This is a genomic window from Roseovarius sp. ZX-A-9 (genome assembly GCF_028369135.1).
Classification (GTDB): domain Bacteria; phylum Pseudomonadota; class Alphaproteobacteria; order Rhodobacterales; family Rhodobacteraceae; genus Roseovarius.
The window spans coordinates 114,844-170,818 of sequence record NZ_JAPWHW010000010.1 but is presented as its reverse complement, the minus strand read 5'-3'; the positions used below and the strand labels follow the sequence as shown (position 1 = coordinate 170,818).

General features: G+C 62.4%; 56 protein-coding genes, 2 tRNA genes and 2 pseudogenes (2 of these 60 running past the window's edge). 21 read left to right on the top strand and 39 right to left on the bottom strand.

Translation table 11 applies throughout. The features are described 5' to 3' along the window. Together O3306_RS12000 and O3306_RS11995 are read left to right on the top strand one after the other, a co-directional pair. Positions 1–431, top strand: the 3' end of a protein-coding gene (locus O3306_RS12000; RefSeq protein WP_272007471.1) for a malonate--CoA ligase. The gene continues 1,087 nt to the left of window position 1, outside the view; the window shows 431 of its 1,518 coding nt (coding positions 1,088–1,518); the start codon falls outside the window, past its left edge; the stop codon is at positions 429–431. Positions 432–509: 78 nt separating this feature from the next. After that, positions 510–1,580 (top strand): GlxA family transcriptional regulator, encoded by a 1,071-nt coding sequence (locus tag O3306_RS11995; protein WP_272007468.1) that lies wholly within the window; start codon positions 510–512, stop codon positions 1,578–1,580. A gap of 6 nt (positions 1,581–1,586) precedes the next feature. Here the strand turns inward: O3306_RS11995 and O3306_RS11990 are convergent, their stop codons facing one another. Together O3306_RS11990 and O3306_RS11985 are read right to left on the bottom strand one after the other, a co-directional pair. Then, positions 1,587–2,621: an LLM class flavin-dependent oxidoreductase gene (locus tag O3306_RS11990; protein ID WP_272007465.1), complete on the bottom strand. Its 1,035-nt coding sequence runs from the start codon at positions 2,619–2,621 to the stop codon at positions 1,587–1,589. A gap of 64 nt (positions 2,622–2,685) precedes the next feature. Further along, entirely contained in the window at positions 2,686–4,167 is a 1,482-nt protein-coding gene (locus tag O3306_RS11985) for an aldehyde dehydrogenase (protein WP_272007463.1), read from the bottom strand. A 192-nt stretch (positions 4,168–4,359) separates the two neighbouring features. Between O3306_RS11985 and O3306_RS11980 the strand changes: the two genes are divergently transcribed. From O3306_RS11980 to O3306_RS11970, 3 genes are read left to right on the top strand one after another with little or no spacing between them, the layout of a single operon-like run. Beyond that, on the top strand, positions 4,360–5,166 hold the full coding sequence (locus O3306_RS11980; protein WP_272007460.1) for an alpha/beta fold hydrolase: 807 nt from the start codon (positions 4,360–4,362) through the stop codon (positions 5,164–5,166). After that, positions 5,163–6,668, top strand: coding sequence for a flavin reductase (locus O3306_RS11975; protein WP_272007458.1), 1,506 nt, complete (start codon positions 5,163–5,165; stop codon positions 6,666–6,668). The genes O3306_RS11980 and O3306_RS11975 overlap by 4 nt, the downstream gene beginning before the upstream one ends. Positions 6,669–6,697: 29 nt before the next feature. Next, complete coding sequence (locus O3306_RS11970; protein WP_272007455.1) at positions 6,698–7,303, top strand: amino acid synthesis family protein; 606 nt, start codon at positions 6,698–6,700, stop codon at positions 7,301–7,303. 252 nt (positions 7,304–7,555) lie between these two features. Here O3306_RS11970 and O3306_RS11965 read toward each other — a convergent pair whose 3' ends face one another. From O3306_RS11965 to O3306_RS11940, 6 genes are all read right to left on the bottom strand, one after another. After that, on the bottom strand, positions 7,556–8,341 hold the full coding sequence (locus tag O3306_RS11965; protein WP_272007453.1) for an ABC transporter permease: 786 nt from the start codon (positions 8,339–8,341) through the stop codon (positions 7,556–7,558). Continuing rightward, positions 8,338–9,162 (bottom strand): ABC transporter permease, encoded by an 825-nt coding sequence (locus O3306_RS11960; protein ID WP_272007451.1) that lies wholly within the window; start codon positions 9,160–9,162, stop codon positions 8,338–8,340. Before O3306_RS11960 ends, O3306_RS11965 begins: the two co-directional genes overlap by 4 nt. Before the next feature lie 30 nt (positions 9,163–9,192). Next, positions 9,193–10,251, bottom strand: a complete 1,059-nt coding sequence (locus tag O3306_RS11955; protein ID WP_272007448.1) for an ABC transporter ATP-binding protein — start codon at positions 10,249–10,251, stop codon at positions 9,193–9,195. An 82-nt stretch (positions 10,252–10,333) separates the two neighbouring features. After that, complete coding sequence (locus tag O3306_RS11950; RefSeq protein WP_272007445.1) at positions 10,334–11,413, bottom strand: ABC transporter substrate-binding protein; 1,080 nt, start codon at positions 11,411–11,413, stop codon at positions 10,334–10,336. A 25-nt stretch (positions 11,414–11,438) separates the two neighbouring features. After that, a complete protein-coding gene (speB, locus tag O3306_RS11945; protein ID WP_272007442.1) occupies positions 11,439–12,401 on the bottom strand; it encodes an agmatinase in 963 nt (320 codons plus the stop codon). Positions 12,402–12,514: 113 nt separating this feature from the next. Continuing rightward, positions 12,515–13,405: a LysR family transcriptional regulator gene (locus tag O3306_RS11940; RefSeq protein WP_272007440.1), complete on the bottom strand. Its 891-nt coding sequence runs from the start codon at positions 13,403–13,405 to the stop codon at positions 12,515–12,517. A 125-nt stretch (positions 13,406–13,530) separates the two neighbouring features. On the opposite strand from O3306_RS11940, the gene O3306_RS11935 reads away from it, so the two are divergent. The 3 genes from O3306_RS11935 (at position 13,531) to O3306_RS11925 (ending at position 17,064) form a co-directional block, all read left to right on the top strand. Next, positions 13,531–14,571 carry an alcohol dehydrogenase catalytic domain-containing protein gene (locus tag O3306_RS11935; protein ID WP_272007437.1) on the top strand — a complete coding sequence of 347 codons (1,041 nt, stop codon included), beginning with the start codon at positions 13,531–13,533 and terminating at the stop codon, positions 14,569–14,571. Positions 14,572–14,602: 31 nt separating this feature from the next. Next, positions 14,603–15,397, top strand: a complete 795-nt coding sequence (locus O3306_RS11930) for a carbon-nitrogen hydrolase family protein (RefSeq protein WP_272007435.1) — start codon at positions 14,603–14,605, stop codon at positions 15,395–15,397. 266 nt (positions 15,398–15,663) lie between these two features. Then, a complete protein-coding gene (locus O3306_RS11925) occupies positions 15,664–17,064 on the top strand; it encodes an aldehyde dehydrogenase family protein (RefSeq protein ID WP_272007432.1) in 1,401 nt (466 codons plus the stop codon). Positions 17,065–17,284: 220 nt separating this feature from the next. Here the strand turns inward: O3306_RS11925 and O3306_RS11920 are convergent. The 11 genes and pseudogenes from O3306_RS11920 to O3306_RS11870 form a co-directional block, all read right to left on the bottom strand. Further along, positions 17,285–17,361 (bottom strand) — tRNA-Arg (locus O3306_RS11920). An 80-nt stretch (positions 17,362–17,441) separates the two neighbouring features. After that, positions 17,442–18,662: a cysteine desulfurase gene (locus tag O3306_RS11915; RefSeq protein WP_272007430.1), complete on the bottom strand. Its 1,221-nt coding sequence runs from the start codon at positions 18,660–18,662 to the stop codon at positions 17,442–17,444. 11 nt (positions 18,663–18,673) lie between these two features. Then, positions 18,674–19,261, bottom strand: a complete 588-nt coding sequence (locus O3306_RS11910; protein ID WP_272007428.1) for a Yip1 family protein — start codon at positions 19,259–19,261, stop codon at positions 18,674–18,676. Then, complete coding sequence (locus tag O3306_RS11905; protein WP_272007426.1) at positions 19,261–19,746, bottom strand: YIP1 family protein; 486 nt, start codon at positions 19,744–19,746, stop codon at positions 19,261–19,263. The genes O3306_RS11910 and O3306_RS11905 overlap by 1 nt, the downstream gene beginning before the upstream one ends. Continuing rightward, a complete protein-coding gene (locus tag O3306_RS11900) occupies positions 19,746–21,032 on the bottom strand; it encodes a SufB/SufD family protein (RefSeq protein WP_272007424.1) in 1,287 nt (428 codons plus the stop codon). The genes O3306_RS11905 and O3306_RS11900 overlap by 1 nt, the downstream gene beginning before the upstream one ends. Further along, positions 21,033–21,788, bottom strand: a complete 756-nt coding sequence (gene sufC / locus O3306_RS11895; protein WP_272007421.1) for a Fe-S cluster assembly ATPase SufC — start codon at positions 21,786–21,788, stop codon at positions 21,033–21,035. Positions 21,789–21,824: 36 nt separating this feature from the next. Then, positions 21,825–22,428 (bottom strand): annotated as a pseudogene (locus O3306_RS11890) (hypothetical protein). Continuing rightward, the gene (locus tag O3306_RS11885; RefSeq protein ID WP_272007419.1) at positions 22,425–23,207 is read right to left on the bottom strand and encodes an FkbM family methyltransferase; all 783 of its coding nucleotides are present in this window, start codon (positions 23,205–23,207) and stop codon (positions 22,425–22,427) included. Before O3306_RS11885 ends, O3306_RS11890 begins: the two are co-directional and overlap by 4 nt. 47 nt (positions 23,208–23,254) lie before the next feature. Next, positions 23,255–24,778 carry a Fe-S cluster assembly protein SufB gene (gene sufB / locus O3306_RS11880; RefSeq protein ID WP_272007417.1) on the bottom strand — a complete coding sequence of 508 codons (1,524 nt, stop codon included), beginning with the start codon at positions 24,776–24,778 and terminating at the stop codon, positions 23,255–23,257. Between the two features lie 17 nt (positions 24,779–24,795). Beyond that, positions 24,796–25,842: a cysteine desulfurase family protein gene (locus O3306_RS11875; protein WP_272007414.1), complete on the bottom strand. Its 1,047-nt coding sequence runs from the start codon at positions 25,840–25,842 to the stop codon at positions 24,796–24,798. 85 nt (positions 25,843–25,927) lie between these two features. Continuing rightward, positions 25,928–26,389 carry an Rrf2 family transcriptional regulator gene (locus tag O3306_RS11870; RefSeq protein WP_272007413.1) on the bottom strand — a complete coding sequence of 154 codons (462 nt, stop codon included), beginning with the start codon at positions 26,387–26,389 and terminating at the stop codon, positions 25,928–25,930. Between the two features lie 180 nt (positions 26,390–26,569). Between O3306_RS11870 and O3306_RS11865 the strand changes: the two genes are divergently transcribed. After that, positions 26,570–27,223 (top strand): alpha/beta hydrolase, encoded by a 654-nt coding sequence (locus tag O3306_RS11865; protein WP_272007410.1) that lies wholly within the window; start codon positions 26,570–26,572, stop codon positions 27,221–27,223. Positions 27,224–27,227: 4 nt separating this feature from the next. Then, positions 27,228–27,464, top strand: coding sequence for a hypothetical protein (locus O3306_RS11860; RefSeq protein WP_272007408.1), 237 nt, complete (start codon positions 27,228–27,230; stop codon positions 27,462–27,464). A 145-nt stretch (positions 27,465–27,609) separates the two neighbouring features. Here the strand turns inward: O3306_RS11860 and mfd are convergent, their stop codons facing one another. Together mfd and O3306_RS11850 are read right to left on the bottom strand one after the other, a co-directional pair. Next, a complete protein-coding gene (gene mfd, locus O3306_RS11855) occupies positions 27,610–31,077 on the bottom strand; it encodes a transcription-repair coupling factor (protein WP_272007406.1) in 3,468 nt (1,155 codons plus the stop codon). 18 nt (positions 31,078–31,095) lie between these two features. Beyond that, on the bottom strand, positions 31,096–31,587 hold the full coding sequence (locus O3306_RS11850; protein ID WP_272007403.1) for a component of SufBCD complex: 492 nt from the start codon (positions 31,585–31,587) through the stop codon (positions 31,096–31,098). 161 nt (positions 31,588–31,748) lie between these two features. Here O3306_RS11850 and hemB point away from each other — a divergent pair, with 161 nt between their 5' ends. Continuing rightward, positions 31,749–32,744: a porphobilinogen synthase gene (gene hemB, locus O3306_RS11845; protein WP_272007401.1), complete on the top strand. Its 996-nt coding sequence runs from the start codon at positions 31,749–31,751 to the stop codon at positions 32,742–32,744. Positions 32,745–32,916: 172 nt separating this feature from the next. After that, positions 32,917–33,477: a YSC84-related protein gene (locus O3306_RS11840; protein WP_272007399.1), complete on the top strand. Its 561-nt coding sequence runs from the start codon at positions 32,917–32,919 to the stop codon at positions 33,475–33,477. Positions 33,478–33,547: 70 nt separating this feature from the next. On the opposite strand, the gene O3306_RS11835 is transcribed toward O3306_RS11840, so the two are convergent. Further along, positions 33,548–33,817 (bottom strand): usg protein, encoded by a 270-nt coding sequence (locus O3306_RS11835; RefSeq protein ID WP_272007397.1) that lies wholly within the window; start codon positions 33,815–33,817, stop codon positions 33,548–33,550. Between the two features lie 190 nt (positions 33,818–34,007). On the opposite strand from O3306_RS11835, the gene gyrA reads away from it, so the two are divergent. Both gyrA and O3306_RS11825 read left to right on the top strand, forming a co-directional pair. Beyond that, positions 34,008–36,776, top strand: coding sequence for a DNA gyrase subunit A (gyrA, locus tag O3306_RS11830; protein WP_272007500.1), 2,769 nt, complete (start codon positions 34,008–34,010; stop codon positions 36,774–36,776). 169 nt (positions 36,777–36,945) lie between these two features. Then, positions 36,946–37,494 (top strand): hypothetical protein, encoded by a 549-nt coding sequence (locus O3306_RS11825; RefSeq protein ID WP_272007395.1) that lies wholly within the window; start codon positions 36,946–36,948, stop codon positions 37,492–37,494. Here the strand turns inward: O3306_RS11825 and O3306_RS11820 are convergent. The 3 genes from O3306_RS11820 to O3306_RS11810 all read right to left on the bottom strand — a co-directional run bounded on the left by O3306_RS11820 (position 37,482) and on the right by O3306_RS11810 (position 40,932). Next, positions 37,482–38,957 carry a carboxypeptidase M32 gene (locus O3306_RS11820; protein ID WP_272007392.1) on the bottom strand — a complete coding sequence of 492 codons (1,476 nt, stop codon included), beginning with the start codon at positions 38,955–38,957 and terminating at the stop codon, positions 37,482–37,484. The genes O3306_RS11825 and O3306_RS11820 overlap by 13 nt on opposite strands. 5 nt (positions 38,958–38,962) lie before the next feature. Next, the gene (gene ctaA / locus O3306_RS11815) at positions 38,963–40,108 is read right to left on the bottom strand and encodes a heme A synthase (RefSeq protein ID WP_272007389.1); all 1,146 of its coding nucleotides are present in this window, start codon (positions 40,106–40,108) and stop codon (positions 38,963–38,965) included. Positions 40,109–40,185: 77 nt separating this feature from the next. Beyond that, positions 40,186–40,932, bottom strand: a complete 747-nt coding sequence (locus O3306_RS11810) for an RNA methyltransferase (protein ID WP_272007387.1) — start codon at positions 40,930–40,932, stop codon at positions 40,186–40,188. 191 nt (positions 40,933–41,123) lie between these two features. On the opposite strand from O3306_RS11810, the gene O3306_RS11805 reads away from it, so the two are divergent. Then, the gene (locus O3306_RS11805; RefSeq protein WP_272007498.1) at positions 41,124–41,744 is read left to right on the top strand and encodes a thiamine phosphate synthase; all 621 of its coding nucleotides are present in this window, start codon (positions 41,124–41,126) and stop codon (positions 41,742–41,744) included. Between the two features lie 8 nt (positions 41,745–41,752). Here O3306_RS11805 and O3306_RS11800 read toward each other — a convergent pair whose 3' ends face one another. The 3 genes from O3306_RS11800 to O3306_RS11790 all read right to left on the bottom strand — a co-directional run bounded on the left by O3306_RS11800 (position 41,753) and on the right by O3306_RS11790 (position 43,661). Beyond that, the gene (locus O3306_RS11800) at positions 41,753–42,586 is read right to left on the bottom strand and encodes a lysophospholipid acyltransferase family protein (protein WP_272007385.1); all 834 of its coding nucleotides are present in this window, start codon (positions 42,584–42,586) and stop codon (positions 41,753–41,755) included. Further along, on the bottom strand, positions 42,583–43,365 hold the full coding sequence (locus O3306_RS11795) for a GNAT family N-acetyltransferase (protein WP_272007383.1): 783 nt from the start codon (positions 43,363–43,365) through the stop codon (positions 42,583–42,585). Before O3306_RS11795 ends, O3306_RS11800 begins: the two co-directional genes overlap by 4 nt. A gap of 113 nt (positions 43,366–43,478) precedes the next feature. After that, a complete protein-coding gene (locus tag O3306_RS11790) occupies positions 43,479–43,661 on the bottom strand; it encodes a DUF3553 domain-containing protein (RefSeq protein ID WP_272007379.1) in 183 nt (60 codons plus the stop codon). Positions 43,662–43,688: 27 nt separating this feature from the next. On the opposite strand from O3306_RS11790, the gene O3306_RS11785 reads away from it, so the two are divergent. Further along, positions 43,689–44,300 (top strand): histidine phosphotransferase family protein, encoded by a 612-nt coding sequence (locus tag O3306_RS11785; RefSeq protein WP_272007378.1) that lies wholly within the window; start codon positions 43,689–43,691, stop codon positions 44,298–44,300. A 12-nt stretch (positions 44,301–44,312) separates the two neighbouring features. Here the strand turns inward: O3306_RS11785 and O3306_RS11780 are convergent, their stop codons facing one another. The 9 genes and pseudogenes from O3306_RS11780 to O3306_RS11740 all read right to left on the bottom strand — a co-directional run bounded on the left by O3306_RS11780 (position 44,313) and on the right by O3306_RS11740 (position 51,817). Next, positions 44,313–45,578, bottom strand: a complete 1,266-nt coding sequence (locus tag O3306_RS11780; protein ID WP_272007376.1) for a glutamate-5-semialdehyde dehydrogenase — start codon at positions 45,576–45,578, stop codon at positions 44,313–44,315. Positions 45,579–45,629: 51 nt separating this feature from the next. Continuing rightward, positions 45,630–46,736 carry a glutamate 5-kinase gene (proB, locus tag O3306_RS11775; protein ID WP_272007374.1) on the bottom strand — a complete coding sequence of 369 codons (1,107 nt, stop codon included), beginning with the start codon at positions 46,734–46,736 and terminating at the stop codon, positions 45,630–45,632. Next, the gene (obgE, locus tag O3306_RS11770) at positions 46,724–47,770 is read right to left on the bottom strand and encodes a GTPase ObgE (protein ID WP_272007373.1); all 1,047 of its coding nucleotides are present in this window, start codon (positions 47,768–47,770) and stop codon (positions 46,724–46,726) included. Before obgE ends, proB begins: the two co-directional genes overlap by 13 nt. A gap of 160 nt (positions 47,771–47,930) precedes the next feature. Further along, entirely contained in the window at positions 47,931–48,470 is a 540-nt protein-coding gene (locus O3306_RS11765) for a GNAT family N-acetyltransferase (protein WP_272007371.1), read from the bottom strand. After that, positions 48,467–48,759 (bottom strand): annotated as a pseudogene (locus tag O3306_RS11760) (LysE family translocator); the annotation flags it as partial. The gene O3306_RS11765 and the pseudogene O3306_RS11760, both read right to left, overlap by 4 nt. Before the next feature lie 237 nt (positions 48,760–48,996). Then, positions 48,997–49,266 (bottom strand): 50S ribosomal protein L27, encoded by a 270-nt coding sequence (rpmA, locus tag O3306_RS11755; protein WP_272007369.1) that lies wholly within the window; start codon positions 49,264–49,266, stop codon positions 48,997–48,999. 11 nt (positions 49,267–49,277) lie between these two features. Next, positions 49,278–49,931, bottom strand: coding sequence for a 50S ribosomal protein L21 (locus O3306_RS11750; protein WP_272007366.1), 654 nt, complete (start codon positions 49,929–49,931; stop codon positions 49,278–49,280). A gap of 216 nt (positions 49,932–50,147) precedes the next feature. Next, entirely contained in the window at positions 50,148–50,975 is an 828-nt protein-coding gene (locus tag O3306_RS11745; RefSeq protein ID WP_272007364.1) for a DUF2059 domain-containing protein, read from the bottom strand. After that, positions 50,972–51,817: a DUF2059 domain-containing protein gene (locus O3306_RS11740; protein ID WP_272007361.1), complete on the bottom strand. Its 846-nt coding sequence runs from the start codon at positions 51,815–51,817 to the stop codon at positions 50,972–50,974. The genes O3306_RS11745 and O3306_RS11740 overlap by 4 nt, the downstream gene beginning before the upstream one ends. 137 nt (positions 51,818–51,954) lie before the next feature. Between O3306_RS11740 and O3306_RS11735 the strand changes: the two genes are divergently transcribed. From O3306_RS11735 to O3306_RS11725, 3 genes are all read left to right on the top strand, one after another. Then, positions 51,955–52,044 (top strand) — tRNA-Ser (locus tag O3306_RS11735). A gap of 147 nt (positions 52,045–52,191) precedes the next feature. Further along, on the top strand, positions 52,192–52,755 hold the full coding sequence (locus O3306_RS11730) for a hypothetical protein (protein ID WP_272007358.1): 564 nt from the start codon (positions 52,192–52,194) through the stop codon (positions 52,753–52,755). A 190-nt stretch (positions 52,756–52,945) separates the two neighbouring features. Beyond that, positions 52,946–53,116, top strand: a complete 171-nt coding sequence (locus O3306_RS11725) for a hypothetical protein (RefSeq protein WP_272007355.1) — start codon at positions 52,946–52,948, stop codon at positions 53,114–53,116. A gap of 11 nt (positions 53,117–53,127) precedes the next feature. On the opposite strand, the gene O3306_RS11720 is transcribed toward O3306_RS11725, so the two are convergent. Together O3306_RS11720 and O3306_RS11715 are read right to left on the bottom strand one after the other, a co-directional pair. Beyond that, positions 53,128–53,844: an RlmE family RNA methyltransferase gene (locus O3306_RS11720; RefSeq protein WP_272007352.1), complete on the bottom strand. Its 717-nt coding sequence runs from the start codon at positions 53,842–53,844 to the stop codon at positions 53,128–53,130. Beyond that, a complete protein-coding gene (locus tag O3306_RS11715) occupies positions 53,841–54,956 on the bottom strand; it encodes a Ppx/GppA phosphatase family protein (protein WP_272007349.1) in 1,116 nt (371 codons plus the stop codon). The genes O3306_RS11720 and O3306_RS11715 overlap by 4 nt, the downstream gene beginning before the upstream one ends. 235 nt (positions 54,957–55,191) lie before the next feature. Here O3306_RS11715 and O3306_RS11710 point away from each other — a divergent pair, with 235 nt between their 5' ends. After that, positions 55,192–55,518, top strand: a complete 327-nt coding sequence (locus tag O3306_RS11710) for a virulence factor (protein ID WP_272007346.1) — start codon at positions 55,192–55,194, stop codon at positions 55,516–55,518. A 26-nt stretch (positions 55,519–55,544) separates the two neighbouring features. Continuing rightward, positions 55,545–55,975, top strand: the 5' end (the start) of a protein-coding gene (locus O3306_RS11705; protein WP_272007344.1) for a methylenetetrahydrofolate reductase. Its footprint extends 511 nt past the window's final position; 431 of the gene's 942 nt are visible here — the first part of the coding sequence; it begins with the start codon at positions 55,545–55,547; the stop codon falls past the right edge of the window.

Genomic DNA, 55,975 nt, shown 5'->3' with positions numbered 1-55,975 from the left:
AGATGCCGGAAAAGACCGCCGCGGAACTGCGCGATGACGGCTTTTTTATAACCGGTGATCTGGGCCGGGTCGACGCGGATGGCTACGTGCATATCGTCGGGCGGTCCAAGGACCTGATCATCTCGGGCGGCTACAACATCTATCCAAAGGAAATCGAACTGGTGCTCGATGACGCGCCCGGCGTGCTGGAAAGCGCGGTGATCGGCGTGCCCCATCCCGACTTTGGAGAGACGGTGCTGGGCGTCCTTGTCCCCGCACCGGGGCAGACACCCGATCTTGACGCCATCATGGCCCTCGTCAGCAACAGCCTCGCGCGGTTCAAGCATCCGCGAAAGCTGGTCCTGTTGGACGAGCTGCCACGCAACACCATGGGCAAGGTGCAAAAAAACCTGCTACGCGACCGGTACCAAGGCATGTTCGCGAAGCCCTGACCGCTGCGCCGCCTGCCCTTGCGCCGGTGGACGTAGTTTGTCAGGCTTGCCGCTGCCCGGCGAAACCCTGAGGGCCCAATGACAGAAACCACCCCGCGCGCGCAGTCACCGATGCGCTGCGTGCTGATCCCGCGCTTCAACATGCTGGCCCTCACCAGCATGCTGGAGCCGTTGCGCCTTGCAAATACGCTGTCGCCGTCGCCGCTCTACCGCAGAAGCTTTCATTCGGTCGATGGCGACTACATCACCTCGATGGACGGTTTCGGTATTGCCTGCGCACCAGTGCCCGAGCGGTTGAACCGTTCCGAGACGGTGCTGCTCTTCGGGGGGCCGGGCAGCGTGCATTACCGCAACCCGCGCCTGTTTTCATGGCTGCGCCTGCAGGCCCGGCTGGGCGCGCGCATCTGTGCCGTCGATCTTGCCCCGCATATCGTCGCGCGCGCGGGCCTGCTGAACGGGCAGAAGGCGACGCTGCACTGGACGGCATTGCCGGGATTCCAGGAACAGTTTCCCGATGTCACAGCGGTTGAGCAACTCTTCGTGGCGGACGGCCCGGTGCTGACGGCGGCGGGCGGCACGGCGGGGATTGACCTGATGCTGCATGTTGTCGGCCAGATGCATGGGGCCGCTCTGTCTGGTGAGATATCGGACCGGATGACCCACCACCCGATCCGGCCTGCAACCGCGCAACAACGCGTCACACTGGGCCGCAGTGACGCCCGTCTGCCGCAATCGGTGCGCGCTGCCGTCGACCTGATCGAGGCCCATGTCGCCGACCCGGTAAGCGTGCCGGAAATCGCCGCGCGGATAGGCCTGTCACACCGCCAGCTGCTCCGCGAATTTTCCGCCGCGATGGGGTGCAGCGTCGTGCAGTTCGGTCTGCTGCTCAGGCTGCAACATGCCCGTGTCCTGCTGATGTCGACCGGGCTGGGGGTGCGCGAGGTCGCCACTGCGACAGGGTTCAATTCACTGTCACATTTCGCCCATGCGTTCAGAAAATGCTTTGGCAGGCCGGCCAGCGCCTTTCGCTCCGCACAGCCAGACATCGAACCCGAGCCGCACTGGCCCGGCGCATTGCATGCGTTTCTCGACACGCACGAAGTGCGCCGCCGGATCAATCAGCAGATGGCCGGCGCGCAAGGGGGGTGAAACGCGTCACCGCAGTGCCGGCATCACCTCGTCACAGAACAGCTTGAGCGAACGCTTCTGCTCTGCATGCCCAAGGCCCAGCGACGCATAATAGATGAATTCGTTTATCCCCAGATCGCGGTATCCCTGAAGTTTCCTGATCGCCGTCTCGGGCGAGCCGAACATCAGGTTTTCCTCCAGCATCGCCGGATCGTACTGCTCGCGTCCTGCCAATTGATCGAGCGGGATCGAGGCAGGAAAGCCGTTCTTCACGTCACCGGCATTGCGGAAGAGGTTCTCGAACTGGCTCAGCACGGTGCGAATGGCGCGCAGCGCCGCATCGCGATCCGCATCATTGTCGTAGATCGCGGCATGCCGCATCAGCGCAAAGCGCGGGGTCCAGCCGTTATCGGCTTTGGCGATCGCGTCGTCGAGTTGTTGCTTGTAAAGTTCGGCTTCGGAAAATGGGCGGGTCAATGGCCAGCAATTGATGTTGCATTTGTTCTGCACCGCATAGTCATAGGTGATCGGCGAGCGCGCCGCGACCCAGACGGGCATATCGCTCTGGAGCGGTTTCGGCACCGAGGTCGATGTGGGGAACTGCCAGAACTCGCCGTCATGTGCATAGTCGCCCTGCCAGAGCGCGCGGACCGCAGGCAGCATTTCCTGCATGTAGCGGTAGGCTTCGGACTGTTTCAGCCCCGGGCGCATACGGTCAAACTCACGCTGATAGGCGCCCGAGCCGATGCCAAACTCCAGCCGCCCGCCGCTGATCAGGTCCAGCAGCGCGGCCTCTCCGGCCAGGTTGATCGGGTGCCAATAGGCGGCGGTGGCAACAGCCGTGCCCAGCCGGATCTTGCTGGTTTCACCGGCCCACCAGGTCAGGATCTGGAACGGGTTCGGCGCGATGGTCATCTCCAGCGCATGGTGCTCGGCGGCCCATACGATCTCAAAGCCGCCCTCTTCGGCCATCTGCACCATTTCGATGGTGTGGCGCGCCACATCCTTCATGTCGAGGCTGTCGTCGATCCGCTCGAGATTGATCGCGAGTTGAAATTTCATCTGTCGTTACCTTCTGCTGCTTGTGTCACCGCGCGTGTCACGGTTTCGGGGCCAACATGATCGTTCACCGCATCACGAACGGGTTTGCGATGGGTTCATCCGATGTGTTCATCCACACGGTCTTGGGGCGCGTATAGTCATACATCGCCTGAAACCCGCTCTCGCGGCCGTAACCGGACCCCTTGATGCCGCCGAATTCGGCGATGGGCGACACGGCGCGGTAGGTATTCACCCAGACGATCCCGGCCCGCACGGCGGCTGACATGCGCAGGCTGCGCGCGCTGTCGCGGGTAAAAATGCCTGCGGCCAGCCCATGCTCGGTATCGTTGGCCAGCGCCAGCACCTCCTCTTCGGTGCGGAACCGCTGGACACACAGGACCGGGCCGAACAGCTCGGTGTCGACAATCCGCATGTCCTGTCGCGGACAGTCGATAATCGTCGGCAGGAAATACAGCCCGGCCATACCCTCGGGTTGTGCGCCGCCCACCAGAACCGTGCCACCCTCCTCTACCGCGTGCGCGACCTCGGACTTGATATGATCCAGCTGCCCTTGCGTGCAGAGCGGCCCCATCTGGGTTTCCTCCGCCAGCGGATCACCGATGACAATCTGGCGCGCCAGTTTAGTCATCCGCTCCAGAAACTCGTCTGCGATATCCTCATGCAGATAGAGCCGTGACCCCGCCACGCAGCTTTGGCCCGTCGCGCCGAAAATACCCGCGATCGAGGCGTTGACCGCGCTTTCGATATTGGCGTCATCAAAGACGATGAAGGGGGATTTTCCGCCCAGTTCCAGACTGACTTCGGCAAAGTTCTGTTTCGAATTCTCCAGCACATGCCGCGCGGCCCCCGGCCCGCCGGTGAACGAAATGCGCGCCACCAAAGGATGCGACGTCAGCACCCGACCGCAGGGATCACCATGTCCAGTGACGATGTTCACCACGCCGGGCGGAATCCCCGCTTCTTCGATCAATCTACCAAATTCCAGCATGGCGGCGCTGGCATGTTCGGACGCCTTGAGCACGATGGTGTTTCCCGCCGCCAACGCCGGCCCCATTTTGACCGCCACAAGAAACAGCTGACTGTTCCAAGGCACCACGGCCGCCACGACGCCCAGCGGTTCGCGCCGGGTGAAAACGAACATGTCGGGCTTGTCGATGGGCAGGGTTTCCCCCGCGATCTTGTCAGCGCAGCCTGCATAGAAGTGAAAAAATTCAGCAATGTATTTGGCCTGCCAGCGGGTCTCTTTCAGCATCTTGCCACTGTCGACGGATTCGGTGCGCCCCAGTTCCTCGGACTTGTCGGCCAGCAGATCAGCCAACTTGCGCAGACATTTGCCACGCTCAGTCGGCGTCATCCTGGCCCATGGCCCTGTCAGAAAGGCGCGGTGCGCGGCGCGCACGGCGCGGTCAACGTCATCGGCGGTCGCCTCGGGAATACGTGCCCAGACATCGCCGGTGGCGGGATTGATGCTGTCGAATTGCCCCCCGTCCGAGGCCGGGCACCACGCCCCGTCAATCAGCATCTGGTAACTTGTGATATTTGCCATCTGGCCGCCCCTCTTCTGCACATCTGATTCCCATACTGACGCCTCATCATTTGGAGGGTTGCGATTTTTGGACAATTCTTGGCGGTTAAAGACAACCGCACCCACCGCGAGTGCGACACGTTAGAAAAACGGACACTACGAAGCGTGCGGCAAACAGACGGCCAGCGCGCAGACACCAGAGCGGAGGCCCCGATGGCGCATACAGCAGATGGCACATGTTTCGATCGTTCCGGCCCGAAAGGCGCACCGGCGGTGGTGCTGATCCACGGGCTCGGCCTGTGCAGGCAGGTCTGGCAATGGCAGCAGCCCGCCCTGGCTGAACGTTATGACGTCATCACCTATGACCTCGCGGGCCACGGTGACAGCGCGCCCCCCGCAACGGAACCGTCGCTGACTCTCTTCTCGGACCAACTGGCGGGCGTTATGGACGCTTGCGACATCAAGCGTGCGGCGATTGTCGGGTTTTCCTTGGGCGGCATGATCGCCCGGCGCTTTGCCCAGGATCACCCGGACAGAGCAGCGGCGCTGGTGATCCTGCACTCACCGCATCAGCGCACCAAGGAGGCACAAGCGGCCATCCTGGCCCGCGTCGAACAGGCCCGTCTTCACGGGCCCGCAGCCACGGTGGAGGCGGCGCTGGAACGTTGGTTCACCGAAAGGTTTCGCCGCGACAACCCAGACATGATGGATCTGGTGCGCCGTTGGGTGCAAGCCAATGACATCGCCATCTATCATCGCAATTATCGCGTGCTCGCCGATGGTATCGACGAAATCACCGCGCCACAGCCGCCGATCAGCGCCCCCACGCTGGTGGTCACGGGCGAGGAGGATCATGGCAACGGCCCCGAAATGACGCAGGCCATCGCGGCCGAGATCGCAGGTGCCGAAACCCACATCCTTCGCGGGCTGCGCCACATGGCACTGGCAGAGGACCCCGCCCAAATGAACCGGCTGCTGCTCGGCTTTCTGGAGCGTCACATGAACGGGGCAGCGGCATGAGCGGCGGCATCCTCGACGGTATCCGCGTCCTTGATCTGTGCAGCGGCGCCTCTGGGCGCTGCGGCGCAATGCTGCTGGCCGATCAGGGGGCCGAGGTGATCCGTATCCACCCCATGCCCGGCGCCACAGTCGCAGCCGGGAGCCCGACGCTGGACCGCAACAAGAAGAGCGTCACGCTCGATCTGTCCACGCCGGACGGCATGGACGGGATTCGCACGTTGCTGCGCAGTGCCGATGCCTTTGTCAGCGATCTGCCCCCCGGCAGGTTGCAGGCTCTGCAGTTGGACGATGACACGCTGGCGGCTCTCAATCCACGGCTTGTCCATGCTCATCTTCCCGCAACGGATGACGACATGCCGGACTCTGGCCCGATGCTTGCCTTCGGGGTGATGGCGGCGTTGCGCGAGGCCGAGGCCACCGGCAAGGGGCAGCGCGTCGATATCACGGCACCGTCATCGCCCGAGACGCCTGGCGCGCTGGCATTCTCTGCCCATGCCGCGCGCGCACCGCAGGCCCCGCCCCCTCCGGGGCACGACACCGATACCTACCTGTCGGAAATGCCCGCATTACCGATGACGGACACCGAAAAGCGCGCTTTGCGCGATGCGATGGGCACATTCGCCACCGGCGTCACCATCGTGACCACATTGCAGGCGGACGGCACGCCGCGCGGCTTCACGGCGAATTCGTTCACATCGGTATCGCTCGATCCGCCGCTGCTGCTGGTATGCATCGCCAAGACGGCCCATAGCTGCGAAACCTTCTGCGCGGCACCGCATTTCGCGGTCAACGTGCTGAGCGAAGACCAAAAGGCGGTCTCGAACCTCTTTGCGTCGCGCGATCCCGACAAGTTCGACAAGTGCGACTGGCGCGGCGGGGCCGCCGGAATGCCGGTGATCGATGGCGCGCTGGCCGGGATCGTCTGCACCCGTGAACGGCTGATAGATGCCGGTGACCACGTGATCCTGCTGGGCCGGGTGATCGACTTTGCCGCGCGCAGGGCCGCCCCGCTGGGCTATTTCAAGGGCAATTATTTCACCTTCGGCCTAGAAGAAGAACTGGTCTCGGCTGCGTCGCAGGCCGGTCCGGTCAAGATCGGTGCGCTACTGGCACGCGGGCGACAATTGCTGCTCAGCGTCAGCGCTGACGGCGTGATCGGTGTGCCCTCGGCAGATACGCCGCGCCAAAGCCTGCCCGCGCTCAAGAAACATCTGGAAAAGCTGCGGATCAAGGCGCGGCTCGATTTCCTCTATGCGGTCTATCAGGACAGCAGCAGCGGGCATCACGGCATCTACTATCACGGCACCGCCGAGGGCTATACGCCACCGGGGCACAAGTTTTTCGATCTCGACGAAATCCCGCTCTCGAAACTGCCCAGCGCGGCCGAACGCAGCATGCTGACCCGCTACTGCGAAGAATTCCGCCATGGCAGCTTTGGCATCTATCTGGGCGACGAGACCACCGGCACCGTCAGGCACTATGCAGCGCCCGATGACGTCTGACATTTCAACCATGATCCAAGAGGTAATTCATGTTTCCTGAACTGCGCAAAATCGTGACTTTCGACGAGGACATCCACCGCGAAGGGGAACGTGCCGCCGACCCTGTGCTGCGAATGATCGGCGTGGCCGCCGTGCTGCGCAATCCGTGGCACGGGCTGGGCTATGTCGAGGATCTGGCCCCCGAGATCAAGCGCCTGGCACCACCACTAGGCAAGGTCCTGACCGACCGACTGATCGCGCTGGCCGGATCAGGTGACGCCATTGAGGCCTACGGCAAAGCCTGCATTGCAGGCACCGATTGCGAGTTGGAACATGCCTCGGCGTTGATCCACACGCTGCAATTCGGCAATTTTTACCGCGAGGCCGTGGGTGCCAAGAGCTATCTGGGCTTCACCAACACGCGCGGCCCTGCAAACACCCAAATACAGGTGCCGCTGATGGACAAGCACGACACCGGGCGGCGATCGCATTACCTGACGGTGCAGTTCTCGATCTACGATGCGCCCGCACATGACGAAGTGGTCGTGGCGCTGGGGGCGGCGACCGGTGGACGTCCGCATCACAGGATCGGTGACCGGTATTCCGATCTAGCTGCATTGGGCCGCGATGTGCAGAACCCGGCAGGCGTTGACTGAACCTTGCCGCCAGACCCTCGGCCCCGAGGCGCAAGCGCGCCTCGGGTGTGCCTTGGCTCAAAGCTAGTATGATACGGGCCCGACAATCGGCCCGTGGCGCCCTTCGCACGCCGCCTCACGCCGCTTCGTAATCTGAGAACCCGTTATGCACTGCCTCCGGCTTGTTGCCGAAGGGATCACGCAGATAGGCGGCATAGACATCCGGTATCGAATAATTAGCCCGCACTCCCGGCGCGCCCTCACCCGAGCCCGCTAGTCCTGCGCGCCCAGGATGCGAGTGAGGTTCGAAAACCGGGCGATCAGGCTGAACACCGTGATATTGATCAGCAGGAAAACCACCGCGATAGAAGCGATAACCGGCGAATAGCCATAGCGCAGCGCGTTGAAAATCTTGACCGGCAGCGTCTCGACCGTAAAGCCGACGGTCATCAGCGCGATGATATATTCATTGAGGCTGAGCACGAAGCAGAAGGCAAACCCGGCAAAGGCGAAAGGCGCCGCGATGGGCAGGATCACGGTGCGAAAGACCACCGCATTGCTGGCGCCCATGGTCTGGCTTGCCTCGATCAGGGATTTATCGACACTCTCCAACCCCAGCGAGATCGTGACCAGCGGCAACGCCAGCAGAAAGATCGCGTGCGCGATGATCACGTTGATCATCAGCCCGTGAAAGCCGGTGCTGGTGAACAGCAGCAAGAACCCCAACGCCATGATCACCGGCGGCAGGATAAAGGGCGCGATCCCCAGCCCGAAAAGCGCCCGCGCATAGCGCAGACCGTAGCGCCATGCAGTATAGGCCACCGGCAGCGCGATCAGCACCGACAGCGTGGCGGCGGCCAACGCGATTACCAGCGAATTCATCAGCGCGGCAAACCAGTCATTCGCGACAAAAATCTCGGCATACCAGCGAAAGGAAAACCCGCGCGGCGGGAAGGCAAGGAACCGCTTTTCGTTGAACGACACGGCAGTGATCACGATGATCGGGCCGATCAGGTATATCGCGAAGATTGCCAGGTAGAGGCGGCGCAGGATGTTCATGACTTGCCTCCAAAGAATTTCGTGACCCCGTAGATGACACTGGCACTGATAACCAGCAGCACAACCGCGAGCGCCGAGGCAAACGGCATGTTGAAATTGAAGATCGCCTGATCGGTGATCAGCACCGACAATGTCCAGTGTTCGGGCTTGCCCAACACCTGCGGCACGATGATCGCACCAAGTGTCAGGACGAATATCGTCACCCCGCCAGAGATGATCGCAGGCCGCGTGACCGGCACGACCACCGTGAAAAACGTGCGCAGTGGTGACGCGCCCAGCGTGCGTGCGGCCTCGGTCAGGCTGCGGTCCAACCGGCTGAGCGCCGGGTAGAGCAGCAGCACCGAAAACGGCACCGCCAGGTAGACCAGCGCCGCCAGCACCGCCCCTGCGGACGGCGCCATGGAAAAGCTCTTTTCCGCCAGCCCGACCCAGACCAGGATATTGGCGATACCGCCCGTGCGCGACAGCAGAATCTGCCAACTGAAGGCAATCAGCACTTCCGACAGCGACAGCTGCGCCAGAATATAGATCAGCCAGACGGTCTGCGAGCGGGGCCCGAACTGTGTCAGCATATAGGTGAACGGAAAGGCGATCAGCAGGCTCAGCAGCGCGATCAGCGCGCACAGCCCGGCCGAGAACAGTGCCCGCTCGATATAGAACCAGCTCGCGAACCGGTCGAAATGCTCCAGGCTGAAGCCAAGCTGGTAGTCCCCGTCAGCGGTGGGGACCGAAACGCTGGTCAGCAGGATCAGAACGAACGGCACCATGAAGAAGATGCCGATCATCACGGATGACGGGATCAGGCCTATGGACCGGGTCAAGCGGGTGCCCTCTTGCATGCCCCCGCCCCCTCAGGCCGCCAGAACGGTACAGGCGCCCGCAGGCATCTCCACCGTCACCGCATCGCCGATCCGCACATCCGGCCAGTCCTTGGGTGTGAGCACCGAAATCACTTCGTGCCCGTCGCAATCCACCAGGATTTCGATTGTCGCACCGATATCACGGACAAAGCTGACCTTGCCGGTGACGGCATTGGCCGGGGCGCTTGCGCCAATGGGACGCACAAAGACCTCTTCAGGCCGCGTCATCAGCAGCACATCGGTACCGGCGGGCTGTCCCACGGCACCGTGCTCGACGCGTAATTCCGCACTACCCACACGCACTGCGTTTTCGCCCGACATCTTGGCGGGCAACAGATTGCTGGTGCCGATGAAACCGGCGACGAACTTGTCCACCGGCTTCTTGTAGATCTCCATCGGCGATCCGGTCTGCAGTACCCGCGCACGGCCCATGACCACGATCTCGTCGGCCATGGTCATCGCCTCGGTCTGATCGTGGGTGACAACGACGGTGGTGATGCCCAGCTCCTGCTGCAACTTGCGCAGCTCGATCTGCATCGCCTCGCGCAGGTTTGCATCCAGCGCCGACATCGGTTCGTCCAACAGGAATATCTGCGGGTTGAGGGCCAGAGCCCGGGCAATGGCAACGCGCTGTCGCTGCCCGCCGGATAGCTGCGAAATGCGCCGGTCCGCCACCCCCGGCAGGTGCATCATGTCCAGGAGTTCTTTCGCGCGATCCTCGCGTTCCGACCGCGAATGGCCGCGGATGCGCATGGCATAGGTGATATTCTCGCCCACGCTGAGATGCGGGAACAACGCGAAAGACTGGAACACCATGCCGATATCACGTTGGTGCACCGGGACGCGGGTCAGGTCCTTTCCCTCGAAAGAGATGCTGCCCTGCGTCGGCTCTTCCAGCCCCGCGATCATCCGCAAGAGCGTGGTCTTGCCGCAGCCCGACGGGCCGAGAAAACAGATCATCTCGCCGGTTTTGAAATGCAGGTTCACATCCTCGACGGCGGTGACATTGCCGAATTTCTTGGTGACGCCTTCGATGATGAGACCAGACATGGCACGCGTTCTCCTGGGCTTCGTGTGGCAAAGAGGCCCGCCCATTGCCGGGCGGGCCTGTGGATAGGGATAGGGTCCGGCCCTACCCTGCGATCATCTTGTTCCAGGTATCCGAAATCCAGGCGGCATGTTCCTGATAGATGTCATAACGCGGGATGATCGGCTCCAGCGGGCTGGCGACGGCCGCCAGTTCGGCCTCGCTGAGGTCCATCAGATCGGTGTTGATCACCGGCGCCGTGCCGACATTGCGCGACAGCAGCGCCTGGGTTTCGGGCGTCGACATGAAATTGATGAATTCATGCACTTCATCCACCGCGTTGGCATATTCGGGCACGATCCAGTAGCCACTGTCCAGAATGCCGCCCTCCTTGGGGAAGGTCGAGACCACCGGGAAGCCCTCGGCAGCGGCAAGGCCCGCCACGTCGTGATAGTACTGGCCCATCGGGATCTCGCCATCCTGCAACTGTTGCTGGAACGATCCCTCGTCCTTGTACCACAGGCGCACGTTGGGCACGACTTCGCTCAGCTTGTCGAAGACTTTCTGGATGCCTTCCTTGGTGTCCAGAATGTCGGTGCCGCCAAAGAAGGTGGTGGCCGTCACTTCGAGCAGGAACGAGTTCGTCGCCAGCCCCAGAAGCCCGATCTTCCCTTCATACTGGCTATCCCACAGTGCCGCCCAGCTCTCGGGTGCGACGGGGATCTCGTCAGAGTTGGTGCACAGCGTGATGTACCACGACACGCCGCCCACACCGTAAAGCCCACCATCTTCGTAGCGATCCTGGAACCGGTCGGGCATGTTCTTGAGGTTCGGAAGCTTCGATTCATCCAGCGTCTGGAACAACTTTTGCCGCGCGCCGTTGTTGCGCGGAATGCCCGCCATCAGCGAGACATCCGCCGGCGCGGTCTTGGCGCGGGCGGCGTTCTTGATCTGGACCAGCCATGTTTCGCCCGTAGGCACGGCGACGGAATTGACTTCGATGCCCGTGGCCTTGGTGAACTCGGGAAAGATGAACTCCTTGAAGCTCGATTCAAAGAAGCCACCATAGGTGCCGACCTTGATCGGCTCTCCAGCGGCGCGCAGGATTGACGGCGCAGCAAGAGTGGCCACGCCAGTGGCGGCGGCTGTGCCCATGAAGCGACGGCGAGTGAATGTTGATTTCATCAGTTCTCTCCTTGTTGGTTTTTGGTCAGGCCCAGGTCTTGGGCAAAACGCAGAGCATCTCGTAGAGCAGGTTGGCCCCGAGCATAGCCGTGGCGCCCGTTGTATCATAGGGCGGCGAAACCTCGACCAGATCAGCGCCGACCAGGTTCAGCCCCTTGCAGCCGCGCACGATCTCCAACGCCTGGATGGTGGTCAGCCCACCGATTTCCATGGTGCCGGTTCCGGGCGCGATCGACGGATCGAGGCTGTCGATATCATAGGTCAGGTATACCGGCGCATCGCCGATCTTGTCGCGGATATCGGCCATCAGCGGGGTCATGGACTTGTGCCAGCATTCTTCGGCCGGGATCACGGTAAAGCCCTGATCGCGCCCCCAGTCGAAATCATCCGGTGCATAGCCAGTGCCGCGCAGGCCGATCTGGAACACCTTGTCGTTCTGCAAAAGCCCGTCATCGACGGCCCGGCGGAACGGTGTGCCGTGGGCGATCTTTTCGCCGAACATCTCGTCATTGGTATCCGCATGCGCGTCGATATGGATGAGCGCCACCGGCCCGTGCTTTTTCGCGATGCTGCGCAGCACCGGGTAGCTTAGCGTGTGATCGCCGCCCAGCGTCAACGGCACGGTGTCGTGTTGCAGGATCTGGTCATAGGCGGCGGTGATGATATCCACCGTCTTCTTGAGGTCGAACGTGTTGATCGCCACATCGCCGATATCGGCCACCTGCATCTTTGCAAAAGGTGCTGCGCCAGTGGCCATATTGAAGGGCCGCATCATGCCGCTCTCGGCCCGGATCGCTCGCGGGCCGTGCCGGGTGCCGGCGCGGTTCGATGTGCCGATATCCATCGGAATGCCAACGAAACAAGCATCCAAACCCTCTGCGGTTTTCTGCGAGGGCAGCCGCATCATCGTTGTCGTGCCACCGAAGCGAGGCATGTCATTGCCGCCCAGTGGCTGATTGAACCGGGCTGTGTTGGGATCATTTGGCATCTGGCCGCCTCCTGTGGTTCCGCTGTGGATGTGTCCCGCGCAACCTATGAACCTTCGCACCGTTCACATATACCATTCGCCAAAACCTTACATTTGCAGATGCCAATGTATTCTCAGACATAGCACTCCTGAAGCGTTTTCCAGAACAATCCGATCACTTTCGGCACCGCGCCGGAGCGGCGGATCAGCTGCATCTGGCAGCCAAAATTGTACTTCTCGAAGGCCATCCGACGCAGCCGCCCTTCCGCCTCAAAGGACGCTGCAAGATGTTCGGGCAGCAGCCCGATATAGGCACCGCTCAGAACCATCATCAGCTGTGATTCGATATGGCGCACGATCCTGTCCGCATCGGACAGGCCAAAGGACTTCTGCCTTTGCTGGCTCCAATAGCCGCGATGCACCCAGGGCGTGGCTTCGATTTCGGCGTCGGGGATATCGGCATCGGCGCGGGCAAAGAATGGATGCGTATCTGCGCAGTAGAGCGCATGCGGCTCGACATAGAGATCACTCACATGCAGCCCTGAAACCAAGTTGTCAAAGCTGCCAAAGCCGATGTGGCAACTGCCATCAAGCAGCCCTGACATGATGTCCTGCGGGTTCGAGATGGCCAGTTCGATCCGCACGGCCGGCGCCTTCTGGGTGAACTGGCGGATCGCCTCGGGCAGCTTGCAGTCGTGATCGGTGGTGATCGCGTCTACCATGGCAATCTTGAGCTGGCCGACCAGATTGCCCCGGAGTTCCGCCAGATGCGCCGAATGGGTGTTGAGCGAGTCCAGCATCGCCACCCCGATCTCATGCACCATCCGCCCCTTTTCGGTCAGCAGGAAACCGCGTCGTCCGCGCTGGCACAGCTTGACGCCCAGCCGTTCCTCCAAAGCGGTGATATGGTTCGAGATCGTCGGCTGGCTCAGGCCCAGTTCGACCTGCGCCGCGGAGAACCCGTTATTGCGCACGACACTGTCGAAAACGCTCAGTAAATGGATGTCAGAACCGGTTACTTTCATGCTTCCATTGAAAGCGGCAAATGTATCGAATTGCAATGGCGTATATGCGCGCGCTGGCAGGTCGCCTATCGTCCCTGCAACCGGCGGGCGCATGGCCTGTCCGCGTATTGTATGAGGACACCCAGATGACAGCCGCTCCGCCCGCCTCGATGATCGCCGCGCTTTGCGACGGCCCCGGCGCACCCCTTGAGCTACGCGAGGTGGAAACACCCAAACCCGGCCGCGGCGAGGTGCTGGTAAAGCTGGAAAGCTGCGGCGTTTGCCATTCGGACCTGCATCTGCGCGACGGGCAAGAGAACCTGCCGGAGGAGTACTACCCTGTGATTTTCGGTCACGAGGGCATCGGTCGCGTCGTGCAGATCGGCCCGGACACGCCCGGCGCTCCGGCCATCGGCACCCGCGTCGGCCTGCCGTGGCTCTATGAAACCTGCCTTGCGTGCAAGCCTTGCCGCAGCGGGTGGGAGACATATTGCGAGAGCCAGACTGCGCGTGGCGTGCAGAAAAACGGCGCTTTCGCAGAATACGCCCTATCGCCTGCGGCGTTCACCATCCCCATTCCCGACGGCATCGACCCGGTCAAGGGCGGCCCGCTCTTGTGTGCGGGTCTCACGGCCTGGTCGGCGCTGGCGCGCGCCGAGGTCAAGCCCGGCAGCAACGTCCTGATCATCGGCGCGGGAGGGTTGGGGCAATATGCGGTGATGATCGCACGCGCACGCGGCGCGCAGGTCTTCGTGATCGACATGGACCCTGCCAAGCTGAATACGGCAAAGGCGCTTGGCGCGGATCACATCATCCCCGCAGGCCCTGACGCGGGTGCGGCGGTCAAGGCCGCAGGCGGTGCGGATGTCACCGTCAATTTCGCGCCCAGCCCGGCGGTCTGGTCCACCATCCGCGACGCCGTCAACCCGATGAGCGCGGTGGTCGCCGTCGCCATGGTGCACGAGCCCGTGGACCTGTCGATGATGTGGCTGATCGATGGCGGCCACCGTGTCTTTGGCTCGTCCGTCGGCACGCGACAGGACATGATCGATTTCCTCGACTTCGCCGCCAAGCGGCCACTGCCCATCGACATCCAGACGCTGCCGCTGTCACAGGTCAACGATGCGCTTGACCGGCTGAAACGGGGCGAGGTGACCGGGCGGCTTTGCATCGACTTTTCGTTGTGACATCAGGTGTAGGCATAAAGGAGGCCCAAACATGAAACTCGCCGTTTTCCAGATGTCCGCACAGGGCGGCAATCACGCGGGGCGCACCGACCGGATCAAGGCCGCGATGCGCGAAGCCGCCAACCACGGTGCCAGCCTGCTGATCGCGCCCGAGCTTGCGCTGTCGGGCTATGGGCGCCGCGAGGGCTTTGCCGGGTTGGCAGAGCCTGCGGATGGCGCATGGGCCGCCGAACTGGGGCAGGCCTCGCGCGAGATCGGCATCAGCCTGATTGCCGGGTTTCCCGAAACATGGGGCGATACGCGCCATATCAGCGCGATGGTGATCGATGCGACCCGTGATGAGCCGCCGGTAATCTACCGCAAGGGATGTCTTTACGGCGACTACGAGAAAGCGCATTTCCAGAGCCCCGGCCCCTCGACCGTCATTGCCGAACTGGATGGTCTGCGGGTCGGCGTGCTGATCTGCTACGATATCGAATTTCCCGAAAACGCCCGCCGCCTCGCCCGTGCCGGTGCGGAGCTGATCGCAGTGCCGACCGCCCTGCCCCTCGGTGCCCCCGGTACCTTCATCGCCGAGCATGTGATCCGCACACGTGCCTATGAGAACCAGGTTTTCGTGGCCTACGCCAACCATGCGGACAGCGACGAGGCGTTTACCTTTCAGGGATGTTCGTCGATCGCCGCCCCCGATGGCGCCGTGCTCGCCGCGGCACCGCAGACGGGTGACGCGCTGCTCTACGCGGAAATCGAGCCAGAGAGCTACGAGGCCAGCCGCAAGGAGAACCCGTATATCGACGACGCGGTGGAGGTGGGACTGCTGAGATAAAGCAAGGCCCCCTGCTGCGCAATTCTGGCAGCCGTTCTCTTGCCAGCGATTTACTGCGCCGCGCCAAAACGCGCAGAACGCGGATGATCTGCCATGCCTGAAGGGTCATCATCGGCTTGCAATCGGAACAAGGCGGTTGTTCAAAAGTTCTGAACCGATACATCCGGGACGAGGCTTTTGCCACAGGGTCGTCTTAATCGCGCCGAAATCCACTTCAGAACGGATTTTGGATCAGGACGGACGCCATGAACAGAAAGTGCAGAACGATGGATTCGATCGCCACTACCGCTGCAGCAGCCTTCGAGAGCCAAAGCGCAGGCGTTGCCGCGCGTCGGCAAGAGTTTGGCCTTACGGAACGCCGCGCGGCACTTGCCCGTCTTGCGGCAGCGATCCGGCATAATGAGGCGCCCCTTGTCACCGCTCTGGCCGCGGATTTCGGCAAACCCGAGGCCGAGGTCATTCTGACCGAACTCTTGCCCGTGATGCAGGAAATCCGCCATGCGTCGCGCCACCTTCGGCGCTGGATGCGTCCGCGCCGTGTGGCCCCGACACTCGCCACGCTCGGCACCTCTGCACGCATCCGGCCCGAGCCACGCGGCGTCTGCCTGATCATCGCACCGTGGAACTACCCGTTCAGCCTTGCACTCGGGCCTCTGGTCTCGGCACTTGCGGCTGGTAACAGCGCGATCATCAAACCGTCCGAGATGACACCGGCCACATCCGCGCTGATTGCGAAACTCGTTCAAGAGACCTTTCCACCAAGCCTCGTGACAGTCATCGAAGGCGGCGTGGACGCATCACAAGCCCTGCTGGAATTGCCCTTCGATCATATCTTCTTTACCGGCAGCCCTGCCGTGGGCAAGGTCGTGATGGCGGCGGCGTCACGCACGCTGGCATCCGTCACGCTGGAGCTGGGCGGCAAATCGCCCACGATCATCGGGCCTGACGCAGATCTGGAAAATGCGGCCAAATGGATCGTGTTTGGCAAATTCGCCAATGCCGGCCAAACCTGTATCGCCCCGGACCACGTTTTCGTCCATCGCGCGGTCAAGGACGGTTTCCTTGCCGTCCTGCGCAACCGGATCGCGAAGGCTTACGGCACCGCTGGCACCAGCCCGCACCTAGCCCGGATCGTAAATGACCGGCACGCGCAGCGGCTCTCGGACCTGCTGCAGGACGCAGTCGGCAAGGGCGCACAAGTGACTATGGATAGCCCCTCGCAGGGGCGTGACCTGGGGCCGACCCTGATCGAGGCGCTGACCCCCGAAATGGACATCAGCAGCGAAGAGATTTTCGGCCCGATCCTGCCGATCATTGCCTATGACAACATCGATGAAGTCATCGACCAGATCAACGCGCGGCCCAAACCGCTCGCACTCTATGTCTTTGCCAAGGCGCGGCCACAGATCGACCGGATCATCGCCGCCACAAGCTCGGGCAGTGTCGGGGTGAATTTGACGGTGGCCCAGTTCACCCATACCGGCCTGCCATTTGGCGGCGTCAACACATCGGGAATCGGGGCCGCACACGGGGAGTACGGCTTTCGCGCTTTCAGTCACGAGCGCGCGGTCCTGACAAACCACTTCTCGGCGCTGCCGCTGGTCTTTCCGCCCTACACGGCTCGGGTAAAGCGGCTGATCGGCCTGATCAAACGTTTCTTGGGATAACTCATATTCGACGATTTCATCGTCGGCGCAGATTCGTGGGCTATGTTCTTGCCGATTGCCTGTGAGGAAATCCCACTCTGAGCGAGGCTGACCGTGGCTCCGGCGCCTGCGCAGGGCATCGGGTTGGGCCCATCTGGCGTCGCGCCGCGCGTCCCGAAGCAAGCGGCGATCATCCGGGCGCTACAACACGTCGCAACGATAAGCCAACTAATCGAAAGAATGGTGCACCTGATAGGATTCGAACCTATGGCCTCTGCCTTCGGAGGGCAGCGCTCTATCCAGCTGAGCTACAGGTGCCTGCGCCGCGATATAGACCGCCCCGGCCCGGCCCGCAACGTCAAATCAACACCGGCAGGCCGGAAGGCCCGCCTGCGCCCTCACCCCAGCAGATCGTGGCACAGTTCCAGCGCGTCGATCAGCGCATCGACCTCGGCTTCGGTGTTATAAAGCCCAAAGGATGCCCGGCAGGTCGCCGTCACGCCAAGATGCTCCATCAACGGCTGCGCACAATGATGACCGGCACGCACCGCGACGCCTTTCTTGTCGAGAATCGTGGAAATGTCATGCGCATGCCCCGCGCCATCAAGCGTGAAGCTGAAGATCGCGGCCTTGCCGGGCGCATGGCCCTGCACCTGCAACCAGTTCAGCCCACCCAACCGGGCCTGCGCGTAGTCGCGCAACCGCGCTTCATGTGCCGCCACGTTCGTCATGCCCAGCGACATCATGTATTCCAATGCCGTTCCCAACCCGGTGATCGGCACGATCGCGGGCGTTCCCGCTTCGAACTTCATCGGCGGGTCGTTGTAGCTGACCGTGTCCTTTGTCACTTCGCGGATCATGTCACCGCCGCCCATGAAGGGGCGCATCTCGGCCAGCCTGTCCTTGTGAACAAAGATGGCCCCGGACCCGGATGGCCCGTAGAGCTTGTGCCCGGTGATCGCGTAGAAATCACAGCCGATATCATCCACATTGACCGGCATGTGCACGGCCGCCTGACTGCCATCGACCAGCACCGGCACACCGCGTGCGCGGGCGGCGTCGCAGATCGCCTTAACATCCACCACCGTGCCCAGCACATTGCTGAGATGCGTGATCGCCACCAGCTTGGTCCTTGGCCCGATGGCATCAATCACCGCTTGCGGGTCAAGTGCGCCGGTGCTGTCCACGTCCACCCATTTCAGCACTGCGCCCTGGCGTTCGCGCAGGAAATGCCACGGCACGATATTGGCGTGATGTTCCATGACGCTGAGCACGATTTCGTCGCCCGGCTCGAACCGGGGCATCGCCCAGGAATAGGCGATCATGTTGATCCCTTCGGTGGTGCCCGAGTTCAGCACGATCTGGTTCTCGTCCGCGACCCCCAGGAACCGCGCGATGATGTCGCGGACACCCTCATATTTTTCGGTTGCGAGATTGCTGAGGTAATGCAGCCCGCGATGCACATTTGCATATTCGTTCGAATAGGCTTGGGTGATGGTGTCGATCACCACCTGCGGCTTTTGTGCAGACGCGCCATTATCAAGGTAAACCAGCGGCTTGCCGTTGACTTCTCGGGAAAGGATCGGGAAATCGGCTCTGACTTTGGCGATATCGAGCATCAGCTCACTCCTTAAAAAACGGCGGCGCCGAGGACGCCGAGGATCAGCGACAAACCGATCACGATGCCCACCACGACAACGATCAGCACGCCAGCCGCCTTGACAAGATTTCCGAATCCATGCGCCCGGTCGATGAACGCGACCAGAATGACCAGCCCCCAGACTGCGGCCACCATCACCAGCAAACCACCGAAAAACGGCGCGATCAGCATCAGCACCGTGACCGCCAGTTGCAGCGCAAGGCGCAGCACCTGTAGCCAGGTGATCAGCGCCAGAACATCCACGAGGGTCCCGAGGCCGCCCATCGCCCGCCCGACCCAGGTCAGCGCGAAAACGGTCAGCACCAGCGCGCCCCCCAATGCCACCGAGAACAGCAGCGGCGAAAGGAATACCGGCGGTACCATCGCCAAGGCTGTCGGATCGCTCGTCGGCGACAGGTGGATCGTCGCCGAATAGACGATCGCGTTGAGGATCGTCATCAGCACCAGCGCCATCCACAGGCCCTGCGATGGCAGGTTCAGCGCCAGAATCCGGCCCGCAGCACTGCGCGGCGCGAACAGCGTCTCGCGGGCAAGCCCAATGAAATACTCGCGGCTCATCATGACACACCCCATTCCGCCTCGTAGAGGCCGCTGCACCAGAACCAGCCAAAGACTGCCAGCCACACGCCCCCGACCAGCGTCAGAGCCGGTCCCGGCCCGATAAAACCGGCCACGAGGCCATTCAACAAGATCAGTGGCGCCGACGCCAGCAGCGCCCAGAAAAGCGCGATTCGCGCGCCATAAGGGCTGCCCTTGCCGCCAAAGGCACGCGCCACCCAATGGCTGACCAGCGCCAGCGCGTAAAGGAGCAGTGGCGCAATGAACACCCACGCCAACAGGGTGCCCCCCAGAAGCGGGTTCAATTCCTCGCCGCTGAGATGTGCCTGCCGGGCAAGCCGTGGCATCTGGGCAATGAACACGACAACGCAGCCTGCCATCAGCACGGCGAGCGCGCGGTCCTCGCGCGGCCCGAGCGCCAGCTGACGCCGGATCGCGCGCCGGGGGCCACCATAGGTGGCGACGATATCGCGTGTGACCGGCATCAGCCGCGCCGCCGCTCCAGCCAGCCGGTCAGATGCCCGACAACCTCTTCGCGCAATGCCTCGTCCTCGACCTCCTCGACGGCTTCGGCCAGAAACGCCAGCGTCAGCAGGTCTGTTGCAATTTCATGCGGCACGCCACGCGCACGCAGGTAGAACAGCGCCTCTTCGTCAATCGCGCCAGAGGTCGAGCCATGAGAGCAAACGACATCGTCGGCGTAGATCTCCAACTCGGGCTTGGCCAGAAACTGGCTATCCCCGTCCAGAAGCAGGGATTGGCTGATCTGGTAGCCGTCGGTTTTCTGTGCGCCCGCCTTGACCAGAATCTTGCCCTGAAACACGCCGGTCGCACCGTTGCGCAGGACTTTCTTGAACACCTGCCGGCTCTCGCAACGTTCAGCATCATGGGTCACGAACACGGTGTCGTCATGCTGGAAATCGCCGTCTCCCATCGCCGCACCGGCGACATGGGCAACTGCGTCATCACCGGTCAGCTCGATCACGCATTCGTTGCGCGTCAGCATACCGTTGACAGTCACGGTGAAGGATTTGAACGCGCTCTCCTCGCCCAGCCGGGAAAAGAGATGGGTCACGGCCCGCCGCTCGTGGTCGCGCCCCTGCACGCGCACGTGGTGAAACGCGGCCCGGTCGGCCACATCGACCTCCGTCACCGTGTTCAGCCGCGCCGCCCCCGGGCCAGTCTCCAGCAAGGTGAGTGAGGCATCCGGATCCAGCTTGACCAGATGGTGCAGCATCGCGTCCGACGTCTTTGATTTATGATGATAAATCAGATTAACCGGCTTGCTGACCTTACCCGTGACATGCAGGACGATCCCGTCCGGTGCCGCCGCGGTGTTGAGCGCTGCCAGCGTCCGGGCAACCGGATCCTGACCACGGGTTTCAAGCACACCGTAAAGGTCGCGCGCCCAGTGGATATCGGCCTGCGTGGCATCCGCCAGCGGTTCGATCGCCACCCCTTCCAATGTCAGGTCGTCACTCGCCTCGGGGTCGAAAACACCGTCGACAAAGACGATCCGAAGCCGATCAAGCGTGTCGAAGATCGGTGTTTCATGCGGATCGAACAGCGCGGCCTCTGGCGCGACTGGTTGCACCAGCGTGTCGGGCCGGGTGAATTTCCAGTATTCGTCCCGCCGGTCCGGCAGGCCCATCGCAACCACACGCGCCAGCGCGCTCTCGCGCGCGGCCTTGGCCCAGCCTGCGCCCGAAGGCAGGTCTAATGCCGCAATCCGCGCCTCGGTGGCGCTTTGTTTTGCTTCAGGCAGGGCCATTTATGCCACCTCCGACAAAATGTCCGAATAGCCGTTCGTTTCGACCTCGATCGCCAGCTCCGGCCCGCCGGTCTTGACGATACGGCCATCGGCCATGATGTGCACCACGTCAGGTTTGATGTGGTCCAGAAGCCGCTGATAATGCGTGATAACAAGGAACCCGCGCCCGGCATCGCGCAGCGCGTTGACGCCATCGCTAACCAGTTTCATCGCATCCACGTCAAGACCGGAATCGGTCTCGTCAAGGATGCACATCTTGGGTTCCAGCATCGCCATTTGCAGGATTTCGTTGCGCTTCTTCTCGCCCCCGGAAAAGCCCACGTTGACGGGCCGCTTGAGCATGTCCGCATCGATCTTGAGGTCTTTTGCCTTGGCGCGGATCACCTTGAGGAACTCTGTCGCGCTCATCTCTTCTTCGCCGCGGGCCTTGCGTTGCGCGTTCACCGCGGTGCGCAGGAAGGTCATGTTGCCGACACCCGGAATTTCGACCGGATACTGGAACGCCAGGAAAAGCCCAGCCGATGCACGCTCTTCAGGCTCCATCGCCAGGATATCGGCCCCCTCCAGCGTCGCACTGCCTTGGGTTACTTTATAGCCGTCACGACCCGCCAGAACATAGCTGAGCGTCGACTTCCCCGAGCCGTTAGGGCCCATGATCGCATGCACCGTGCCTGCGCCAACACTCAGGTTCACGCCCTTCAGGATGGATTTATCCTCTTCTGCAAGTTCGACATGCAGGTTCTTGATCTCAAGCATTTAATGCCTCCATCTACTATTCTGTTCCTGCGGCCGTCAGGGCCGCGTCATCATCTGTATTATCGTCAACAACCGGTCCGCCGGGACCGCCATCGGTGTCACTTCGAACTCTGCCATGCGCCCGATCAGGCGTGGCGCGCCGAGGAATTCCTCGATCCGGTGATAGCCTTTGCGGCGTTTGTAATCGTCCACCAGTAACCGTACCGGCCGCGTTGTCCGGAAGGCCGTCGCCATCGCACATCCGGTGCGAAAACGTCCATCGACCAACACCACGTCGGGCTGCCGAAAGCCCTTCCTGTCCCAGACCGCCAATGGATAGCGCGCATAATGCTGCCAGCCGGCGTCTGTCTCGGGATACCCCCACTCGCGCGTCGGTCCGATGTCGGACCAGATTACCTCGATTTCGGTGCCGGCGGCGGCGGGAGATTGTGCAAACCAGCCGCGCATCATCTCGGCCCAGGTCTTCGTCGCTCTCGACCGAGAACACCGTCTTGCCCGGCATCTCCGACGCCAGAACGGTCGAGCCACCGCTGCCATATTCCAGGATCACCGACGCTGCCGCGTAAGCCTGCGCGACATGGGCCGATTCGGCCTCTGGCAGGGTCAATTCGGGCCGGGGTATGAGGGCTGCGTCGCTCATGCATCGCCCTCCGGCTTCACCAGGTAATTGCAATTCTTGCGGCTGTGGCGAACGGTCTGCACAGTCTCGTAGCGATGCGCGCTGCGCCATGCCTGAAAGGCGTCGTCATTTTCGCCATCAACTTCGATCAGGATCACCGGGCGGTGCGTGGAAATGATCTTTTCCAACCCGGAAAGCACTTTCATTTCCATGCCTTCCACGTCGATCTTGATAAGATCCGGCGTCTCATCGGCAAAAAGGTCATCGCCGGCATGCACTTCCAACCTGCCACGACCCTCGAACATCTTGGTCGCGCCCAGATTTCGGTCGTGCCGCTTCATGCCATAGCCGCCCTGCGAGGCATCCGACAGGCCCACGCCCAACGCGCCGAGGTCGATCACATCCGTAAGCCGGTTGACCACCACATTGGCGACCAGCGGCGCCAGCGCCAGCGGGTTGGGTTCCACCACCACGACGCGTGCGGCCTGCATCCGGGTCGCGAAATAGAGCGCGTGATTGCCGACATTCGCCCCGATATCAATCACATGCGCGCCACTTTTTACATGGTCTGACAGCAGCGCCAGCTCTTCCTGCTCGAAGAACTCGCCACGCCGCCATGCATTCTGGATCGGATCGCGCGCCATGTTGAGGCAGAGCGTCAGGCAAGGCTGCGGCAGGTGCACGACCTCGAACGGCGGAAACGCCACGGGCGTACCGGCCGCAAGCGCGGACCGCGCGGCATCAAGATCGAAATACGCCTCTCCCGTTCGCTCGGGCAGCGGCATCACGATGTCACTCATCCCCGCACCTCCGAGGTGCGCTTATGATGCACGGCCCGCACATCTGCTTAGCCCACGGAGCCTTCCAGAGAGATGGCCACAAGTTGCTGCGCTTCCATCGCGAACTCCATCGGCAGCGCCTGCAGCACGTCCTTGCAGAACCCGTTTACCACCAGCGCCACGGCCTCTTCCTCGTCCATGCCACGCTGACGGCAATAGAACATCTGGTCGTCATCCACCTTGGACGTGGTCGCCTCGTGCTCTACCCGGCTCGAATTGTTGCGCACTTCGATATAGGGCACCGTATGCGCGCCGCACTTATCCCCGATCAGCAGGCTGTCACACTGGGTATAGTTGCGCGATTCCTTGGCCTTGGGGTGCATGGACACAAGGCCGCGATAGGTGTTCTGCGCCTTGCCTGCACTGATCCCCTTGGACACGATGCGCGACTTCGTGCGCTTGCCCAGATGGATCATCTTGGTGCCAGTATCGGCCTGCTGCATGTTGTTGGCGATGGCGATGGAATAGAATTCGCCCTGTGAATCGTCGCCGCGCAGGATGCAGCTGGGGTATTTCCACGTCACGGCTGATCCGGTTTCGACCTGCGTCCACATCACCTTGGCCCGGTCGCCCCGGCAATCGGCGCGTTTGGTGACAAAGTTGTAGATCCCGCCCTTGCCGTTCTCGTCGCCCGGATACCAGTTCTGAACGGTCGAGTATTTCACCTCGGCGTCTTCCTCGATGATGATCTCGACCACCGCCGCGTGAAGCTGTGCGATATCGCGTGCGGGTGCGGTGCAGCCTTCGAGGTAGCTGACATAGCTGCCCTTGTCGGCGATAATCAGCGTCCGCTCGAACTGGCCGGTATTTTCGGCGTTGATGCGGAAATAGGTGCTCAGCTCCATTGGGCAGCGCACACCGGGCGGCACATAGACAAACGAGCCGTCAGAGAACACAGCCGAGTTGAGCGTCGCATAGAAATTGTCCGATACCGGCACCACAGAGCCGAGGTATTTCCGGACCAATTCGGGATGTTCACGGATCGCTTCGGAGATCGAGCAGAAAATCACGCCCGCTTTCTTCAGCTCGGCCTGAAAGGTCGTGCCGACTGACACGCTGTCAAAAACCGCATCAACCGCAACCTTGCGCCCTTCGGCGGGTACATTCTCGGCACCTTCGACACCGGCAAGGATCATCTGCTCTTTCAATGGGATGCCGAGCTTCTTGTAGGTATCAAGCAGCTTGGGGTCGACCTCGTCCAACGACTTGGGCTTCACCTCCATCGACTTCGGACGCGCATAGTAAAACTGATCCTGAAAGTCGATTTCAGGATAATCAACCATCGCCCACTCGGGCTCTTTCTTGGTCAGCCAGCGCGCATAGGCCTCCAACCGCCAGTCGGTCATCCATTGAGGTTCTTCATTTTTCTCGCTGATCAACCGCACGATGTCAGTGTTCAGGCCCTTGGGCGCATATTCCATCTCGATATCAGTGGACCAGCCATGTTTATAGGCGCCGCCGACTTCGCGTACTGCATCGACCGTTTCCTGATCGACGCCTTCCTTGACCTGACCATCATCCAAAGCTGACATGCGTCACTTCCTTTCCTTCACGCCGCGCGAGCGCGGTGTTTTTCAAGGCGCTTCAGCCAGGCTTCGGCAAAGCGCATTACATCATCTTCTGTCGACTCGGGCCCCAATGAGACCCGAATCGCCGAGGCCGCGTCATTCGCCGAATAGCCCATCGCCATCAGCGTCCGACTGGCGCGCACCTTGCCGCTGGAGCAGGCGCTGCCTGCGGAAATCGCAAACCCGGCAAGGTCCATCGCCACCACTTGTGTCTCGCCTTTCCACCCCGGAACGAGCAGGCAAGACGTGTTCGGCAGGCGCGCGCACTCTTTCCCGACAAAAATAGTCTCTTTTTCGCAGGCCGCAATGGTCTTTTCTAGAATGTTTCTAAGTTTTTCAACTCGTGACCAAACGCCCTGCGCCAAATCGGCCGCTGCCGCCTCGGCGGCGGCTCCGAATCCCGCAATGCCGATAATGTTCTCGGTCCCCGACCGGCGGCCCATCTCCTGCCCCCCGCCGCGGATCTGCGCTGCCACCTCGGTACCGCGCCGCACGACCAGCGCGCCCACGCCCTTTGGTCCGCCCAGCTTGTGCGCCGAAATCAGCGCCATTTCCGCGCCCGACCAGTTGAAGGCGACCGGCAGCTTGCCGAACCCCTGGGTCATGTCGCTGACCGCCAGCCCCTGTGGCAGGTCCTGGATGATCCCGGTTTCCGAATTGGCCAGCTGCAACGCCGTCATCTCCGGCGCATCGACACGAACCTGCCCGCGTGCATCCACGTCGAGCGTCCCGTCTACCCAGGCCCCCACCGCATCATGCTCTACCGCGGCACCGCGCAGATCGCGCCCGGCACAGGCCAGCGCCGCTGCCTCTGTCGCACCGGAGGTAAAGATCACGTCTGCGCCCTCGGCCCCGAAGGCCGCCGCCACCTGAGCGCGCGCGCGCTCCACCAACGCCTTGGCAGCACGGCCTTCGGCATGCACGCTCGACGGGTTGCCGACCAGATCCATCGCCGCCACCATCGCCGCCCGCGCCTCGGGGCGCAGCGGAGCCGTGGCATTGTAGTCGAGATAGACGCGCCCACTCATTGCGCTCCGATCCTTTCATCGTTCCCGGGAAAATCGCCCCACAGGGATAGCGGCAATGCCACAGGCAGCGCAAATGCGCGCGTGCTCACTCTTCGTCCACGACGGCAAAGAGTGTCGGCACCGCCGGGCACGGTGCCAATGTGTTGCCCACCACATCGCTCAAACGGGTTTGGTGCAGATATACGTAGACCTGCGCGCTCAGCCCTTCCCAGAGCCGATTGGTCACGGATTGCGCACGACTGCCAGAGGCGCCGCCGGACGCACCCGCCCCCTTGTGCAGCGCGTCGACCGTTTCATCCACGGCCGTCAGCACTTCTGCCACGCGGATTTCGGAGGCCGGGCGCGACAGGCGGTATCCGCCGCCCGGGCCGCGCACCGATGTGACCAGATCGGCGCGACGCAGCTTGACGAAAAGCTGCTCCAGATAGGGCAGTGAGATGTCCTGCCGCCGCGACACCTCGCCAAGCGTGACCAGCGTTCCCGCAGGTTGCAATGCGATATCGGCCAGCGCTACCATCGCGTAGCGCCCTTTTGTGCTAAGCTTCATCTGCCATCTCCCTTGAAAAGATTGACCTCGGGCCGCACAGCGCTTATCTCGCATGCAGCCTGATCGGCCCGTCCGATCCCGGGCCACAGCTTAGAACGGTTCTAATGTGCAGACCGGGTTTCGTCAAGAATACCCCGGGCTGCGAAATGACAAGACAACGCAAGTAAAAAAGGGACCTGCATGCCCGAGGTAATCTTTCCCGGCCCAGAAGGCCGTCTCGAAGGCCGATACCATCCGCAAAAGGAAAAAGACGCCCCCATCGCGATCGTGCTGCACCCGCATCCGCAGTTCGGCGGGACGATGAACAACAAGGTCGTCTACAACCTGCATTACGCTTTTTACAACATGGGATTCACCGTGCTGCGGTTCAATTTCCGTGGCGTGGGGCGGTCCCAGGGCGAATATGATCAGGGGGTAGGCGAATTGTCTGATGCCGCCTCTGCGCTTGACTACCTGCAGTCGATGAATGCCAATTCCAAGCATTGCTGGGTCGCGGGCTTCTCCTTTGGCGCGTGGATCGGCATGCAACTGTTGATGCGTCGCCCTGAGATCACCGGGTTCATCAGCGTGTCACCGCCTGCCAACATGTACGACTTCTCATTCCTGGCGCCCTGCCCGTCTTCGGGCCTGATCATCAACGGCAGCAATGACCGCGTGGCACCGCCCGCGGACACGGCGGCACTGGTGGCCAAGCTGCACGAGCAACAGGGCATCACCGTCCAGCACGACGTAATCCCGGATTCGGGCCATTTCTTCGAAGAACCGCACATGGATACGATGATCAGCACGGTCACGTCCTATGTGAAGCGCCGCTTGACCGAAGGGACACGCTAGACCCATGGGCGTGACGGAGGATCTGGCCGATGCGCTGGCGCAGGACGTCCTGAAAGCGATCGAGCTGACAGGCGACGAGGATCTGGTGGAAGAATTGGCGCAGGTCATGGGCGCCACATCGCAGACCGCCGAAGAAGCGTTTCTGACCGCCGTGCGGGTCCGGCGCGCCAATATCAAGGCGCGCCAGATCCTGCTGGCCAAGGTCAAGGCGCACAAGGCAAAGCAGGCCGACGCGACGTAGCGTGACCTGATCGAGCGCCTTCGGCGCGCTGATCATTTGTTTGCCGCCTCTGGCAGGGCAACGGGCATGGCCCCTGCGACGCGCTGCGTTGCGCCCGTACCTCTGCATCTGGCGGGAACGTTCCCGCCAGAAGATGCCATTGGCTTTATTTTCCGGATTTCTTGCGCGCAGCGGCGACCTTTTCCGCCAGATCGCGAGCGATGGCGAAGGCCCCCTTGATCTTGTCGCTGTCCTTGCGCCAGTCCCGGCGCACGACGATCTTGTTGTCACGCACCTTGGCCAGGCCCTTTTGCGCCTCGATGAATTCCACGAGGCCCTGCGGCGACGCGAACTTGTCATTATGGAACTGGATCGTTCCGCCCTTGGGACCACCATCAAGCTTGGCGATACCCGCGCGTTTACACATCGCCTTGATCCGCACCACCAGCATCAGCGTATTGACCTCGCGCGGCAGCTTGCCAAAGCGGTCGATCAGCTCGGCAGCGAAGCCTTCCAGTTCGACCTTGGTCTGGAGGCTGCTGAGACGGCGATACAGGCCCAGCCGCACGTCGAGATCGGGCACGTAGCTTTCGGGGATCAGCACCGGCACGCCCAGGTTGATCTGCGGTGCCCATTGGGTATCCGCCTCGCTCAGCCCCTCCATCTCGCCGGCCTTGATTTTGGCGATCGCCTCTTCGAGCATGGATTGGTACAATTCGTAGCCGACATCGCGCATCTGGCCCGATTGTTCCTCGCCCAACAGATTGCCGGCCCCACGGATGTCGAGGTCCTGACTGGCCAGCGTGAAGCCTGCGCCGAGCGTATCGAGGCTGCCCAGCACGCGCAGCCGCTTTTCGGCAGCCGGAGTCAGCTTCATCCGCGGCTTGGTGGTGAGATAGGCATAGGCGCGGGTTTTCGAGCGGCCGACCCGGCCCCGTATCTGGTAAAGCTGGCTGAGGCCGAACATATCGGCCCGGTGGATTATCATCGTATTCGCCGTGGGGATATCGAGACCCGATTCGACGATGGTGGTAGCCAGCAGCACATCATATTTGCCGTCGTAAAAGGCATTCATCCGCTGGTCCAACTCGCCCGCCGCCATCTGGCCATGGGCCACGACATAGCTGAGTTCCGGCAGTTGCGATTTCAGGAAATCCTCGATCTCGGGCAGATCCGAGATGCGCGGCACCACGTAGAAGCTCTGCCCGCCGCGATAATGCTCGCGCAACAGCGCCTCGCGGATCGTGACGCCATCGAATTCGCTGACATAGGTGCGGATCGACAACCGGTCGACCGGGGGCGTTCCGATAATGCTGAGGTCGCGCACGCCCGACAGGCTGAGCTGCAAGGTGCGCGGGATCGGCGTCGCGGTGAGGGTCAGCACATGCACGTCCGAGCGCAGCGCCTTGAGCCGTTCCTTGTGGGCCACGCCAAAGCGTTGTTCTTCGTCAATGACCAGCAGGCCGAGATTTTTGAACCGGATGCTCTTGGCCAGCAATGCATGGGTGCCGACAACGATATCCACGGTGCCGCGCGACAGCCCCTCGCGGGTCTTGGCGGCTTCGGCGCTGCCCACGAAGCGCGACAGCGGTTTGACGGTAATCGGGAAACCGCGGAACCGGTCGGCAAACCCCTGGTAATGTTGCCGCGCCAGCAGAGTCGTGGGGGCGATCACCGCCACTTGCATCCCCGACATGGCCGCGACAAAGGCCGCGCGCATCGCCACCTCGGTCTTGCCAAAGCCCACATCGCCACAAATCAGCCGATCCATCGGCGTGCCAGCCGACAGATCGGCAATGACGTCTTCGATGGCACGTAGCTGATCGTCGGTTTCGACATAGGGGAAGCGGGCCGAGAACGCCTCCCATGCGTGATGTTCGGGTTCCAGCACCGGCGCACGCCGCAGCGCGCGTTCGGCGGCAATGCGAATGAGCCGGTCGGCCATCTCGCGAATGCGCTCTTTCAGCCTTGCCTTCTTGGCCTGCCACGCACCGCCCCCGAGCTTGTCCAGAAGCCCCTCTTCGTGGCCGAACCGGCTGAGCAGTTCGATATTCTCTACCGGCAGGTAAAGCCGCGCGCCTTCGGCGTATTCCAGCGCCAGACATTCATGGGCGGCGCCCAGCGCGGTGATCACCTCCAGCCCGTGATAACGCCCGACACCGTGATCGACATGCACCACCAGATCACCGGGGCTCAGGCTCTGCGCTTCGGTCAGGAAATTGTCGGCACGCCGTCGGCGCTTGGGCGCACGGATCAGCCGGTCGCCCAGGATGTCCTGCTCGGCAATGACCGTCAGTTGCCCATCTGCGTGCGGCCCTTCAAAGCCGTGCTCCAGCGCCCAGACCGCCAGATGCAGCCCGCGCTTGCCCAGCCGCGTGGCATCCTTCACGGTGACGGCGCCAATCAGCCCTTCATCCTCAAGCAACCCTTCCAGCCGCTCGCGCGCGCCTTCCGAATAACAGGCCAGCAAGACCGGTCCCTCTGCGGACTTCGCGTCAACATGGGTCTTCAACGCCCCGAACAGGCTGAGATTTTCCTGTTGCCGCTCTGGCGCGAAATTGCGTCCGATCCGCCCGCCCGCGTCGATCACGCCCGGCCCGGTGGCCTGCGGCAGCGCCGACAGTTGCAGCACGCGGCGCGACCCCAGAGCGGCCTGCCAGGCGGCATCATCAAGATACAGCAGTCCGGGCGGCACGGGTTTGTAGACGGTATCGCCGCGCGCCTTGTTGCCCAGCGCCTCGCGGCGGGTCTCGTACTGATCGGCTATGCTGTCCCAGCGGGCAATGCGGCTGGGCGTGACCTGATCGTCAAGGGTGACTGTCGCCTCTGGCAGATAGTCGAAAACCGTCTCAAGCCGCTCGTGAAAGAACGGCAGCCAATGCTCCACGCCCTGATGCTTGCGCCCCGCGCTGACCGCCTCGTAGAGCGGATCATCGGTGCCCGCCGAGCCGAATTCGATGCGGTAATTCTGCCGGAATCGGGTGATCGCCGCCTCGTCGAGGATCACTTCAGACACTGGCGCCAGCTCGATCTTGTCAAGCTTCTCAGTGGTGCGCTGGGTGGCGGGATCGAACCGGCGGATCCCGTCCAGAACATCGCCAAACAGGTCAAGCCGCACCGGGCCAGCGGCGCCGGACGGGTAGATGTCGATGATACCGCCACGGATCGCGTAATCGCCCGGTTCGGTCACGGTGGGCGACTGCACGAAGCCCATGCGGACCAGAAAATCGCGCAGCGCTGCCTCGTCGATGCGGTAGTTCACATCGGCGCGAAACACCGCATCCTTCAGCACATCGCGCGCGGGCACCCGTTGCGTGGCGGCGTTGAGCGTGGTCAGCAGCACGAACTGCCCGGGCACCCCGTGCACCAGCCCGGCCAGCGTCGCCATGCGCGCCGCACTGATATCGGCATTGGGGGAAACCCGGTCGAACGGCAGGCAATCCCAGCCGGGAAAGGCCATAACAGGCATGTCGGGCGCAAAGAACCGCAACGCCGCCGCCATCGCCGCAAGCCGTTTGTCATCACGCGCGACATGCACCAAAGGCGCACCCGAGCGAGCCAACTCGTCAAGCAGCAGCCGCGCGTCGAAGCCCTCGGGCGCGCCACTGACGGTGATATGCGGGCTCGAAGCCATCAGCCCAGCGCCACCCGCTCAGCCGCCCAACACGGAAGAGGACATGTTCTGCCACATGCCCCATGTCGCCGTGATAAAGATCGAGATCACGCCGATGATACGGATGTAGAGCCGCAACCGTGTCAGTTGCCGGATCAGATCGGTACCGGACAATTCCAGGCGCTGCACCTTTGCAGCCGTGTTGACCGACAACAGCCAGACCAGCCCCATCGGCGTGCCCAGCAGAAACAAAGCCTGGGCGAACTCGCGGTGATAGACGAATCCCAGCAGAAACAACGCGGTGATCAGGAAACCGGCGAAACCAGTGATCAGCAGGCCCGACTCACGGGCAATGAAAAGCAGCCGGTCGCCGTTGATGCGTACCAATACTTCCATATCGGATACCGTCCGGCCTTCGGACTTGCCCGCCCGCAGGACAAGGTCCCACGGCACGCCCAGCACCCAGTGACTGGCTGTGGACCACAGCACCGCGAGCGCGATCCAGAACCAGAGGTTGCTGAAACTGCGCATGTCGATCAGCTCAAAAACGCTCGTGTACCAATCCACTTGAAAGCCCCGAAATCACCTGTGCCGCCCCTCTTAGCGCCGCCACGCGGCAATTCCTACCCTTGAGATGGTGGAATTTCCGTGTCACTCCCATCGCAGAGCCCTACTTTAGCGAGACGATGCCAATGCGACCGACCCAAGCCCCCTTCCCCGCCACCCGTCTGCGGCGCACCCGCCGGACTCCCGGACTGCGCGCGCTGGTCGCCGAAACCTCGCTGGGTGTCGGCGATCTGATCTGGCCTGTCTTCGTGCGCAGCGGCGAGAATATCGAGGAACCGGTGCCCTCGATGCCCGGCGTGGTGCGCCGCAGCGTCGACCGCGTGGTCGAGGCCGCGCGCGAGGCCGCCGATCTGGGAATACCCGCGATCTGCCTGTTTCCCTATACCGACGCGGCGGGGCGCACCGCCGATTGCGCCGAGGCGTGGAACCCCGACAACCTCAGCAACCGGGCAACCCGCGCAATCAAGGCCGCCGTGCCCGACATCGCCATCATGACCGACGTGGCGCTCGATCCCTACTCGGATACCGGCCATGACGGGTTCGTGCGGGACGACGAGATCGTGAACGATGAAACCGTCGAGGCGCTGGTAAAGCAGGCACTGGCGCAGGCCGAGGCGGGCGTCGACATCATCGGCCCGTCCGACATGATGGATGGCCGGATCGGCGCGATCCGCAGCGCGCTGGAAAGCGCGGGACACAAGGATGTGCTGCTGCTGAGCTATGCCGCGAAATACGCCAGCGCCTTTTACGGGCCTTTCCGCGATGCGGTCGGCGCATCCGGCGCACTGAAAGGCGACAAACGCACCTACCAGATGGATGCCGCCAACTCGGACGAGGCGATGCGCCTGATAGAGCGCGACCTTAGCGAAGGCGCGGACATGGTGATGGTCAAGCCGGGCATGCCCTATCTCGACATCTGCCGCCGGGCCAAGGACATGTTCGGCGCACCGACCTTCGCCTATCAGGTGTCGGGCGAATACGCGATGATCATGGCAGCCGCGCAAAACGGCTGGATCGACGGCGACCGCGCAATGGCAGAGAGCCTGATGGCGTTCAAGCGCGCGGGCTGCGACGGTATCCTGACCTATTTTGCCCCGGCGATGGCGCGCGCACTGGCTTAGGCCGGACGCGCCGCCCGCCCTGTCCTTGTGTCCCCTCCGCAGGATAATCCGCGCGGTAAACTGCCCAGATATGCGACCGCTAGTGACACTTCGCCATACGCCGCCTATAGTGGCGCCCAGATCGGTTGATGAAACGACCGGCAGTTATTCAGGCAACACACAGGCAAATGACATGAGCATTCTCTCCAGACGCGGATTCACGCTGGGTGCACTCGGTGCAGCAGGCCTCACTGCCGCCTGCGGCAACGGCATCGGCAGCAAGGGACCGCAGACCATCGACGCGCGCGTCGACACGACACTCAACTACCTCTACGACAATTACCCCAGCACGCGGTCGCTGGCAGATAAATCCACCGGTATGTTGGTGATGCCACTGGTGACAGAAGCCGGGCTTGGTATCGGCGGCGGTTACGGGCGTGGCGCGCTGCGGATCAACGGCTCGACCGTGGATTACTATTCGGCCACCAAGGGCAGCGTCGGCCTACAGATCGGCGCGCAACAGTTTGCGCATGTGCTGTTCTTCATGACCGAAGACGCGCTGTCGCGGTTCCGCCGCTCCTCGGGCTGGGCGGCTGGCGCGGATATAGAATACGTGTTCAAGGACGTGGCCGAGAACCTGCGCGCCGAAACGACCACATCAATCGCCCCGGTTGTTGCTGTGATCTTTGGCCAGGCAGGGTTGCTGGCGGGCGTATCTCTCGAAGGCATGAAATACTCGCGTATCATTCCCTGACACGCGACTTGTTGTATCCTTGCGGGCCGTCTTCACGTCGGCCCGCAGCAATATCGCGGCGCGGCGGCGATCAGTGCAGCGTGAACTCCCCCACGACATTGCGCCATTCGCCCGGCCCGATCATCTTGCGGTGATTGAAGCGCACCGAATGCAACGGTCCGTCAAGCTCGCGCTGCCAGAACTCGATGAACTCGAACAGGCGCGGATGATCCGGCGCCACATCGTATTCCTGCCATACAAAGCTGTTGAGAACGTGCACGTAGTCGGGCATGCCGTAAAAGAATTCGGCAGTCGTCAGCCCATAGCCCTTCAGCATCATTTCTGTCTCGGACATTGCCATGTCTCTGCTCCTTCTTTCCTCGTGACTCTCATGATGCAGAAAATAAATTACTTATCAATAAAAACAATATGTTGGCACTGTCCTGCCGTGGCTGCCAGACGCAAAGGGTTTGTGGCATTGCACCCAATATCCGCCGTCTGATATACCTTGCCCCACAAGATATAGAAAATCGCGATGATTGAGGTTCAAGTTGACCGATACGCCACAAACCCCTGAAGATACGGAAGAAAATACGCCGGAGCGTCCGCAGTACGACGGGCCGAGCGTTTCCATCTCGGAAGAGATGAAGACATCCTATCTCGATTACGCGATGTCGGTGATTGTCAGCCGGGCGATTCCCGATCTGCGCGACGGGCTGAAACCGGTGCATCGGCGCATCCTTTACGCGATGCACGAAACCAACAACACCTTTGACAAACCCTACCGAAAATCCGCCCGCCCGGTTGGCGACGTGATGGGTAAATACCACCCCCACGGCGACAGCGCGATCTATGACGCGCTGGTGCGCATGGCGCAGGATTTCTCGATGTCGCTGCCGCTTCTGGACGGTCAGGGCAACTTTGGCTCGATGGACGGCGATAACGCCGCCGCCATGCGCTATACCGAGGTCCGCATGGCCAAGGTCGCGGGCTATCTTCTGGCCGATATCGACAAGGATACGGTCGACTTTCAGGACAATTACGATGGCAAGGACCGTGAGCCCACGGTCCTGCCCTCGCGCTTTCCCAACATGCTGGTCAACGGCGCGGGCGGCATCGCCGTCGGCATGGCGACCAACATCCCGCCGCATAACCTGGGCGAAGTGATCAATGCGACGCTGGCGCTGATCGAGGACCCCGATCTCAGTTCCGAGCAACTGATCGAGTATGTTCCCGGCCCCGATTTCCCCACGGGGGGAATCATGCTGGGCCGGACAGGTGCGCGCAAGGCGTATCTTGAAGGGCGCGGCAGCGTCATCATCCGCTCCAAGACCCGCGTCGAGGAGATCCGCAAGGACCGCTGGGCCATCATCATCGACGAGATCCCCTATCAGGTGAACAAATCCACCATGATCGAGCGGATCGCCGAAACCGCCCGCGACAAGAAGATCGAAGGCATCGCCCATGTTCAGGACGAATCCGACCGCAACGGTGTGCGGGTCGTGATCGAACTGAAGCGCGACGCAACCGCCGAGGTGGTGCTGAACCAGCTGTTCCGCTTTACCCCGATGCAGACCTATTTCGGCTGCAACATGCTGGCGCTCAATGGCGGACGCCCCGAGCAGTTGACGCTGCGCCGGTTCCTGACCTCCTTCATCTCTTTCCGCGAAGAAGTCGTCGCGCGCCGCACCGCCTACGAGTTGCGCAAGGCGCGCGAACGCAGCCATATCCTCTGCGGTCTGGCCGTCGCTGTCAGCAATGTCGACGAGGTGGTTGCCACCATCCGCGCCTCGGCCGATGCCGCCGATGCGCGCGAAAAGCTGATGGCGCGCCGCTGGCCTGCCGGGAACATCCTCGAATACATCGCGCTGATCGACGATCCGACCCACACGGCCAACGACGATGGCACCTACAACCTGAGCGAAGCACAGGCACGCGCGATCCTCGAATTGCGCCTGCAACGCCTGACACAGCTGGGTGTCAAGGAAGTGACCGACGAGCTGCAAGAGCTTGCCGCCAAGATCAAGGAATACCTCGCCATCCTCGCCTCTCGCGAGCGGATCATGCAGATCATCGCCGACGAGTTGACCGAAGTGCGCGACCTCTTTGCGGTGCCGCGCCGCACCGAGATCGTGGACTGGTCCGGCGACATGGAGGACGAAGACCTCATCGAACGCGAGGACATGGTCGTTACCGTAACCTCCGGCGGCTATATCAAACGCACCGTGCTGGCCGATTTCCGCAGCCAGAAACGCGGCGGCAAGGGCGTCGGCGGCATGGCCACCAAGGAAGAGGACGTGGTGACCACCCTCTTTGTAGCCAACACGCATACCCAGCTCCTGTTCTTCACCACCGACGGGATGGTCTACAAGCTCAAGACTTGGCGGCTGCCGCAAGGCGGACGCACCTCCAAGGGCAAGGCGATCGTCAACATCCTGCCGATCCCGACCGGCGTTTCCATCGCGGCGATCATGCCGGTGGACCGGGACGAGGACGAATGGGACGATCTGCAGGTCGTGTTCGCGACCTCCGCAGGCACCGTGCGCCGTAACAAGCTGTCGGATTTCACCAATGTGAAATCCAACGGCAAGATCGCCATGAAGTTCGAGGGCGAGCATGAAGGCACCACGCTGATCAACGCGCGCATCGCATCCAATGATGACGACGTCATGCTTGTCACGTCTTCGGGCCGGGCAATCCGCTTTCCCGCGACAGATGTGCGGGTCTTCAACAGCCGCAACTCCGTGGGCGTGCGAGGCATCCGCCTGACTGGCAAGGACAAGGTCGTTTCCATGTCCATCATCCGCCACTTCAAGGCCGAAGCCGACGAGCGCGCCGCCTATCTCAAGATGCGCCGCGCGATGGCGGGGATTGCCGACGATGCCGAAGAGACCTCAGACGAGGAAGACGGCAATGCCAACATGCCCCTGTCCCAGGAACGCTATGCCGAAATGTCGGCGGCCGAGAACCTGATCCTGACCATCACGGCGAAGGGTGCAGGCAAGCTTAGCTCGTCCCACGACTACCCGCTGCGCGGACGTGGTGGCATGGGCGTTCAGGCCATGGACAAGGCCATGCGCGGTGGCGATCTGGTCGCCTCCTTCCCCGTCGAACTGGGGGATCAGATCATGCTGGCCACATCCAAGGGCCAGTCGATCCGTGTGCCGGTCGAAGGTATCTCGTTCCGGTCCCGCAATGCCGGCGGCGTCAAGGTCTTCGACACTGGCAAAGGCGAAGAAGTTGTCAGCGTCGCCCGGATTGCCGACCAGGGTGATGAGGCAGAAAGTGCCGATAGCGGCGAAACCGACGCCGAAACCTGATAAACCTTCGCAAACATACCGTTTTTCTGCGTTCGCCCCGATTTGAACATAAATTGGGGCGAATTCCGCCCGCTTCCAAATGCAACCTGAGCCTGTAATGGCCCATGGCCGTAGGTTTGAGTATGAGCGAGTACGTAATTTGGCAGAAAAAGAGACGGAAACCCCTGCTGTGACCTATCAAGATGAATCTTGGTTCAACCAGACCGGCCGCAACCTGATCCGAATCGTTGTCGGTTCGTATTTTGCCGCTGTGGCCCTCGACTTTTCGCACGGATTCGATCCGGCGGCGCTCTTTGCACCAATGATGCCCTACCCGGTGGCCGATCTGGTGGGCTCTGCCTTACTGCTTGCGGCTGCAATCGGGTTCATGATGGGTGCTGGGCTACGCATTTCGGCATTGTCATTAGCGGTGTTCGTCATCACCTCGTCGCTGGCACAGAATTTCGTCAACTTCGCCCCCGGCAATATCTCGGAATTCTGGCGCGATCTGGCAATGGTCTGCGCCGTGCTCAGCTCTTATGCACATCAGTCCGACCGAAACGAAGTGGCCCTGGTCACGCCGCGCCCGCAGCCGATCCGCCCGCGCCGTATCAGCATTTCGACCAGTTCGGATCGCCCCGATCTGACCGTCATCCCCGAATCGGCATTGAAGTTGCCGCAGGCTGGCTACGAAGATTGCCCGACCCGCCCAATCGGCCCTGTTCGTCAGGTTGGGTAGAGCGCACCGAACTTCTCTTCGAGATAGGCCAGCAACGGAGCCTCATCCGGGGCCTGTCCGGTGGCCTCGCTGATCAGGTCGCGCGGCGACATCAGGCCACCGTGACGCTGGACATTCTCGCGCAGCCAGCCGGTAGCCGGGCCAAGATCGCCACGCGCCAGCTGCTCATCGAGATCGGGCACCGCCGCTCGCAGCGCGGCATGCAGACATCCCGCATAGACATTGCCCAGCGAGTAGGTCGGAAAATAGCCAAACAGGCCCACGGACCAGTGCACATCCTGCAAGCATCCCTCTGACGGGCGCACAACGGGGTAACCGAAATCCGCCGCAAAGCGGTCATTCCACGCCGCCTCCAGATCGCGCGCATTCAGGTCGCCCGCGATCAACGCGCGCTCCAGATCATAGCGCAGCAGAACATGCAGGTTGTACTGCACCTCGTCCGCCTCTGTCCGGATAAAGCCGCGCTCCACGGCGTTCACGATGCGGTAAAAGGCATCGGCGTCGGCCACGCCGAAATCCCCGAACGCAGCGCGCATTTCGGAATACAACCATCCGGTAAAGGCCCGGCTGCGGCCCAGCTGGTTCTCGTAGATGCGGCTCTGGCTTTCATGCACACCCATCGACACGCCGCGCCCCAGCGGCGTCAGCGCATAGGCCGGATCAATCGCCTGCTCATAGCAGGCATGGCCGACCTCGTGGATCGTGGAATAGATGCAGTTGAACGGATCGCTCTCGGATGTGCGGGTGGTGATGCGCACGTCACTGCCGGACCCGGAGGAGAACGGGTGCACCGCCTTGTCCAGCCGCCCGCGCGTCATGTCATAGCCAAAGGTTTTGGCCAGCTTGCGCGCCAGTTTCATCTGCTTGTTCGGCGCGAACCGACTGTCCAACGCCGCTGGCCCCGCCTGCCCCAGTGCCCGTTCGCGCAGTGCCACCAGACCCGGCCGCAACGCGCCAAACATGGCATCCAGATCGGCGGCCTTGGCGCCGGGTTCGTAATCATCCAGCAGCGCGTCGTAGACATCACCGCCTGCCGCCAGCGCGGCACCCTCCTCGCGCTTGAGCGCGACGATCTCGGCCAGAACCGGCGCGAAGGCGGCAAAGTCATCCGCCGCGCGGGCCTCGGCCCATTGCCCCTGTGCCAATGCGGCCTGCCGCGCGATCGCGGCGGCCAGATCACCCGGCACGCGCACAGCCCGGTCATGGTCGCGCCGGATATGGCGCAGCTGCGCACGGCTGACATCGTCGCTCGCCTCTGCCTCTGCGGCGTCCAGCCACTCCGCGATGCGCGGATCGATCCGGCGGGCATGCAGAACCGACTGCATCGCACCGCTTTCCTCGGCTCGCTGCGCGGCAGCTCCGCGCGGCATCATGGTTTCCTGATCCCAGCCCAGCCGCCCGGCCACCTGTGCCAGAGCCTCTGTTTCGCGCTGAAACGCCATCAGGTCTGAAAATGCTGTCATGGCGCTCATCCTCTTACCGATTGGGGCAGCGGGTAACGGCTGTGGAACCTTGCCCGCAAGATCATCACCCACAGCACCACGGCCATCAGCTGATGCACGATAGCAACCTGCCAAGGCGCGGCGGTCACGATGGTGAATATGCCCATGCCGATCTGCGCCAGCAACGCGATAAAGGCCGCGTTGAAGGCCGCCCGCGTTGCCCGGTTGGCGCTGCGCCGCCCGCGCAGCCAGACCATCACCGCAAATACCAGCAGCAGATAACCGGTCATCCGGTGGATGAATTGCACTGTTGCAGGATTCTCGAAGAAATTGCGCCACCACGGCTCGATCACCAGCATCTGCGGCGGGACCAGACTGCCCCCCATCAGCGGCCAGTCGGTATAGGACCGGCCCGCGTCGATCCCGGCCACCAACGCGCCGATCAGGATTTGCAGAAACGCAAAATGCATCCAGCCTGTAGACAGGCTGAACAGCTTGGCCTCGTGACCGCGCCGTGCCTGCATCAACTCGCGCTCGGGCCGCGCCAGCAGCATCGCGTACCAGGCGATGAAGCCGAGGATCACGAAGGCCAGCCCCAGATGCACCGCCAGCCGGTAAGACGCCACCGCCGTGCGATCGCCCGTCAGGCCAGAGCTGACCATCCACCAGCCGATCGCGCCCTGCGCCCCGCCCAGTGCCCCCAGCAACAACAGCCGCCAGGTCCAGCCGACGGGGATCTTGCGCGCCACCAGAAAGCCTGCAAAACCCAATGCCCAGACCAGTCCGATCACCCGGCCCAGTTGCCGGTGACCCCATTCCCACCAGTAGATGAACTGGAACTCCGCCAGGGTCATGCCCTTGTTCTCGATCTGGAATTGCGGGATCTGCTGGTATTTTTCGAACTCCGATTGCCAGTCGGCGTGGGACATCGGCGGCAGCGCGCCGCTCACTGGCCGCCATTCAGTGATCGACAAGCCGCTATCGGTCAGCCGTGTCAGCCCGCCCACCGCGATCATCAGAACCACCAGCGCAAAAAGCACGAACAGCCACAACCGGATCGCGCGCCGCGCACCACCGCGCCCGCTGTCGATCATGCCACCTTTCGGGCCCGTAACCTCGCGTTGTGACGGGGTCTCGCCCACCTCTTCGAAAAGCTTTCGTTTCTGGCTCATAGGGGGCCGCTCCTTGCCTGTTTCGGGGCCTTTTTCGCCGGCAGACTAGTGTGCCCCTGCCACCTCTTCAAGCGGGCTTAGCCCCCGCGATCCTTCCAGCGGACCATCTGCCGCAGGATACCGTGCAACAGCCGCGTATCGGCGGTCGTCAGCGGCATCCGCGACCAGAAATTGCGCAGCGTCTGGCGCATGCTCTCGGCCTTGTGCTCGGGAAAGAAAAAACCGGCCTCGTCCATCCGCGCATCGTAATGAGCGGCCAGGGCCTCGATATCGCGCTGGTTGGCCCATTCGGTGTCGGACATCTCGACCGTCTCGGCCTGCACCTCTTCGCTGGCGCGGCGCCATTCATAGGCGGTCAGCAACACGCATTGCGCCAGGTTGAGGCTGGCAAATTCGGGGTTCACCGGCACCGATATGATTGCGTTCGCAAGCGCCACATCGGCGTTTTCCAGCCCGGCCCGCTCTGGCCCGAAGAGCACCGCGACCCGCTGACCGTCCGCGATCTTTTCGGCCGTCAGCTGCATGGCGCGCTCGGGGCTCATGACCGGCTTGGTCATGTCGCGGCTGCGCGCCGTGGTGGCAAAGACGAAATGCGCATCGCTCACCGCTTCGGGCAATGTATCGACCAGCATCGCCTCGTCCAGCAGCCGCCCCGCGCCGCTGGCCATCGCCCCCGCCGCCGGGTTCGGCCAACCATCGCGCGGCGCGACGATCCGCATCCGGTCCAGTCCGAAATTCCACATCGCACGCGCCGCCGCACCGATGTTTTCGCCCATCTGCGGGCGCACCAGCACGAAATCCGGTTGCGGTCTGTCGGTCGGCATCACTCTCTCCTCGCGGCGTTTGCGCGCTGATACGCCATGGCTTGCGACCATTAAAGCCCTTCGGCCTTCTTCTTGGGTCAAATACTCCCGCCAAAGGCATGAAATCCTCTGCTCCCCGCCGCCCTAGGGGCATGGCGCTGGCGGATATTCCGCGCTATAGCAGCCCCAAAGACCCCGAGGAGCGTCCCGATATGTCCGAGACCGAGCAACCACAGATTTATCTCATCACCCCGCCCGAGATCGAGTTGAGCAGTTTCGGCAACCAGTTGGCCGCCGTACTGGATGCACATCCCATCGCCTGCGTACGGCTGGACTTGTCGACCCGCGACGAAGACGATGTCGCCCGCGCCGCCGATGCTTGCCGCGAAATCACCCATGCCCGCGATGTGGCGCTGGTGATCAGCAACCATATCGCGCTGGTCGAACGGCTGGGCCTCGACGGTGTACACCTGACAGACGCCGCACGCTCTGTGCGCAAGGCACGCAAGACGCTGGGGCCCGATGCCATCGTCGGTGCCTGGTGTGGCCAGTCGCGCCATGACGGTCTGAGCGCGGGTGAGGCCGGCGCCGACTACATCAGTTTCGGACCGATCGGCCCGAGCCTGCTTGACGACGGCGCACAGGTCGAAACCGAGCTTCTGGCCTGGTGGAGCGAGGTGATCGAATTGCCGGTGGTCGCCGAAGGCGCGCTGGACGCCGAGCGCATCGCCGAAATCGCGGCAATCACCGATTTCTTTGGTATCGGTGACGAAATCTGGCGCACCGACGATCCGGTGGCAGCACTGGGGTCACTGATCGCCGCGATGGGCTGAGGCCCGCATCACAGCCGCTGCCTCTCGGGCGGCATCGCGCCGCGCACCTGCACCTCCAGATATCTCGCCAAGGCCTTGCGGTCAGCGAAATCGGCGGCACGCACGGGGGGATGGAAAACCACCCGTACCGAGCCTTGGCGCCAGGTCGACAGCACTTTCAGCATATGTGTGCCAAAATCCATATCTCCCCACCAGCCATAGAACCGCGCATCCTGTCCGGGCGGCGCGGTATAGATCACCGTTACCGCCTGCACATGCAGTTCATCGCGCAGGGCTGGTGTCAAAAACGCTGCAAATAGCGTTGATTTGAATGGCAAAACGCGCATTCCATCCGTCGATGTGCCCTCGGGAAAAAACAGAAGCTTGTGCCCCGCCAGCAACCGCTCTTCAAAGAGCGCCGTCTGCGCCCGCGCCTGGCTACGGTCGCGGGTGATGAACACGGTCCCGACAGAGCGTGCCAACATCCCGATCCCCGGCCACCCGGCGACTTCGGATTTCGAGACGAAATAGATACGCTTGCGCGCATTGAGCGTGAAAATATCAAGCCATGACGCGTGGTTGGCAACCACCGCACCGCGTTCTGTCATTGGCTGGCCTTCGGCCCGGTAGCGCATCTGCAGAATAACAAAGGTCATCCGGCACACCGCCTGAGTGATGTAAGGCGTTACCGGGCGCCGTGGACCGCAGAGCGGTCGCTCGATCAGGCGGAGGATCAGCAGCAGGGCCAGCCCCGACAGCAGCAACACGATCAGCAAAGAGGCACGCAGCGCGGCCAGAATCCAGCCAAAGGCAGAGATGCGGACCGGGGGCGGCTCATCATCGGGCGCCCATGTGAAACTCACGCCCCAAGCCCCCGGCTATAGATACCTTTGCGCTTCTGATTCAGGTTGGCGGTATCCATGATCAGGCAGACATCGGTGGTGTTGAATGCCTGATCCACAAACGCCCCTTCCCCGACATAGCCGCCCAGCCGCAAATAGGCCTTGATCAATGCCGGCACCTGCAGCATCGCCGCCAGCCGGTCAATCTCGTCCAGCGGCACCAGGTTCATGCACTGAAAATGCGCTGGCTGCGCACGGGCGCGCAGGGCCTCGGGCGCCAGATGCCGGTGATGCAACAGCGACAAGGGCTGCGCCAGCGCCTCGATATCCGTGCCATGAAAGCTGGCAACACCAAAGAGCACTTCGATCCCGTGATCGGCGACATATTTTGCCAGCCCCTGCCACAGATGATACATCGCTTCGCCACCGCGATAGCGGGGATCGACGCAGGAGCGCCCCAGCTCCAACAGCCGCCGCCCGGAATTGCGCAGCGGCGTCAGATCGTACTCGTCCTCGGAATAGAACTGCCCGGCGATCCGCGCCTGATCATCCCGCAGCAGGCGGTAAACACCGATGACCCGGTCTTCTGGCGGGCAGTCCAGCGTCGCATCGGTCAGGATCAGGTGATCGAAATAGGCGTCAAAGCGGTCCTGCTCCAGCCCCGCCTCGTGATCGACCATCGGCCCGGTGCCGCCCAGTTCCTGAATGAACACGCGATAACGCAGCCGTTGTGCCGCACGGCGCTCGGCATCGGTTTCGGCCAGTTTGACCTCGAAATGCGGTGGTCCGTCTGCTTGCATCTGCCTCTGCCGTCCTTTGCCCGCTTTTAGGGTCGCACCGGCAGGTTGGCAACAGAGCAAGTCGGCAGCACTTTACGCCCGTAAAGGTTGTGTTAAGCTTTTGGTAACCAAGTTCATGGATCAAGGACGGGCCGCAGCTCGACCCGCGTCGCGTCGATGACCACCTTGCCAGCGTTGGGGAAATTAACAGTGACCTTGCCCGCGATACAGCTTTGGATCTGGCCGATGCCCCAGTCGGGCTGGCCCGGATGTTCTACCCGCATCCCGGGTTCGAGAAAGGCAGACATGTCTGGCATCGGTCAAATCCTGCAAGAGGGCGCGTGATGGACGCACAAGGTAATCCGCAGCTTAACCGCAATCTGGCGGCTCTGGTAGGGTCGCGGATCTGTCACGATCTGATCAACCCCGTAGGTGCCATCTCGAACGGGCTCGAATTGCTGACCCTGACCGGCGCCCCGAACGGGCCGGAAATGCACCTGCTGCAATCCAGCGCGGATCACGCCAATGCGCGCCTGCGTTTCTTCCGGGTTGCGTTTGGCCTGTCCAGCGATGGCCAGATGATGAACCAAGCCGATATCACTGCAATCCTCGGCGATGTATTCACCGGCAACATCGCGGTGGATTGGCAGATACAGGGCGCGCTCGGCCGGCCCCTTGCGCAGGCGGCATTCCTGGCCCTGATGTGCCTTGAGGTCGCCCTGCCCCATGGCGGGCAGATCACCATCGGCGGCGCGCCCGAAGAAATCACCCTGACAGCCCGCGGCGAACGGCTGAACGCTGAAGACGATCATTGGCACATTCTGACGCAGCACCGCGCGCCGGGCGATCTGTCGGCAGCACGGGTTCAGTTCGCCCTGTTGCCAGAGGTGCTGTCAAAGCTGCGACGCAACCTCGCGGTCGAGCGATCAGCGCATTCGGTCAGGCTGCAATTCTAGGCGCGCGTAACGTCAGCCACGCACCGCGCCGTCCCCCACGACCAGATACTTGAAACTGGTCAACTGCGCCGCGCCGACAGGCCCGCGCGCATGCAGCTTCCCGGTGGCGATGCCGATCTCGGCCCCCATGCCGAACTCGCCTCCGTCGGCGAACTGGGTCGAGGCGTTGCGCATCAGGATGGCGCTGTCGAGATGGGAAAAGAACGCCTGCGCCGCCGCGTCATCCTCGGTCACGATACAATCGGTATGCTGCGAGCCATGCCTCTCGATATGGCCGATCGCCGCGGTGACGTCATTCACCACCCGCGCCGCAATGATCATATCAAGGAATTCATGCCCCCAATCCTCTTCGCTGGCAGGCACCGTGCCCTCAATCTGGGCCAGCGTTTCGTCGGCGCGCACTTCGACCCCCGCCTCAAGCAGCGCGCGGATCAGGTCCGCGCCCAACCCGTCGGCGATATCGCGGTGGATCAGCAGGCATTCGGCGGCACCGCAGATGCCGGGGCGCCGCGTCTTGGCGTTCATCACCACGCGCATCGCCTTGTCCGGGTCGGCGGCGGCATCGACATAGACATGCACGATCCCTTCGAGATGGGCAAAGACCGGCACACGCGCCTCGCGCTGCACCAGCCCCACCAACCCCTTGCCCCCACGCGGCACGATCACATCAATCTGGCCGGTCATGGTCAGCATTTCCTGCACCGCCGCGCGGTCGCGGGTCGGCACCAGTTGAATGGCCTCTTCGGGCAGGCCCGCGCTGCGCAGCCCCGCCTGCAAGCAGGCATGTATCGCTTGCGAAGAATGAAAGCTTTCCGATCCACCGCGCAGGATGACCGCGTTGCCCGCCTTCAGGCAGAGCGCGCCCGCGTCCGCCGTCACGTTCGGGCGGCTTTCGTAGATCACGCCGATCACGCCCAGCGGCGTGCGCACCCGGCGGATGTTCAATCCGCTGGGCTGGTCCCATTCGGCCAGCACCTCGCCTACGGGATCGGGCTGCGCCGCCACCGCCCGCAACCCGGCAGCGATGCCGTCAATGCGCGGACCGTCCAGCATCAGGCGGTCCAGCATCGCTGGCGACAGGCCCTTTTCGCGGCCATAGTCGAGATCCTTGGCATTGGCGGCGATGATTGCGTCCTTGCGCTCGATGATCGCATCGGCAGCAGCGGTCAGCGCCGCGGCCTTCTGCTCACCGCTGACAACCGCCAGTTCAGAAGCGGCGGCACGGGCACAGGCGCCAATCTGCGCCATCAGCGCGGGAATATCGGTGTGGTCTTTCATCGCGGCACGTCCCTGAACAATGATCCGGTGGTAGAGTTTAGCAGCGCGGCGTCAAAACGCCATATCGTCACGATGGATGAGCGCGGCACGCGCCGGGTAGCCCAGAACCGGCTCGATCGCGCCCGAGCGCAGCCCCTTGATCAAGGCCGCATCCGCCGCCGTGTAACGGGTCAGCCCGAGGCCCAGCACCCGCCCGTCCGGGCCGACGATTTCCACCGGATCGCCGCGACCAAAGCGGCCCGCCACCGCCGTGACCCCCGCAGGCAGCAGGCTGCTGCCCCGCTCCATCGCGCGCACGGCACCCGCATCGACAGTGACCTGCCCCTTGGCCTTCATTCCCGCGATCCAGGCCTTGCGCTTCTGCTGCGGCGTGCCCTGGGCGCGGAACCACGTCGCCGCCGCACCGTTTTCCAGCGCGGTGATCGGATGCAGAACAAAGCCTTCGGTGATCGCCATGTCACAGCCCGCCGCCGTCGCGGTCCGCGCGGCCATCAGCTTGGTCTTCATCCCGCCCTTGCTCAGCCCCGAAGCCGCGTCGCCCGCCATCGCCTCGATCTCGGGTGTGATCTGGTCAATCACGTCAAACCGGGTGGCGGCAGGATCCTGTGCCGGATTGGCGGTATAGAACCCATCCACATCCGACAGCAGGATCAGCTGATCGGCGCCGGCGGTCACGGCGACCTGTGCGGCCATCCGGTCATTATCGCCATAGCGGATTTCGTCGGTGGCCACGGTGTCGTTCTCGTTCACGATGGGCACCGCGCCAAAGCGCAGCAATGCCTCAAGCGTCGCGCGTGAATTGAGATAGCGCCGCCGGTCGGTGCTGTCCTCCAGCGTCACCAGAACCTGCGCCGCGCGCAGCCCGCGCCGCGCCAGCGCCGCATCATAGGCACCCGCCAGCTTGATCTGCCCCACGGCGGCCGCGGCCTGCGATTGCTCCAGCATAAGCTCGGTCGCGGGCAGCCCCAGCGCCGCACGCCCAAGCGCTATGGATCCCGAAGATACCAAAATCACGTCCGCGCCACGCGCCTTCAGCCGCGCCACGTCATCGGCCAGCGCCTCCAGCCAATCGGCGCGCAGATCACCGGTGACCCGGTCCACCAGAAGGGCCGAGCCGATCTTGATCACCAAGCGTTTCGCGTCGGCTACGGTTGCCACTGCTCAGGCTCTTCGTCGATTGTCTCTTCTGTCCGGTGCCGCAGTTTATCAGCCGCGATATTCTCTTTCAGTGCCCGCAGGACTTCGGTGAGCCCCTCGCGCGCAACACCTGACATGGTCATGACCGGGCCGCCGACGGCTTCTTGCAACTCAGCCAGTGCTTCGGCGCGCGTTTCGTCGTCCAGCGCATCCACCTTGTTCAGCACCACGATCCGCGGCTTGACCCCCAGAATATCGCCATAAGATTCGATCTCGGTGAGGATCGTCTGGTAGTCCTCGGCAATCGTCTCGGACGTGCCGTCGACCAGATGCAACAGAACCGAGCAGCGCTCGACATGCCCCAGGAAAATATCCCCTAGGCCCTTGCCCTCGCTCGCCCCGCCGATCAGGCCCGGAATGTCGGCCACGACGAATTCCACGTTATCGACGCCGACCACCCCCAGATTGGGGTGCAGCGTGGTAAAGGGGTAATCGGCGATCTTGGGCCGCGCGTTCGAGGTCGCTGCCAGAAAGGTCGATTTGCCCGCATTGGGCAGACCCAGAAGGCCCACATCGGCAATCAGCTTCAACCGCAGCCAGATCGTGCGCTCCACACCTTCCTGTCCGGGGTTGGCGCGGCGCGGGGCCTGGTTGGTCGAGGATTTGAAATGCAGGTTGCCCCAGCCGCCATTGCCGCCGCGCGCCAATTGCACGCGCTGGCCCAGTTCGGCCAGATCGGCAATCACAGTCTCCTGATCTTCGTCAAGTATCTCGGTACCCACGGGCACGCGCAGCACGATGTCCTCGGCGTCTTTGCCGGTGCGCTGACGCCCCATGCCGGGCTGGCCACTGCGCGCAAAGAAATGCTGCTGATAGCGGAAATCGATAAGGGTGTTCAGGCCATCAACGGCCTCGGCCCAGACGGAGCCACCTGCCCCGCCGTCACCGCCGTCGGGGCCGCCATATTCGATGTATTTCTCGCGCCGGAAGCTGACGCAACCGCCGCCGCCGCCGCCCGAGCGGATGTAAACCTTGGCGAAATCGAGAAACTTCATGTTCTGTCCTTGGAGCCTTTTGCGTTTTCCTGCATTCCGGAGAGCGGAAAAGGCCCACGTCTGTTTTGTGCCCGTGGGCGTTTTGCATCGGATCTCAATATCAGACCAGATGCAAAGCCCCTTGTCTGCAACCGTTCCTTACGCGGGGACGGCGGAATTCTCAATCCTGTTTGCGGCTATAGGTCCATGTGGGCACCTTGGCGCCCTGCGCGACCGAATAGGTCTCGGCATCGCCCAGATAGCAGAACCCGCTATTGGTCAGCACCCGCGCGGAGGCCGCGTTGCCCTGGTGCACGGTGGCAAAGATCGTGCGGCAGTTATGTGGATTGGCCGCGACAAGCGCTGCCACAGATTCGGACGCGATGCCCGAATTCCAGAACGCGGGTGCGACCCAATAGCCGATTTCGGACTGCCCCACATCGATCCGCGTCAGGCTGATCACTCCCATGACCTCGCCGCCGCCCATCCGCGTGCCGTCCATCACCCAGGCATCCTCCACCCGGTCTGCGGCGCTGACACGGTCGATATACGCCTCGACCAGCCCGGGCGGCAGGGGATGCGGGATCGACGAGGTGTTGCGCGCCACCCGAAGATCCGAAATATACATCTCGATCAGCCCCGCATCCGACGGGCGGACGGGCCGAAGATCAAACCGGGCGGTCTCGATTGCCGGTTGATTGTTTACCTTCTCAAGCATCATGCGCTTTCTCCTCCAAAGAGCACAAAGAGAACCGACAGCACCGTGAGCGCTGCGAGGGTCCACATCAGATTTTTTTCGCAGTGCTGCCAGCGACGGTCCGCGCGATCCGGTCCCCGGCCAGCGTCCAGATCGGGTGCAACATGACCTGGAGCGATAGAAGGCAGATGGCGATCGCCGCCGTCGCCTGCAAGGCCGGGGTACCAGGTGTCACGAAATTGGGAAAACCAGAGAAAATCATCGCCCAGGCCATCAGATTCAGCGGGTGCATCATCAACCCGGCCAGAGACCCATCTGGCGCCGCGCGCATCCCGAACCGCGCGCCCGTCGCTGATCGCCTCCCCAAGGCGGAACCCGGATCAAGCAGATCATTCCCGGTGACAAACATTACAATGGTCCACTCAATCTTGTCAGATCACACGCCTGCGGCGCTGACTATGGGCCGACCCCGGTTCCTTTTGGGTAAAGAAAAAGGGGACCGGCCAGTGTGCCGATCCCCTGGTTTTTTTCAGAACCTGTCCAGATCCGGCTATTCAGCGGCCTCTGCGATTGGCGCGACCGAAATGAAGGTACGACCCTTCAGACCCTTGCGGAAGGTCACGTTGCCCTCGACGGTGGCAAAGATCGTGTGGTCGCGGCCCATGCCCACGCCCTCGCCCGGCCACATCTTGGTGCCGCGCTGACGCATGATGATATTGCCGGGAATTACGGCTTCGCCGCCGTATTTCTTGACGCCAAGGCGACGGCCTGCAGAGTCGCGACCGTTGCGGGATGAACCGCCTGCTTTTTTATGTGCCATTTGGTCTCTCCTTAGCCTTTGATCAATTCTTTGGCCTGTTCGATCCAGCCTTCACGCTCGATCCGGCCTTTGAACGACAGTTTCTCGTCCATATCAGCAACGTCCGCATCCGTCCATGCCGCGATCTGGGCAAAGGAGGTCACGCCGTTTTCGTGCAGCTTCTTCTCCAGCGCGGGGCCAACGCCCGACAGCTGTTTCAGATCATCGCCAGCAGCGTCAGCTTTTGCAGCTTTCTTGGGCGCTTCGGCCTTGTCTGCTTTCTTGGCGGGGGCTGCCTTCTTGGCAGGTGCCGCAGCCGCTGCGGGAGCAGAGCCTGCGCCGATCGCCGCTTTGACGCCGGACTTGTCCGCGCCTTTTTCGAGAATTTCCAACACACGCACCAGCGTCAGTTGCTGGCGGTGGCCCTTTGTACGCTGGCTGCCATGCTTACGGCGGCGCTTGACGAAGTGGATGACCTTGTCACCCTTGACCTGGTCAATCACCTCGGCCTGAACGGCAGCGCCGTCGACCAGGGGAGCACCGATCACGGGGGCATCGCCACCCAGCATCAGAATCTCGTTGAATTGCACCTTTTCGCCGGCATCAGCCGCCAGCTTCTCGACACGCAGCAAATCGCCCGACTGGACCTTGTACTGCTTGCCGCCGGTTTTCAGAACCGCAAACATCTTGTTTTCCTTCGCATTCTCCGCGTCCTTCGGCCCCCTTGCGGGTGTTCGCGACCTGATAGGTCACCTGGGACGGCGCGCCTTGTTCGGCGTATAGATATCAAACACGGATCGGGGACCACCCCCGCCGAGATGCGGGCTTATCGGGCGATCACACCCCCGAGTCAAGCGGTTTTGGCCGCCGAAATCCGTCATCTGCAATACCCGCAAGGCCTCTCAGAGCGGCTCGCTGTTCATATGCGCCGCCACGGCCTGCCCCAGCAGATAGGACAATTCGTCATACATCCGGTTATACGAGGTAAAGAGCGCCATGTTCAGCGCCTGCCCCTCGGGGCTTCGGTAAAGCGCCGCATAGGCCGCCAGATCATCGAAGCTGAGCGGATCATAGGCCAGCAGCAAGAAGGCATGCAGCCAATCCTCGGTCTCGGCGCGGCTCTCCTCCTCCTGCGCCCACACATCGCGCAGGATGTCGTCTTCGGTCATTTCAAACGCGCCGCCATCCACCAGGCCGCGCAGGAACATCATGTTGGAATTGAGCGCCCCGGCGACGTTCAGCTCGATCAGATCGCCCTCGGTGATGATCATCTCGATCGGCCCCACGACCGGATCCTCGCTCGCCCGCAGGCGCGCCGACCTGACCATCGCGGCCTCCTCGATCTCGGGGTCCATCAAGGCACGGCGCGCGGCCAGCTCCAGCGCGATCACATTCGCCCCCAGGTCCGAGCCGAAGAAGGTCAGCAACGGGTCCAGATCGGTACCCTCCAGCGCCTTGCCCAGCTCCGCCTCGACCAGTCGCTGCATCCGGTCGGGGCTATAGATGCGCGCAACCGTGCGTTCCCAGCCCTTCTGGTCCGCGTCGGGCAGCATCTCTTCGGCAATCTCGGCACCGTAGATGGCCCCCTCGGCCTGCATCACGGCCACAGTGCCCTTCACATCAAGCACCTCGAAGAGTTCGCGTAACTGTGTCTCGCGCGCCTCTTGCGCCCCGAGTGGCATGCAAAACGCCCAGAGGGCAGCACACAAGACCGCCAGCCGCGCGATCATAGCGCCTGCCCCGGCCCCAGATCGGCCATGCGCAGCGCCAGCACCTCGAACCGTTCGGCCATGATCTCGAACTGAATGGCATTCATAAGCTGATAGACCTGCTGCATCTTTGGCGCTTCCAGCGCATCGGCATAGGCGGCAAGTTCGTCCTCGCTGAACGAACGATAGGTATGCGCCGCGCCGTTCAGCGCCGAGATTTTCAGCGATTCGCGCAGCTCGGCATCGCCCGCGCCAAGGATCTGCCGAAGTGCCGCCTCGTCGATCTCGCGGTCGATGACCCCTGCCGCCGAGGCCGCCATCAGGAACCGCACCTGCACCTCGCGGATTGACGAAATCGCCACATCGCCACTGTCCACCGCCTCTGTCAGACGGATCAGTTGCGCCACCCGCCCGGGCTCCGCCTGTTCGAGCAATGCAGCCCCCTCGGCCTGCTTCATCTCTGTGTCTTCGATCATATGAGACGCGTTTTCCTCGGCCACCAGCCGCACGCCAAGGGGCGACGCGTAGAATTCAGCCGCCGCCGTCAGCAAATCGTCGCTCAGCGTCTGGTCCAGAATATCCAGCGCAATTTCGTGCAATACCTCTTTGGCAAAGACGGTCTCGGCAGTGCGCGACCAGTCGGCGCCAAAGTCGCTGGCCGACATGCCCAGCATCTCCGGCGCGTCCTTGGCCGACATGGCAATGCTTTCCAGCGCCACGTCGAATCCTGTCACTTTCAGGAAGGCTTCCAGCCGGGGGCGATCAGCCCCCTCAACAGCGATCGCAGCCCCGGCCAGCGCGATCAGCAAGACCCCGACAAGCCTCGCCGGGCCGACAATTTTCCGCAGTGATCTCAGCACCATATTCCTCCCCCATCGCGCCGCCAGCAACCCCGCTCGGACGCGCCAGGGCCAGAGTATTGGATTTCTCGTGGCAAACAACGCAAAACCCCTTGTCTCGCCCGCAAAAGGCAATTAAACGCTGGCCTCCAGACCCCCGCGGAGAGGTGCCGGAGTGGTCGAACGGGGCGGTCTCGAAAACCGTTGACCCTTCACGGGGTCCCAGGGTTCGAATCCCTGTCTCTCCGCCACAATCCCCTTTAAATCATTTTTTTTGATGTAATATTTGAAGGACGATTGTCGCTTTGCTTGTTGCATTACATGTCACGGGATTGGCTGAAAAAAATGACAAGCCGCACGAACTATTCACGAATTCGTGAAGGTCGAAAGGGCCAAGCATGGACGAAAGAACGCTCAACCATGAACTGGAAGCCGGAAACTACACTCCAGCGCTAAAGCCGTTCCACCGCGAAGCGATGCTAGACCTTGTTCTTGCATGGGGAACGCTTGACGGCGCTTTAGCGATGCTTCTGGCGCATCTCATGCGGGTACCATACCACGAAGCCGCCGACAACATCGGCAAGCAGAGCGGTTCGGGCAAACTCGCCGAAATGATCCGCCTGATCAAACAGCTGGATTCTGCTGAAAAAGCCATCAAGTTCTTAAAGAAGCACAAAAGGCTTTATGAACGCCATTCTAAGCCGAGGAACAAAATAGCCCACGGGCATTGCGCAGGGTATCTTTTGGCCGACGACAACTATGTCGTGTTCGCAATATTTGAGCGAACGGGTCAAGAAGGCTTGGCCGTTGACGCAGTTCCGGTCGAAGAAATGGAACGGGCAACAAAATGGGGCGAAGCCTTTACAACGTTTATCGTCAATATGCTAAATCGTCTTGATGGCGAAGAAGTTTCAAACGACTCCGGTGCTTCGCAGCAATCGGAGCAGTTAGCTTCCAAGTGACCCAAGGAAGATCGTATAAAACAGACTTCAGGGATGCCCACAATCAAGCGGTCGGCGTCGAGGCCAACGCTCGCTGAAACAGCCGCATGGAGCGAAATTGCCCCTATTCCGCACCCGGAACGCTCTGGAAATGTCGCATTTCCAGGGCATGGTATGGCCTTGATACGCGTCATCATCCCGCGAGGCCGCCATGTTCGCACGCCCCTTTTCGCCCGCACCACCGCGCCATGCGCGCCTGTTCGAACTGATCCGCCAGTGCGATTTCGCAACGCAGGTCGGCGCCCACTGCAAGGGCACGGCAGAGCTTGACGCCCGCAGCTGCTCGATGTTTCTGGACCACGCCCAGCGCTCCTTGCGCTGAGCCACCCGACCTCAGCCGCGAAACCCTGTGGCAACCACGAATTTCTCTGAACTGTCGGACCGCGACGCGGGCGGCTTCACGTTGGCCACCTTGGTAAAGCGCTGTTTCAGCAGTTTCTGCAACTCGCCCTCGGCCCCGCCCGCCAGAACCTTGGAGACGAAGGTGCCGCCTTCTACCAGCACGTCGAACGCGAGGTATGCCGCCGCCTCGCACAGCGAGATGATGCGCAGGTGGTCGGTCTGCTTGTGGCCGGAACTGGATGCGGCCATGTCGGACATGACCACGTCGGCCTTGCCGTCCAGCCAGACCTTGATCTGTTCCTCGGCCCCCTCGCCCATGAAATCGAGCACATGCAACTCGGCCCCCGGGACCGGCTCCATCTCTTGCAGGTCGACACCAATGATCCGGCCCACGGCCTTGCCGCTCTTCTCTCCCAGCGCATTGATCCGCGGCACTGCCACCTGGACCCAGCCCCCCGGAGCGGCGCCCAGATCGACCACCCGCGCGCCTGGCACGAGAAAGCGGTACTTGTCGTCAAGCTCCATGATCTTGAAGGCCGCGCGGCCTCGGTATCCCTCGTTCTGGGCACGTTTCACATAGGGGTCATTCAACTGCCGTTGCAGCCAACGGGTCGAAGACGCCCGACGCCCGCGCGCGGTCTTGACCTTGACCGTCAGATCGCGCTGACCCCGCCCCGATGTGTTCTTGCCGTCCGGCCCCTTGTTCATCTCGCATTCCCATCCGTCAAAACACCATCCGCCGACATCAGCGCATATAGCATGCCCTCGCGCAGGCCGCGATCCGCCACTGACAGCCGATCGGTGGGCCAGCAGCGCAAGAGCGCCTGCAGGATCGCGGCACCGGACATGATCAGCGCCTGCCGGTCCAGACCGATGCGCGGGTCGCGCCGCCGCCCGATCGGCCCCAGCGCCAGGTACGACCGGATCACCGCGTCGATCTCGTCAGAGTTCATTTGCAGCCCGTCGACCCGGTTGCGATCATAGCGGCGCAGGCCCAGATGGCTGGCCGCCACGGTCGTGACCGTTCCCGAGGTGCCCACGATCTGAAATCCTTCGCGTGTCTGCTCACGCTTGTAGGGGGCAAACTCTGCCAGGTTCTCTTCGAAAAACCAGCTCATCAGGGCAAAGCGTGCCGCGTCGTCTTCCACGTCCTGAAACTGATCGCGCAGTGTCGCCACGCCCAGCGGTACGCTGATCCAGTCCACGACACGAGCGCGCGGCACCTGATCCTCGACCGTGTGAAACCCGCCATGCAGCCGCATGATCGCGCGCGGGCGGTCACTGTGCGGCACGCCGCGCAGGTCGATCCAGACCAGCTCGGTCGAGCCGCCGCCGATATCCACCACCAGCAATTGATCGGTGTTGCGGTTGACCAGCGGCGCACAGGACACCACCGCCAGCTGCGCCTCTTCCAACGGCGAGATGACATCAAGCTTGAGGCCGGTTTCGCGCCGCACCCGCTCCATGAAGGCATCACCGTTATCGGCCCGCCTGCATGCCTCGGTGGCGACCAGGCGCATCCGTTCGACCTTGTGGCGTTTCAGCTTCTGCTGGCAAACCCTGAGCGCCTGAATCGTGCGTCCGATCGAGGCGCGCGACAGGCGCCCGGACATTTCCAGCCCCGCCCCCAGCTGCACCGATTTCGAAAAGCTGTCCACGACTCGAAACTGATTGCCGCGAGGTTCGGCAATCAGCATCCTGCAACTATTGGTCCCCAGGTCGAGGGCCGCGTATAACGGGCCACGACTGGGCGGTTTCGGCGCGGGGCTCTCTACCGGTTCCGGGAACGCGCCCGCACCTTCGGGACGCCTGGGCGTCATAACGATACGCCCTCCATTTCGAGTTGCTCTCAAGGTATGACTTTCGCGATGGTTGCGCAAGCATTGCCGTGGCTCATCTTGATGATGAGAATTTCGGGAATGGGCGGCTGTGGTCAAACACCGCCACAGCACTTAGAAAAGGCAACGTCGCTCCATGCGTCCGTCATGTCGAAATCAGGCCGTATGCGGCCAACGGCATGCATTAGAGAGAAGCGACCAACCGGGGAATCACGAAATGCCTGATGTCATCATAGTCTACTGGCGCGACATTCCCGCGCAGATCATCGTCGGCAAGGGGCGCCGTGGCTCAAAGCGGCAATTGCCCGAGCGGTTCGAGCAGGCCATCGACCGTGCCGCAATGAAAACAGGCGCGGGTGGGACGGATGACTACCTTGCCGAATGGCGCAAGGCCGCCCCCTACCCCGTCGAAGGCGACCCGGACGCGGTGGCCGATGCCGAAGCCGCGCGGATTGATGCCGAATACGACAAGGACCGGATCAAGGCCCTGATCGCCAATAACGGCTGGGAACCGGATCACCGCTCCGACGATCAAACTGCATGACACCTTCGGGTATTTGGGAGGCCGCAATGGCGCTTTTGAACTTCAGAAAACGCGAGAAATCCGGCACGCCGCCGGTCAATGGCAAGGTCGAGGCGCTGCTGCAGGGCTATTCGATCGAGGTGATGCCGCGCACCGCCGAGAAGATCGAGAGTTTTCGCGATCTGCTGCCCGAAGGCACGCGCGTCTACATCGCCCATATCGAAGGCACTCCGATCGAGGAAATGGTGGCAACCGCCAAGCGCCTGAATGCCGAAGGCTACCCGGTAATGCCGCATTTTCCCGCCCGCATCATCCGCGATCGCGCGACACTGGCCGACTGGATCGCCCGCTACCAGGGCGAAGCAGACGTGAAACAGGCGCTTCTGCTGGCAGGCGGCGTCGACAAGCCCCATGGCGATTTCCACAGCTCGATGCAGTTGCTGGAGAGCGGCGAATTCGACAAGGCCGGCTTCAAGCG

What these genes read in the sequence shown, in the direction of transcription:
- O3306_RS11995 (WP_272007468.1), top strand. Translation starts at nt 510, where the DNA reads ATGACAGAAACCACCCCGCGCGCGCAGTCACCGATGCGCTGCGTGCTG.
- O3306_RS11990 (WP_272007465.1), bottom strand. Translation starts at nt 2,621, where the DNA reads ATGAAATTTCAACTCGCGATCAATCTCGAGCGGATCGACGACAGCCTC.
- O3306_RS11985 (WP_272007463.1), bottom strand. Translation starts at nt 4,167, where the DNA reads ATGGCAAATATCACAAGTTACCAGATGCTGATTGACGGGGCGTGGTGC.
- O3306_RS11980 (WP_272007460.1), top strand. Translation starts at nt 4,360, where the DNA reads ATGGCGCATACAGCAGATGGCACATGTTTCGATCGTTCCGGCCCGAAA.
- O3306_RS11975 (WP_272007458.1), top strand. Translation starts at nt 5,163, where the DNA reads ATGAGCGGCGGCATCCTCGACGGTATCCGCGTCCTTGATCTGTGCAGC.
- O3306_RS11970 (WP_272007455.1), top strand. Translation starts at nt 6,698, where the DNA reads ATGTTTCCTGAACTGCGCAAAATCGTGACTTTCGACGAGGACATCCAC.
- O3306_RS11965 (WP_272007453.1), bottom strand. Translation starts at nt 8,341, where the DNA reads ATGAACATCCTGCGCCGCCTCTACCTGGCAATCTTCGCGATATACCTG.
- O3306_RS11955 (WP_272007448.1), bottom strand. Translation starts at nt 10,251, where the DNA reads ATGTCTGGTCTCATCATCGAAGGCGTCACCAAGAAATTCGGCAATGTC.
- O3306_RS11950 (WP_272007445.1), bottom strand. Translation starts at nt 11,413, where the DNA reads ATGAAATCAACATTCACTCGCCGTCGCTTCATGGGCACAGCCGCCGCC.
- speB (WP_272007442.1), bottom strand. Translation starts at nt 12,401, where the DNA reads ATGCCAAATGATCCCAACACAGCCCGGTTCAATCAGCCACTGGGCGGC.
- O3306_RS11940 (WP_272007440.1), bottom strand. Translation starts at nt 13,405, where the DNA reads ATGAAAGTAACCGGTTCTGACATCCATTTACTGAGCGTTTTCGACAGT.
- O3306_RS11935 (WP_272007437.1), top strand. Translation starts at nt 13,531, where the DNA reads ATGACAGCCGCTCCGCCCGCCTCGATGATCGCCGCGCTTTGCGACGGC.
- O3306_RS11930 (WP_272007435.1), top strand. Translation starts at nt 14,603, where the DNA reads ATGAAACTCGCCGTTTTCCAGATGTCCGCACAGGGCGGCAATCACGCG.
- O3306_RS11925 (WP_272007432.1), top strand. Translation starts at nt 15,664, where the DNA reads ATGGATTCGATCGCCACTACCGCTGCAGCAGCCTTCGAGAGCCAAAGC.
- O3306_RS11915 (WP_272007430.1), bottom strand. Translation starts at nt 18,662, where the DNA reads ATGCTCGATATCGCCAAAGTCAGAGCCGATTTCCCGATCCTTTCCCGA.
- O3306_RS11910 (WP_272007428.1), bottom strand. Translation starts at nt 19,261, where the DNA reads ATGAGCCGCGAGTATTTCATTGGGCTTGCCCGCGAGACGCTGTTCGCG.
- O3306_RS11905 (WP_272007426.1), bottom strand. Translation starts at nt 19,746, where the DNA reads ATGCCGGTCACACGCGATATCGTCGCCACCTATGGTGGCCCCCGGCGC.
- O3306_RS11900 (WP_272007424.1), bottom strand. Translation starts at nt 21,032, where the DNA reads ATGGCCCTGCCTGAAGCAAAACAAAGCGCCACCGAGGCGCGGATTGCG.
- sufC (WP_272007421.1), bottom strand. Translation starts at nt 21,788, where the DNA reads ATGCTTGAGATCAAGAACCTGCATGTCGAACTTGCAGAAGAGGATAAA.
- O3306_RS11885 (WP_272007419.1), bottom strand. Translation starts at nt 23,207, where the DNA reads ATGAGTGACATCGTGATGCCGCTGCCCGAGCGAACGGGAGAGGCGTAT.
- sufB (WP_272007417.1), bottom strand. Translation starts at nt 24,778, where the DNA reads ATGTCAGCTTTGGATGATGGTCAGGTCAAGGAAGGCGTCGATCAGGAA.
- O3306_RS11875 (WP_272007414.1), bottom strand. Translation starts at nt 25,842, where the DNA reads ATGAGTGGGCGCGTCTATCTCGACTACAATGCCACGGCTCCGCTGCGC.
- O3306_RS11870 (WP_272007413.1), bottom strand. Translation starts at nt 26,389, where the DNA reads ATGAAGCTTAGCACAAAAGGGCGCTACGCGATGGTAGCGCTGGCCGAT.
- O3306_RS11865 (WP_272007410.1), top strand. Translation starts at nt 26,570, where the DNA reads ATGCCCGAGGTAATCTTTCCCGGCCCAGAAGGCCGTCTCGAAGGCCGA.
- O3306_RS11860 (WP_272007408.1), top strand. Translation starts at nt 27,228, where the DNA reads ATGGGCGTGACGGAGGATCTGGCCGATGCGCTGGCGCAGGACGTCCTG.
- mfd (WP_272007406.1), bottom strand. Translation starts at nt 31,077, where the DNA reads ATGGCTTCGAGCCCGCATATCACCGTCAGTGGCGCGCCCGAGGGCTTC.
- O3306_RS11850 (WP_272007403.1), bottom strand. Translation starts at nt 31,587, where the DNA reads ATGCGCAGTTTCAGCAACCTCTGGTTCTGGATCGCGCTCGCGGTGCTG.
- hemB (WP_272007401.1), top strand. Translation starts at nt 31,749, where the DNA reads ATGCGACCGACCCAAGCCCCCTTCCCCGCCACCCGTCTGCGGCGCACC.
- O3306_RS11840 (WP_272007399.1), top strand. Translation starts at nt 32,917, where the DNA reads ATGAGCATTCTCTCCAGACGCGGATTCACGCTGGGTGCACTCGGTGCA.
- O3306_RS11835 (WP_272007397.1), bottom strand. Translation starts at nt 33,817, where the DNA reads ATGGCAATGTCCGAGACAGAAATGATGCTGAAGGGCTATGGGCTGACG.
- O3306_RS11820 (WP_272007392.1), bottom strand. Translation starts at nt 38,957, where the DNA reads ATGACAGCATTTTCAGACCTGATGGCGTTTCAGCGCGAAACAGAGGCT.
- ctaA (WP_272007389.1), bottom strand. Translation starts at nt 40,108, where the DNA reads ATGAGCCAGAAACGAAAGCTTTTCGAAGAGGTGGGCGAGACCCCGTCA.
- O3306_RS11810 (WP_272007387.1), bottom strand. Translation starts at nt 40,932, where the DNA reads ATGCCGACCGACAGACCGCAACCGGATTTCGTGCTGGTGCGCCCGCAG.
- O3306_RS11805 (WP_272007498.1), top strand. Translation starts at nt 41,124, where the DNA reads ATGTCCGAGACCGAGCAACCACAGATTTATCTCATCACCCCGCCCGAG.
- O3306_RS11795 (WP_272007383.1), bottom strand. Translation starts at nt 43,365, where the DNA reads ATGCAAGCAGACGGACCACCGCATTTCGAGGTCAAACTGGCCGAAACC.
- O3306_RS11790 (WP_272007379.1), bottom strand. Translation starts at nt 43,661, where the DNA reads ATGCCAGACATGTCTGCCTTTCTCGAACCCGGGATGCGGGTAGAACAT.
- O3306_RS11785 (WP_272007378.1), top strand. Translation starts at nt 43,689, where the DNA reads ATGGACGCACAAGGTAATCCGCAGCTTAACCGCAATCTGGCGGCTCTG.
- O3306_RS11780 (WP_272007376.1), bottom strand. Translation starts at nt 45,578, where the DNA reads ATGAAAGACCACACCGATATTCCCGCGCTGATGGCGCAGATTGGCGCC.
- obgE (WP_272007373.1), bottom strand. Translation starts at nt 47,770, where the DNA reads ATGAAGTTTCTCGATTTCGCCAAGGTTTACATCCGCTCGGGCGGCGGC.
- O3306_RS11765 (WP_272007371.1), bottom strand. Translation starts at nt 48,470, where the DNA reads ATGATGCTTGAGAAGGTAAACAATCAACCGGCAATCGAGACCGCCCGG.
- rpmA (WP_272007369.1), bottom strand. Translation starts at nt 49,266, where the DNA reads ATGGCACATAAAAAAGCAGGCGGTTCATCCCGCAACGGTCGCGACTCT.
- O3306_RS11750 (WP_272007366.1), bottom strand. Translation starts at nt 49,931, where the DNA reads ATGTTTGCGGTTCTGAAAACCGGCGGCAAGCAGTACAAGGTCCAGTCG.
- O3306_RS11745 (WP_272007364.1), bottom strand. Translation starts at nt 50,975, where the DNA reads ATGATCGCGCGGCTGGCGGTCTTGTGTGCTGCCCTCTGGGCGTTTTGC.
- O3306_RS11740 (WP_272007361.1), bottom strand. Translation starts at nt 51,817, where the DNA reads ATGGTGCTGAGATCACTGCGGAAAATTGTCGGCCCGGCGAGGCTTGTC.
- O3306_RS11730 (WP_272007358.1), top strand. Translation starts at nt 52,192, where the DNA reads ATGGACGAAAGAACGCTCAACCATGAACTGGAAGCCGGAAACTACACT.
- O3306_RS11725 (WP_272007355.1), top strand. Translation starts at nt 52,946, where the DNA reads ATGTTCGCACGCCCCTTTTCGCCCGCACCACCGCGCCATGCGCGCCTG.
- O3306_RS11720 (WP_272007352.1), bottom strand. Translation starts at nt 53,844, where the DNA reads ATGAACAAGGGGCCGGACGGCAAGAACACATCGGGGCGGGGTCAGCGC.
- O3306_RS11715 (WP_272007349.1), bottom strand. Translation starts at nt 54,956, where the DNA reads ATGACGCCCAGGCGTCCCGAAGGTGCGGGCGCGTTCCCGGAACCGGTA.
- O3306_RS11710 (WP_272007346.1), top strand. Translation starts at nt 55,192, where the DNA reads ATGCCTGATGTCATCATAGTCTACTGGCGCGACATTCCCGCGCAGATC.